Genomic DNA, 57,671 nt, shown 5'->3' with positions numbered 1-57,671 from the left:
CTCTGGCCGGTCGTCCCGCCGTAGAGGGCGCCGAGCATGCCGACCTTCGCGTGGTCGCGGGAGTCGACGACGCCCGCGTCGACCATCCCCTGGTACAGGTCGCGGCCGCGGCCGGCCTCCGCCATGCGCTCGTCGTGCGACAGCCCCGCGAGCACGCGCGGCTCGAGCTGCGCGGCGTCGGCGACGACCAGGCACCAGCCCTCGTCGGCCCGGACCGCCCGACGGATCTGCTTGGGCAGCTGCAGCGCGCCGCCGCCACTCGACCCCCACCGGCCCGTGACGACGCCACCCACCACGTACTCGGGCCGGAACCTGTCCTCGGGCACCCACCGGTCGAGCCAGGCCCAGCCGTTGGCGCTGTGCAGGCGGGACAGCTTCTTGTAGGCGAGCAGCGGCGCGACCGCCGGGTGGTCGAGGCCGGTGAGCTCCCACTTGCTGGTCGACGTGACGGGCAGGCCGTTCCGGCGCAGCTCGCGCAGCACGTCGGGCAGCGAGTCGGGGTTCAGGCGCGGGGCACCGAGCTCGGCGCGGATCTGCGCGGCGAGCTCGGCCATCCGCGGGGGCCGCGCGTCGCCGCTCGGGCGTGGGCCGAGCTGCTCGGCGAGGACCTCGTCGTGCACCCGGCGGTCCCACGGCAGGCCGGTGTGCCGCATCTCGGCGGCCGCGAGCGCGCCCGCGGACTCGGCGACGAGCAGCAGCCGGAGCCTCGGGTGGTCCGCCACGGCCTCGTCCTGGGCGCCGATCTCGGCGAGCAGCGCGTCCTCGTCGGGCCGGGACTGCGGGGCCGCGACGTCGAACAGCGACTCGACCCGATCCGGCTCGGGCTCGGCGACGCCGGCGACGTCGAACGGGCCGCTCGGCGCGGTCGCCAACCGCGAGCCCGCCGTCGCCGCCGCACCGCGGAGCACCCGGTGCGCGAGCCGCAGGTCGAGGCACCGCTCGACCCGCACGCCGTCCGCCAGCAGCCGCGGGTACCACCGGCCCGTGTCGTCCCACACCCACCGTGCGGCCTTCTCGTTCCCGACCACCCCGCGCGGCGCCACCCCGGACGGCACCTCCCCGACGAGCGCCTGCGCGCCGGCTCGGCTCGTCGACCGGTCGGGCCCGCCCCGATCCGCCGACTCACCAGCGCGCGCGGGAGCGACGACCATCAACACCCCCACACCCTCCCCCACCCCACCCACATCGGCCGCCACACCTCGCCGCTCCGCCCCGGTAGTCGATCCCACCCGATCCCGCACCAGGTAGTCGATTCCGCGACGGGTAGTCGGTTGCAACCGACTACCCGTCGCGCAACCGACTACCCGTCGCCCAACCGACGACCGCTGAGAGGCGTGCCGCCGGCGGCGGACCGGGCGGCCGCGGAGGGGGTGAATGCGGCGGCGGGGCGGGCGGAGGCGGGGGCGGGCGGTTAGCGTCGGGCGGACATGGACACCACGCGCGCAGTGCCCCGGTGGGCGATCGCCTCGGCGGTCGCCGCGCCCGTCGCGATGATCGGCGGCTGGACCCTCGCCGCCGCCCGGCAGACCGGTTTCGACTCGGTCACGGACACGATCAGCGACCTCGCGGCGACCACCGCGACCGACCCGTGGATCATGACGACAGGCCTGGCGGTGACGGGCATCGCCCACATCGTGACCGCGGCCGGGCTGCGCGAGCTCCCGACGAGGGCCCGCGTCCTGCACGCCCTCGGCGGCGCGGCCACGCTGGCCGTCGCTGCGCTCCCGGTCGACGCCCAGCCGCACGCGCACGGGATCGCCGCGGCGGTCGGCTTCGGCGCGCTCGCGCTGTGGCCGGCGCTGGCGTGGCGGCGGGGCGCGCACGGCGTGCTCAGCCCCGCGGTCGGCATCGGCGCGTCCGCGGTCCTCGTCGTGCTGCTCGGCGGCTTCGTCGTCGAGCTCCAGCGCGACGGCGACGCGATCGGCCTCACGGAACGCGTCGTCGCCGGCGCCCAGGCCCTCTGGCCCCTGGCCGTCGCCACCACCCTCGCCCGCCGCCGCTCCTGACGCAGACTCCCGCGAGTGCGCCCCTCACCTCTCGAGTGCGCCCGCAACGACGGTCGCACTCGGTGCGGAGGGGTAGCACTCGAGGGAGGTGGGGGTGAGGACGGTGTGGGTCAGGCGCCAGGGGGTGGGGGCCGGGGTGACTGTCAGCGCCGGGGTGACCGGGTCCAGGTGGACGACGAGAGGGCGCGTGCACAGGCCGTCGGCGAGGTCGTCGGTCGCCGCGGCGAGGGCGTCGCCGAACGTGCCCAGCAGGGTCACCGACGGGCCACGGATGCCCAGCGCCGTCCCGATCCGCCCCGCCGGCGCGTTGGCCAGCGTGTACGGGAACGCGCCGGGAGCTGCGAGCGCGAAGCCGGTGGCCCGGGCGGCGGCCCAGAAGGCGAGGGCCTCGCGCGCGCCGGCCTCGGACGTCGCCAGGTAGAGCGCGTCCGCACCAGGCCCCCAGGCGGCGAGCACCGACGACGCCCACGAGCTCACCGCGTCCCCGGCGGCGACGAGGGGTGACGACACGTCGGTCCTCATGCCGCACGTCCCAGGACGAGGGCCGAGTCGAGGCCGCCGAAGGCGTACGCGCAGTTGAGCACCCAGCGCACGTCGGCGGCGCGGGGAGTGACGACGACGTCGAGGCCGAGCTCGGGGTCGGGCGTCGAGCCGTTGACGTTCGGCGGCGCGAGGCCCTCCTCGAGCGCGCGGACGGCCACGACCGTCTCGACAGCCGACGCCGCGCCCATCGTGTGCCCGATCGCGCCCTTGATGCTCGAGACGGGCACGCCCGCCGGGAACACCGAGCGGAGCGCGACGGCCTCGGCCGCGTCGGACTGCGGTGTCCCGGTGCCGTGCGCGCTGACCCAGTCCACGTCCGTGGGCGACAGCCCGCTGCGCGACAGGGCGGCGAGCATCGCCGCCGCCATGCCGGAGCCGTCGGGCCGGGGAGAGGTCGGGTGGTGCGCGTCGGACGCCAGGCCCAGCGCGCCGACGACCGCCCTGGCGCGAGCGGCACGGGCGGCGACCCGGGCGGCGGACTCGATGACGACGAACGCCGCACCCTCCCCCAGCTGCATGCCGCGGCGGCCCGCGACGAACGGCCGGCACAGGTCCGGCGTCATGGCCCGCATGCGCGCGAAGCCGACCATCGCGATGCGCGAGAACGGCTCGACGCCGCCGGCGATCGCGACGTCCACCCGCCCGGCGCGCACGGCGGCGGCCGCAGCACCGATGGCGTAGTTGCCGGCCGCGCAGGCCGTCCCGTAGGCGCGCACGGGCCCGGTCGCCCCGACCAGCGACGCCACGTGAGCCGCGAGCGCGCCGCCGTGGTGCGCCGAGGCGGAGAACGACGAGGTCGCCTGCTCGTACCCCGCCGACTCCCCCATCGTCGTGCCGAGGTAGACCCCGATGCGGTCGGGAGCCACCCCGTGCAGCGCGCCGTCGGCCAGGACGAGCGCGTCGGCGACCGCCGCGTCGGCGAGCGCCCGGCCGCGGCGCACCGGGTCCCCCGGGGGCAGGCGCGTGACCCGGCAGGCGGTCGTCACCCCGAAGCCCTCGTCGGCCAGGTCCTCCCACGGCCGGGCGGCCGACCGCCCGGCGAGGATCCCCGCCCACGTGTCGGCGGCGGCGCCCAGCCCGGTCACCGCCCCGTAGCCCGCGACGACCGCGGTCACGGCGCGGTCCGGTGCGCCGCCACGTACGCGGCGAGCGAGTCGAGCGTCGCGACGGCCTGCCAGTCCTCGTCGGGCACGACGAGCCCGAACGCGGCCTCGACGCGCGCGACGTACTCGAGGACGTCGAGCGAGTCGATCTCCAGGTCGTGCTTGAGGGTCGCGTCCGCGGGCGCGGTCGCGGCGATGTCCGGGCGGACGGAGGCCAGCTCCGTGCGCAGGCGGGACAGGACGTCGGTGTCGGTCGTGGTCATCACGCCACCTCCAGGGTGTCGAAGGACGGGTCGTCGAGCAGCGGTGCCGTGGGGTCGCCGACGATCCGGTAGCGGTCGGCGTGCGGGTCCGCGGCGGCGGCTGCCGCGACGAGCTCGCCGACGGTGGCGGCGCGGGAGGCGCCGTCGGCCACGCGCAGCGCCCAGCGGGCATTGGCGGTGTGCAGCGTGGGGCCCGTGGCCCCGACCGCCGAGGCGGCGACGCCGCGCACGACGAGGGCCTCGGTGAACGAGAGCCCGGTGCGCTGCCTGCTCGCGGTGCGGCAGGCGAGCGAGACGACGGCCCCGACGGGAGCCCCCGGCGAGGACGGGAAGTGGTGCGCGCGCAGGCCGGCGTAGCCGACCCAGCCGATCGAGCGGCCGTGGCCCACGTAGACCGCGAGCGCGGGTCCGCGCCGCAGTCCCGCGACGAGGTCGGCGGCCCCGATGTCGTACGACGTCCACCGGCGGACCGGTCCGTGCGCGGACGCGACGCGGGCGATCCGCCCCGCCAGGTCCTCGTACCGCGAGAGCCGCTGGCCGAGCACGGCCATCGTCTGCCGACGGGTGGCGCGTGCGTGCACCGAGGCCGCCGCCTCGGCGAACCGCACCGTGGACCGGTCGTCGACCAGCGGCAGCCACGCCACGGGGACGGGCCGCCCGTCGTCGAGCACGACCGGCCCGGGCAGGACCGTGCGCGGGGCCCTGTTGCGTGGACCGGCCACCAGCACCGCGTCGGCCCCCCGCACCACCTCGGTCAGGGACGCACCGGGCGACGCGAAGGAGACCGACCAGCACGCCGTCAGCGGCGCGAGCAGGGCCCGCGCCGCCGACGGTGCGACCAGGACGACGTTCACGACGCCCGGACCGCCTGCACGTAGGGCTCCCACGCCGCGACGTCGGCCGGGGGCCGGGCCTGCAGCACCGCACGCACGAACCAGTGCATGAGGATCTGGCCCTGCTGCTCGCGGTTGAAGTGGTCGAAGTTGCCGCCCGCCGCGACCAGGTCGTCCTGGCCGCCCTCGCCGGTGGCCTCGCCACGGTCCTCGGTCTTCGTGGTGCCGGCGTAGTCGGTGACGATCGAGACGCTGGCGACTCCCTCGTCGTACCCGTAGTTGTAGCCGTCGCCGGCGATCTGGGCGTGGATGGCCTCGACCAGGTAGAACGGGCCCGTCGTCTTGAACTGCCAGACGTGGGTCAGCTCGTGGATCATCTTGCGACGCTCGAGGGGGCCGTCGTCGACGTCGAAGTTGATCAGCGTGTCCGTGACGAACGCCCGGGAGTCCGGGTTGCCGGTGAAGAAGTCCTGGATGCCGAAGATGACGTCGTTGGTGATGGACTCCGTGGCGACGTACACGTCGGACAGGTCCAGCGCCGGGCCGAAGACGAGGGCCGCGTCGGCCTTCTCCTGCGCGGACATCTCGCGGTACGACGCGAGGGTGCGCAGCAGGATCGCGACGGCCGAGGCGACGGCGCCGCCGACGATCTCCAGCGCGGCCTCGAGGATCTCGACGACCCCGCGGCCCACCTCCTTGGCGGCGAGCACGAACCGCTCCCACGCCTCGCCCCCGATGCTCCACACGTCGTTCGCGATGGTCGAGAACGCCTGCCCGAGCGCGTCGAGCGCCGCGAGCAGGTTGCCCAGCGCGTCGCCCGGGTGCAGCAGGGTCGCGACGACGAGCTGGCCGATCGTGGCCCCCGCCGCCAGCAGCGCCCCGACGGCGGTCCGCAGGGTCGCTGCGGCCCGCTCGACGGCCCAGGCGATGATGCCCGCGATCGCGGCACCCGCCCGGAGGGCGCCCTTGATGACCGACGCGATCGCCGGCAGCACGTCGTCCTCGATGTAGGACAGGACGTAGGACAGCGAGTTGCCGATCTTCACGGTGACCTCGCCGAGCCACTCGAGCGCCGCGGCCCCGACCGCCAGTGCCCAGTCGACGACCTCGGCGATGGCGGCGCCGACCGCCTCGATGGCCTTGACGATCGTCTCGAAGACCGCCTTCGTCTGCGTGAGCGCCCAGGACAGGATCTCGCCGACGGCGTTCTTGACGAACCGCACGGCGAGCACCGCCTGCCGCCACAGCTCGGAGGCCAGGTCGGCGCCGCGGGCCAGCAGCCACTGGAACACGGAGGCGACCGAGCCCAGCGCCTGCAGGATGCCGTTGACCATCCGCCGGAAGACGAAGTAGCCCGCCTCGATCACGGACTCGAGCAGGTCGGCCACCGCCGCGCCGGCCGCGATGGCCGCCTCGACGAACCGCGCGGCCGCGCGGTAGGTGTACCGGACCATCTCCGCGGCGAACTCGGCGATCGTCTTGCCGAGCTCGAACGCCGCCTTGAGGACGTCGCGCAGGGTGCTGACGACGGCCTTGGCCAGCTCCTTGAGCAGGTTGCCGAGCGTGCGGCCGAGCTCGAAGACGGCCGCGACGACCTTCTTGAGCACCGCGAAGCCGATCTTGGCGATCTCGATGACGAGGCTGATCAGCGAGCTCGTCGCCGCGAGGATGCCCGCGACGACGGCCTTGACCGCGGCCGCTGCGGCGGTGGCGATGAAGGCCGCGAGGTCCGCGAGCGCGGCGCCGATCGCCGCGGCGGCCTGGGCCATCTTGCGCAGGAAGTCGAGCCCGAGGGCGAGCGCGTCCTGGAGCAGCTGGCCGATCGCCCGTCCGATCGAGATGAGCGTCGTGACGACCTGCTTGAGCAGCTCGAGCGACTTGGCGACGATCGTCGCGAGGATCTCGCCGACCGCCTTGCCCAGCTCGACGAGCGCGCGGACCACCGAGCCGACGAGCGAGAGGGCCGCGGCCGCCGCCTGCTCGATGAGGTTGCCGATCGTCTTGCCGATCGCGAGCAGGGCGTCGATGCCCTTGCGGACCAGGTCGGCGGCCTTGTTGACCAGGTAGGAGAGCAGCTGTCCCAGCGTGCGGCCCAGGCTGTCCATGGCGCGCAGGATGCTGATCAGCGAGTCGCGGACCAGGGTGAACGCGGCGTCGAGCATCTGGAACATCGACTTCCCGATGTCCTCGAGGCCCTTGATGATCTTGCGCAGCACGTCGTAGCCGGCCTCGACCACCTTGACGAACAGCGCGCCCAGCGTCGCGAAGGCTGCGACGAGCGAGCGCGCCAGGGCCGCGACCTCGGTGGCCAACCAGTTGACGACGTCCTCGATCGCGGCGACGAAGTCCTCGATCGCGTCGCCGATGGCGTCGATGACCGAGCTCACCGCGTCGGAGATCGCGTCACCCACGTCCTCGATGAAGTCGACGATCGCGTCGTCGTGGTCCTCCGGTGCGACGGGCACCTGCGCGGCGAGGAGCTGGTGTCCCGCGTCGCGCAACCAGAGGCCGACCGACGTGGCCCCCGCCTTGTCGATCGAGCCGTCGGGCTTGTGGATGAGGTCGGCCATGATCGTGCGGCCCTCGGCGCGCGGCAGCAGGCCGACCGCGTGCACGACGGCCTGCGCCTGCCCGGCCTTGCGGTAGCCCTCGACGAGCGTGCGGTGCTCGTCGGGCTCGAGCTTGGCCGCCGCCTGGAACAGCTGGCGGTGGTCGTCGATGGTCGGCAACGTCCTGGCGTACGCGCTGGCCAGGCTGACGGCGCGGTTGCGGCTCTTGCCGAACGCCTCGCTCAGCGCCGGCGCGAGCTCGACGGCCTTGAAGCCCGAACCCGCGATGCTCGTCGCCATGGCGTCGACGTCCTTGAGCGGGATCCCGCCCGTCGCCTCCGTGATGCGGTTCATGCTGCCCTCCCCGTTGTGGGCCGTCCGGTCGGCGACCGGAGGCGTACGGCGAAGGAGCGCGGCCGGGGCCGCCGTGATACCACCCCGGCCGCTGCCCGTGTGACGGGGATCACATCGGGTGCGTGTCACGCGGGACCCCCGAGCGGGCACATACGGGGTGGGGGACGGAATCGGTGATCGTGGATGGGGCCGCGTAGGGGGAGGCCCCACCCACGGTCCCGATCCGCCGGCACAGGCAGCCGACGCGTCCGCCCGGGGGGACTCCCCGCCGGAACCGACCAGGACGGGGATCACGGTGCGCGGACGACCCCGGACCCTCGTCGCGGCCCTGGCCGCGCCCGCGGTGCTCGCGTCCCTCGTCGTCGCGGGGGCACTCGCCCCTCCCGCGGCGGCCGAGGACGACGGGGGCGAGGTCGTGCGGTCCGCCGAGGCGGTCTCGGACTGCGACTCCGGCAGCTTCTGCGTCTGGACCGGCGTCAGCTACACCGGCCTGCTGATCGACACGACGTCGACGGCGCTCAGCGGCACCGGCATCGCGGTCGCGTCGTCGGTGCGCAACCGGACGGCCCGAGCGGCGCGCGTCTACGCGAATGCCGACGGCAGCGGCGCGTCACGGTGCTACACCGCCGGGACCACTGTCGGCCTGACCGCGGTGACCGCACGCTCGTTCCGTATCCTCGGGGGGACCGGGTGCTAGCCACCGCGGAACGTCGGGGGAGGTCGTGCTGCTGGAGGCGGTCCCACCGAGCCCCGCTGCGGAGTTCGAGGCCCTGTTCCGCGCCGTCGCACCCGGTGTGCGGCGCTTCGTCGCGCGCACCGTCGGGCCGGACGCGGCCGACGACGTCGTCAACGAGACGTTCGCGACCGCCTGGCGCCGCTGGGCGGACCTGCCGTGCGACGAGGGCATGCGGCGAGCCTGGATCTACCGGACCGCCCACCACGAGATCGGCCACGCCCTGCGCTCGCGCGGGCGCCGGCAGCGGACCGCCGAGCGCGCCGCCTCGCACCGCGACCAGCAGCCCGACGAGACGGAGCGCGTGCTCGGCGACGACCGCGTGACCCGCCTGCTGGCCGGGCTGCCCGACACCGACCGCGACGCGCTCGAGCTCGTCGTGTGGGGCGGGCTGACACCGAGCGAGGCGGCGTTCGCGCTCGGCTGCTCGGCGACCGCGATGCGCGCGAGGCTCATGCGTGCGCGCCGCCGCGTGGAGAAGGCGCTCGGCGACGAGCAGGTCTCGCAGGGGGTTCGCCCGTGACCGACCCCCGGATCCAGGGCGCCGACGCCGAGGCGCGGCGACTGCGCGAGCTGCTGGGAGCACCCGGTGCGGCGTCCGGTCCCGCGCCCGAGCCGCTGTCGTCCGCCGACGAGGCGATCCTCGCGCGCATCCTCGCGGACCCGCCCGCAGCGGCCCCCGCGCGCCGTGGCGGGGCACCCTGGGCGCGGATCGCGGCCGTCGCGGCCGTCGTCGCCGCGCTCGTCGTCGTCGGCGTGTCCTGGCAGTCGCGCTCGACGCCCGCCGAGGCCGGTCCGCCGCCGTCGCTGGTCTACTCCGGCGGCACCGCCGCCGAGGCCATGGCGGGGACGCTCCCGTCGGCGCACGACACCCTGACCGCCGTCGCCGCGTCCGCGGGGACCCAGCCCGTCGTGACGGGGTCGGGCATCCAGCGGATCCGCTCGTACGCGTGGTTCCTCACCTCGAGCGGCGGCGCGGACACGGTCCTGTTCCCCACGTTCGGCACGCTCGAGGTCTCGCCGGACGGCTCGTCCGTGAACCGCGAGGTCCGCGCGCCCGCCCTCGGGCTCGACGGTCACGTCACCGACACGACCACCTACCCGCACGGCGGTGCGGTGGCGACGACCCGCGCGCCGGCGGGCACGCTCGACGCGAACCGGGCGGCCGAGCTGCCGCGCGACCCCGCCGCGCTGCGGGCCGCGCTCATCACGGCCGGCGGCGACACGTGCACGGGCGCGGAGCCGCAGTGCCTGGTCCACCAGGTCGTCCAGCTGTACGTGACCGCCGTCGTGCCCAGCGACCTGTCGGAGGCGATCTGGTCGATGCTGGCCGACGAGAGCGCGGTGCAGGACCTCGGCACGACGCGGGACCGGGTGGGGCGGACGGGTGACGCCGTCGCGGTGCGGGGTTCCCAGGCCGGTGACGACACGGTGATCCTGGTGATCGACCCGACGACCGGGCAGCTGCTGAGCTGGGAGGACGTCAACACCGCGGTCCTCGGGCAGACGTTCGACGAGCCCGTCGTGACCAGCTTCCAGGCGATCACGTCCGCCGAGTGGGTGCCCGAGACGCCCTGACCCGGGCGCGGCATAGTCTGGAGGCCTTCGCGGCCGGGCCCCTCGGGTCGGCCGCGCCGTGCTGCGAGAGGTCGGTCGATGTCGGGCGCGTCGGTGCCGGTGACCGGCAGCCGCGCACCCTCCACCGGGCGGACCGCGATGGCGGTGTGGACCTGCGCGGTCGTCGCCTACTTCGTCGGGGTCACCCATCGCACGGCGCTCGGGGTCGCGGGCGTCGAGGCGATCGACCGGTTCGGCCTGTCCGCCACGGGGCTCGCGGCGCTGTCGGTCACGCAGCTCGCCGTGTACGCCGGGATGCAGATCCCGGCGGGCCGGCTGCTCGACAGGTTCGGGCCGCGCGCGGTGATCACGACGGGCTCGCTCGTCATGGCGGCCGGCCAGCTGGTGCTGTCCCTCGCGGACTCCGTGCCGTGGGCGCTCGCCGCGCGCGTGCTCATCGGCGCCGGCGACGCGGGGCTGTTCATCAGCGCGATCCGGCTCGTCTCCGAGTGGTTCCCTGCCCGCCGGGTGCCGGTGATGGTGCAGATCACGGGCCTGATCGGGCAGTCGGGGCAGCTCGCGTCCGCGATCCCGGTGGCGTGGCTGCTGCACGCCCGGGGCTGGGGCGCGACGTTCGGGTCGCTCGCCGTGGCGGGAGTGGTCGCGTCGGTCGTCGCGTTCGTCGGCATCCGCTCGTCCGGTCGCGTGGCCCCGGCCGCACCGACGCGGTTCGTGCCGGCCGTGCGGCTCGCCGTGCGGCCGGCCGGGACGCGGCTCGGGTTCTGGAGCCACTTCGTCACGCCGTTCAGCGCCAACGTCGTCTCGCTGCTGTGGGGCGTGCCGTTCTTCGTGACCGCGCAGGGCCGCAGCCGCGCCGAGGCCTCGGTCCTGCTCACGGTGCTCACGCTCACGGCGATGGGGGCCGGGCCCGTCGTCGGGCGCTTCACCGCGCGCCACCCGCTGCGCCGCAGCTGGGCCGTGCTGACCAGCTGCGTCGTCACGCTCGCCGCGTGGGTGCTGCTGCTCGTGCCCTCGACGCCGCAGCCGATGTGGGTGCTCGTCGTGTTCGTGATCGCTGTGGGTGCGGGCGGCCCGGTTTCGCTCGTCGGGATGGACTTCGCACGCACGTCGACCCCCGCGGCCTCGCTGGGCACGGCGACCGGGTTCGTCAACACGGGCGGCTTCATCTCGACCATCGGGGCGGTGCTGGCCGTCGGGGTCGTGCTGCAGCTCGCGTCGCCGCCCGGCGCGACGACGTACTCCCTGGACGCCTACCGGCTCGCCTTCAGCGCGCTGCTCGTGCCGTGGGTGATCGGCGTCGTCGGGGTGCTGCACAACCGCCGCCTCACCCGCGCGCACCTGCTCGCCGAGGGCACCGTCGTCCCGCCCGTGCGCGACGTGCTCGGGCGCCGCCGGAATCGCTGACGCGCCCGCACAGCGCGCGCACCGCTCCACCCCCTACGGTGGCCTCATGTCCAGTTCCTCCCTCAAGGGTCGCCGCATCCTCGCCATCGTCACCAACTACGGCGTCGAGCACGACGAGCTGGTCGTGCCGGTCGCGCACCTGCGCTCGTCGGGCGCGAAGGTGACGATCGCCGCGCTCAAGGGCAAGAAGAAGATCCAGACGCTCACCGGCAACAAGGAGCCGGGCGACGCCGTCAAGCCCGACATCAAGCTCGCCGACGTCGACGCCAAGGGCTACGACCTGCTGCTCATCCCCGGCGGCACGATCAACGCCGACACGCTGCGGCTGTCGGAGGAGGCGCTCGCCCTGGTCCGCACGTTCGCCGCGTCGGGCAAGCCGATCGCCGCGATCTGCCACGCGCCGTGGGCGCTGGTCTCGGCCGACGTGGTGCGCGGCAAGACGCTGACGTCCTACGCCTCGCTCGAGACGGACATCCGCAACGCCGGCGCCGAGTGGAAGGACGAGCCCGTCGTCGTCGACCACGAGGGCGGCTACGCCCTGGTCACCTCGCGCGACCCGGAGGACCTCGACGACTTCCTCGGGGCGATCGACGTCCTGCTCGCCTGACCCGCTTACTCTTGGCCGGTGGCGGACTGGTTCGAGGCGGCGACCGCCCAGGATGAGTGCGGTGCGCTCGCGCGTGCCGTCCGGTGGGACCTGACGCCCCTCGGTGATCCCGAGACGTGGCCGGCCGCGCTGCGCTCCGCGGTCGAGCTGTGCTTCAGCACCCGCTTCCCCGTGATGCTCGCGTGGGGACCCGAGCTCACGATGATCTACAACGACGGCTACCGGCCGATGCTCGGCACCGAGAAGCACCCCGCCGCCATGGGGTCCGCGGCGAAGGCCGTGTGGGGCGAGATCTGGGGCGACATCGAGCCCTCCTTCCGGCAGGTGCTGGAGACGGGCGTGCCGACCTGGGAGGTCGACCTGCCGCTGCGCGTCGAGCGGTCCGGGTTCGTCGAGGAGACCTCGTTCAGCTTCTCCTACAGCCCGCTGCGCGACGAGCACGGCGCGGTGGTCGGCGTCCTGGACATCGCGACCGAGACCACCGAGCAGGTCGTCTCGGCCCGTCGGCTGGCCACCCTGACGGCACTGTCGACCGCCCTCGCCGCGACGCCGGGCGGGGCCGACGACCAGGTCCGCATCGCCCTCGCCGCGCTCGATGCGAGCGTGGACGTCGCGTACGCGTGCGTCCGGCTCCGCGATGCCGAGGGCCTGCGCGTGGTCGGCCGGCACGGCGAGCCGTCCGACGACATCCCCCTCGCGGTGCTCGACGCCGTCGCCGACCGCGGTGGCACGACGATCCTCGGCTCGACCGTCGTCGCCGCGCTCAGCGACACCCGCGACGACGAGGCCGCGGGCGTCGTCGTCCTCGAGGCCTCGGCGCGGCGCCCGTTCGACGCCGGGAACCGCGAGTTCCTGCAGCTCATGGCGTCGACGATCGGCGCAGCGGTCACGGCCACGCTGCGGCGGCTGCGGGAGCTGGACGAGGTCGCGACCGTCAGCCGTGCGCTGCAGGAGGCGATGCTGCCGTCGCCCTCGTCGCTCGACGGTGCGGCGGTCCGGTACCGACCCGCCGACGGGCGCCTGTCCGTGGGCGGCGACTGGTTCGACCTCGTCGACCTGTCCGACGGTCGCCGCGGGCTCGTCGTCGGGGACTGCGTGGGCCACGGGCTCGAGGCGGCCGCCGTCATGGGCCAGCTGCGCAGCGCGGCGCGCGCCCTGCTGCTGGAGAACGGCAGCCCCGCGACGACCCTGCTCGGCCTGGACCGCTACGCGCGCACCCTCCCGGGCGCCGAGTTCACCACCGTGTTCTGCGGGGTGCTCGACCCCGCGGCCGGCACGCTCACGCACGCCACGGCCGGTCACCTGCCGCCCGCGCTGATCACCGCCGACGGCGCGGACTGGCTCCGCGAGGCACGCAGCACGCCGCTCGGCCTGACCGTCGGCGCGGGCGAGCGGCACGAGGCCGTGACCGCGGTCAGCGCCGGCGACGTGGTGCTGCTCTACACCGACGGGCTCGTCGAGCGGCGCGACTCCACCCTGCGCATCGGGCTGCAGCGCCTGCTCGACCTCGCACCTACGCTCCGCAACGGCCCGCTCGACGACGCGGTCGACGGGCTGCTCGGGCAGATGCTCACCGCGGACGTGCGCGACGACGTCGTCGTGCTGCTCTGCCGGGTCTAGGCAGGTCCGGTCCCGGCGAACGGCCCGCGCAGCGCCGCCCACTGCAGCAGCATCACCGTCTTGGCGTCGACGATCGTCGTCCCGATGCCCGCGAGCGCCTCGTCGAACCCGAGCTCGACGACCTCGATGTGCTCGCCCTCCTCCGCGATCCCCGCCCTGGTCCCGCCCGGCGTGCCCGCGTACGGCGCGGCGTAGAAGTGCAGGCGCTCGGTGACCGAGCCAGGGCTCATGTAGACGTCGAAGACGTGCTCGATCTCGCCGATCTCGACCCCGGTCTCCTCGGCGGCCTCGCGCCGGACGGCCTCCTCGGGGGCGTCGTCGTCGAGCAGGCCCGCAGCCGTCTCGAGCAGCATGCCGTCGGGGTGCTCGTTGACGTACACCGCGTAGCGGAACTGCCGCGTGAGCAGCACGGTGCGCCGGTCCGGCTCGTAGAGCAGGACGGTCGCGCCGTCGCCGCGGTCGTAGGTCTCGCGCCGCTCCGTCGTGACCGTGCCGTCGTGCTGGCGGTGCTCGTACGTGGTCGCGCGCAGGACGTACCAGTCGGCGGAGAGCAGCTCGACGTCGCGGACCACGACGTCCGGGTTGCGGTCCAGGTCTCGCCCGACGAGGTGCAGGCCGGTCCGGCCGCGGCGGTCGGGGGTCTCGGCGCCGGGGATCACGGCCGCGCCGCAGGGGTGTGGACGCTGCCGAACACGACCTGCTTGCGGATCTCGAACCCGAGCGAGCGGTAGAGCCGGATCGCGCCCTCGTTGGCGCCCGCGGCGTGCAGGATCGGCAGCTCGCCGCGCGCCCGGATGCCGTGCGCGACCGCCAGCACGAGGCGCGACGCGAGCCCTTGCCCGCGGACCGCCTCGTCGGTGCAGACCGCGCTGACCTCGGTGGCGCCGCCGGGCCGCAGCCGCTCCCCCGCCATCGCGACCAGGCGTCCCTCGCGGCGGATGCCGCGGTAGGTGCCCATGAGGTAGGTCTCGGGCGCGAACGGGCCGGGCTTGGTGCGCGCGGTGAGGTCGAGCATGTCGGGCACGTCGTCGGCACCGAGCACCTGAGACTCGTCGTCGGGCACGCCGGCGAGCCGGTCCGTCCCCACCATCTGCACGCCGGGCAGGGTCCAGCCGCGCGTCCAGCCGTCGGGGACCTCCTCGGCGCCGCCGGCGATCGGCACCTCCTGGCCCGGGCCGACGAGGGCCGCGAGGTCGGCCCACGCCTGCGGGTCCTTGACGTCGCGGAGGCCGACGAACGGCGACACCGTCGGCCGGTAGCGGCGGGCCGCGCCGGTGCCCTCGGCCAGGTGTGCGTGGAAACCGGTCAGGGAGTGCCAGGCGGGGTTGTCGAGCGCCTCGTCGATGGTGCTGATCGTCGTGTCCTCTCGGGCTGCGGCTTCCATTCGACCACAGCAACGCGGGGCGGCCCTCCGTCGATTCCCTGGTCAGGACACCATCGTGCCGTGCAGCGCGGTCCACGACTCCGCCGGCAGGGTGATCGTGGTCCGGTCGTCGTGCCGGGCTCCGCCGAGGTCGAGCGCGCGGACGTGCTCGGCCGCGACCGCCTCGGCACGCTCCGGGCCGGGGGCGGCGGGCGTGTGGTCGGCGGTGACCTGGACCCCGGCGCCCAGCGTGAGCGTCGAGCCCGGGTGGTCGAGCTCGACCTCGATGTCCTCGGTCCCGCGGTTGACCAGGAACAGCGCGACCGAGTCGCCCTCGATCGTGGCGGCTGCGGTGACGAGCGGGACCTCGCCGTGCCTCGTCGTCGCGATCGTCGGGCCGAAGACCCGGACGTCGAGCGCCTCGCCGCGCGCGAGCCGAGCGGTCGTCGCGAAGGGGTGGAACGTCGGCTGGCGCCACGCCGGGCCGCCGGGCTCCGTCATGATCGGCGCGATCACGTTGACCAGCTGCGCCAGGCACGCGAGCGGTACGCGGTCCGCGTGGTTGAGCAGCGTGACGAGCAGGTCGCCGACGACGACCGCGTCGAGCGCCGAGTAGACGTCCTCGATGATCCGCGGGGCGTCGCGCTGGACCGGCAGGTTCGTCTCGCCGGGGAAGCGCGAGAGGTACCAGACGTTCCACTCGTCGAACGAGATCGTGAGCCGCCGGTCCGACTGCTTGCGCGCCGCGACCGCGTCGGCCGAGGCGACGACACGGCGGATGAACCGGTCCGCGGCGGTGCCGGAGGCGAGGAACGAGGCCCTGTCCCCGTCGTGCTCCTGGTAGTACGCGTGCATCGAGACGTGGTCGACGACGTCCCAGGTGTGCTCGAGGACCGTCTGCTCCCACGCGCCGAAGGTCGGCATCTCCATCGACGACGAGCCGCACGCGATCAGCTCGATGCTCGGGTCGACGCGCTTCATCGCCTTGCCGGCCTCGGCGGCCAGCCGGCCGTACTCGTCGGCGCTCTTGTGCCCGATCTGCCAGGGACCGTCCATCTCGTTGCCGAGGCACCACAGCCGCACGCCGTAGGGCCGCTCGCGTCCGTTCGCGATCCGCAGGTCCGCCCAGCGGGTCCCCGCCTCGCCGTTGCAGTACTCGACGAGCGCGGCCGCGGCCTCGACCCCGCGGGTGCCGAGGTTCACCGCGAGCATGGGCTCGATGCCGCTGCGCTCCGCCCACTGGAGGAACTCGTCGGTGCCCACCGTGTTGGGCTCGACGGTCCGCCACGCGAGGTCGAGCACGGGCGGCCGGTCGGGGCCGACGCCGTCCTCCCAGACGTAGCTGGAGACGAAGTTGCCGCCCGGGTAGCGCGCCATCGTGACGCCCAGCTCGGCGGTGAGCGCGGCGACGTCCCCGCGGAACCCGTGCTCGTCGGCGCTCGGGTGGCCCGGCTCGAAGATGCCCGTGTAGACGGACCGCCCCATGTGCTCGACGAGGGTGCCGAACATCCGGCGGTCGACGGTGCCCACGCGGAAGCCGGGGTGGAGCAGGACGGTGGCGTGGCTGGTCATCGGTTCCCTTGGGGTCGGCTCGTCGTCGAGGTTCGATAACGATATCCGCCTGCCCCTCGCGTCAGAGCGTGGCGGCGCCCAGCCAGGCTGCGACCGCGGCCAGGACGGCGAGCACCACGTTCGGCACCGTCTGCGAACCCTCGCCCCGACGGACGTGCAGGGCGAGCCCGCCCAGCGGGACGACGACGAGGCCGACGGCAGCCACCACCGACAGCCACTCGGCGATCCCGGTCAGCCGCGGCAGGACGAGGCCGAGCGCGCCGAGGACCTCGAGCGTCCCGATCAGCCGCACCGTGCGCAGCCGCAGGTCACCGGTCCAGGGCCACATCGCGAGGAGCTTCTCGGCCGGCAGCACGATCTTGATCCCGCCCGATGCGAGGTACGTCAGCGCGAGCAGTCCCGCGACGATCCAGTACGCGACGGTCATCTTCACCTCCATGGTTACTCTTTGTGAGCAACCGCATCATGCGTGACCGGGAGACGGCCTACATAAGGCACACGCGTGTGCGCTACTCACAGGACGGTGACCTCCATGAACGACAGCCTGTGCGTCGTGCACGGCGAGGCCGGCCCGATGATCCGCTCCGTGCTGGACCGGATCTGCGACAAGTGGACGCTGCTCGTCGTCAGCACCCTGCAGCGCGGGCGGATGCGGTTCACCGAGCTGCAGCGCAGCATCCCGGGCGTCTCTCAGCGCATGCTCTCGCTGACCCTGCGCCATCTCGAGCGCGACGGGCTCGTCGTCCGCACCGCCTACGCCGAGGTTCCGCCGCGGGTGGAGTACGCGCTCACCGACACCGGGACGACGCTGATCGAGCCCGCGCTGGCGCTGGCGAGCTGGGCCGTGGCGAACGGGCCGACGATCGAGGCGAGCCGGTCGTCGTTCGACTCGCGCTCTTAGGTCGCCTTGCAGCACGGGCTGGCGATGACGTGCCCGGCGCTTGCGGACGCTGACGTGGCGCCGGCGAACCCTGTCAGTGCGGCCAGGGCGAGGACGATGGCGATGCTGCGCTTCTTCATGAGCTGACCTCTCGAAGGCACTGGGCCCATTCAAGGTGGCACCGATCCAGTCCCCTGTCGACCCCCGACGTATCGAACAGACGTTCGAGGTTGTGTCAGTGGTCGATGGGACGATAGGGACATGTCAGACACGGTGGTGGTCGATGCGGCGGCGCTGGTGCGCAGCGCGCTCGGTGCTGCCGACTCGTCGGAATCTGCGCCTGGTGGTGTGGTTGCGGGGTGGGTCGATGAGGACCTGCTGGCCGGGTTGGTGACGTTGGAGGCTGTGGCGCGTCAGGTAGATGCGTGGCGGGCGGCTGTGGCGGTGGAGGTCGACGAGCGCAGCACCCGGGGCCGAGACGGGCTGGCCTCGGGGCGTGGGTGCCGCAGCTCCCGTGAGCTGATGCGTCGGGTGACCGGTTCGGCGAACACCTCGGTGTCGCGGTGGTTGCGGTTGGGGCGTGCGACCCAGGAGTCGACCGGGTTGACCGGTCAGCTGGTGCCGGCGCCGTTCCCTGCCGTGGCTGCCGCGGTTGCCGCGGGGCGGATCAACACCGATGCGGCTTTGACCATCGTGGACAACCTGAACCCGGTGCGTGCGGTGGCCGGGGACGCGGATGTCGCGGTTGCGGAGGCCGAGCTGGTGGCCGCGTGCCTGGCGGACGAGCCCGGTGGTGTGCCGCCGGTGGATGCCGACTCGGTGCGGGTGCAGGCGGCGACGTGGGCGGGGTTCCTCGACCAGGACGGCACCGCCCCACCCGAGACCGACCTGGCCCGTCGCGCGTTGCGCCTGGGTGGGTTGCACCGGGGGTTGGTGCGGATCAACGGTCTGCTGCTGCCCGAGGTCGCTGCCGCCTTGTCCGCGTTCGCCGACGCCTGCACCAACCCCCGCACCCCCGACGTGACCGACCCGGCAATGGCAGGAACCGCGGGCGCCGATGCTCGCGGCGACGGCGACGGCGACGGCGACGGCGACGGCGAGGGCGATGGCGACGGCGAGGCGGTCACGTCTGGCGGCGAGGACGGCGCGGCCCTGTTCGACCTCGCAGACGACGCCGAGGACGTCGGTGACCGTGGCCCGCTCGCCTCGGACCAGATTCCGCCGGATCCGCGCACGCGGCCGCAGCTGATGCACGACGTGCTCGCGATGGCCCTCGGGGCCGCGGCACGGGTCGCCGATCAACGCTCCGTGGCGGGTAACTCCCCGACCGTGCTGATCTCGGTGCGCCAGGACGACCTGCAAGCGCGCCGCGGCACCGGCGCCACGTTCTCCGGTGACCGGTTCGGGGGCCCGCTGCCGATGTCGATGGCCGCCGTCGCCCAGCTCGCCTGCTCGGGTGCCACCCAACGCGTCGCCCTGGACGACCTCGGCGCCGTGATCGGCCTGTGGTCCCCCGAACGGTGCTTCACCGGCCACCAACGCCGCGCGATCGCCCTGCGCGACGGCGGGTGCATCATCCCCGGCTGCCACGTCCCAGCCGGCTGGTGCGAGGTCCACCACATCACCGCCCACAAGGACGACCCCGACGGCACCCACACCTCCAACGGCGCCCTGCTGTGCTGGTACCACCACCGCACCATCGAGACCTCCGGCTGGCAGCTCCGCGTCCGCAACGGCGTCCCCGAAGTCCGCGCACCCGCCTGGCTGCGATCCCTCACCCGCGCCGGACCGTTCACCCGCGACGGCACCAACAACACCGGCGACGGCGACGGCGGCGACGACGACGGGTGGCACCGAGCCACCAGCTCACCCACCCGCATCCTCGACGCCCTCGACACCGCGTACCGCAACACCCTGAGCACCCTCGCCAGCTAGCTCGCGCGAACGAGCGGTACCCGCTGAGCCTCGCCGATGCCACGGCAGCCTTGTGGCCTGAGGCCGAGCGCTGCCTGCGGTGCTCCTAGCTGAGGCAGCGCCGGGGCGGCGAGACCTTGATCGCACGCCTGCGAGTTGGTCACCTACTTCTTGTGCCAGTCGGCGCAGCCGCTGGTCTCGAACGCCTCGTCACTCGCCTTGATCGTCACGATCGCACGACCTTCCTCGTTTCCGTTCGCGATGATGTCACCCAGGTCACCGCCAGTGCCGCTGAGCCTGGCCCAGTAGCACCCCGAGTTGTCGTTGCTGATGTAGGTGCCAGCCTTGATGTCTTCCCCGACGAGATACGTCCCGTCACCTGGGATCGTGTTCTTCTCGAGAGAAGCCTCTGTCTTGTCCAGCGACTTCTCGCGCTTGTCGAGCTCCTTCTCTCTCGCATCGAGATCGGACTCGCGCTCGTCGAGAGACTTCGACTGCTTGTCGAACTCCGCCTGCTGCGCCGTCGTCGGGTCCAGGGTCACCGTCTCCGTCTCCGTCTCCGTCACCGTCGGAGCCGGTTGCGCACCCGCGTCGTCGCTCGACGTGTCGCCTCCGCCTGCGGCACCCACAGCGATTCCGATGATGAAGGCCACGGCCGCTGCGATGGTTGGAATCAGCCAACGTGGCCTGGGCTTGTCCGCCTTGATCGGGACGACAGGAGCCGTCGCGGAATCGGGAACCGGACGCACGGCGGGTTCGGCCCCCGACGGTGCACCGGTCGGGTAGAAGTCCCAGCCTTCAGGCGCGGCCGGCCATGACGGATCCGGCTTCCATCCCGGCGGCGGATGCCAGCCCTTCGGAACGGGCGGCCAGCCAGGCGGAGGGGTGAATTGGCTTCCAGACATCGCAGCGCCCCTGCGGTCATGGCAGGGCGTGCACCATCGTCCGACTCGCCCTGCCCGTGGCGTTCGATCAAAGTGTCGGGAACGCTAGGTCCGTCCCTGTTCGGACCCGAGGCCCGTCGCCCATCGCTTGCCCGAGCAATTCCGGGCGTCGGCGACATTACGCCGATCGAGCGGCACACGACACCCCTCTGCGCCATCTCGACCCGGCGGGCCGCCCATCCTGACGCGACGAAGAGAGGGCGGCACGCCGAGAGGGCCCTCAGTCCCACGAGCCCGTGCGGACTCCCGCGCCCAGGTGAACACTGGCAGCACCGAACCGGCTGGAGGACCCGATGAAGGCAGTGGTGGGCGACACGATCGTCGCCGAGGCGCCCGAGAGCGACCTGATCAAGATCGAGGGCAACTGGTACTTCCCGCCCGCGAGCGTCAACGACGAGCTCATCTCGACCAGCCCGACGCCGTACACGTGCCCGTGGAAGGGCGTGTGCCAGTACCTCAACGTCACGGTCGACGGCGAGACGCTGACCGACGTCGCGTGGCGCTACCCCGACCCGTACCCGGGCTCGTTCGAGCGCGTCGGCAAGGACTTCTCGAACTACGTGGCGTTCTGGAAGGACGTCAAGGTCGTCGAGTAGCGGCTACATCGAGAACGTCGCGACCGCGGCGGTCAGCCGCTCGGCCGTCCCGCGCAGGTCGTCCGCGGCCTGCGCGGTCTTGTCCGCGTTGGTGCGCGTCTCGCCCGCGGTGCGGGCGACGGTCGACACCGAGCGGGCGATGCTGTCCGCGCCGGAGGCGGCGTCGGTGAGCGAGCGGCCCATCTCGGCCGTTGTCGCGCTCTGCTGCTCGACGGCCGCCGCGATGGTCGCCTGGTAGTCGTTGGCCTGGGAGATGACTGCCGAGACCTCGCCGATGCCGGCCTCGGTCGCGCTCGCGTCCGCCTGGACGGCCGCGATGCTGCGGTAGATGTCGGCCGCCGCGCGCTCCGCCTCCTCCGCGAGGCTCTTGACCTCCTCGGCGACGACCGCGAAGCCCTTGCCCGCCTCGCCCGCGCGGGCCGCCTCGATCTGCGCGTTGAGCGCGAGGAGCTTGGTCTGCGCCGCGATCTGCGCGATGAGGTCGACGACCTCGCTGATCTTGGCCGACGAGCGCGCGAGGCTGCCCACCGCGCCGCTCGCCCCACCCGCGATCTCGACGGCCCGCGCGACGACCTGCGCGGCGGCCGTCGCCGACGCCGCGATCTCCCGGCTCGACTGGCCCATCTGCTCGTTGGCCGCGGCGACGGCCCCGACGTTGGCGGCGACCTGCGTGGCCGCGGCCGCCGAGCTCGTCGCGTGGTCAGCGGTCGTCTGCACCCCGCCGCGCATCTCGTCGCTGGTCGCCGACAGGTCGACGGACGCGGCCTCGACCCCGTGCGCCGACGCGACGACCTCCTGGAGGGTGGCCCGCAGTGCGAGGGTCGTCGCGTCGAGCGCACGGGACAGGTCCCCCACCTCGTCGCGGCTGTCGTCGTCGACCCGCACCGTCAGGTCACCGCCCGCGACGCGCCGCAGCGCCGCCACGCACGCGGCGAGCGGGCGCGTCACGGACCGCGTGATGCCGACACCGACCAGCCCCACGAGCAGCAGCCCGACGAGCCCGACCGTGACGATGAGCCGGCGCGCGGTGTCGGACGCGGACCGCATGTCCGCGGCCGCCTGGTCGGACCGCGCGGACAGGCTGTCCGCGAGCGCCTGGGTGTGGTCGAGCATCGTCGCCCACGTGTCGGACAGCGGCCCCTGCAGCAGGTCGTACGCGTCGTCGAGCGCCGTCGGGCTGTCGGAGCCGACGAGCGCGATCATCTGGTCGGTCTGGTCCTCGTAGGACGCGGCGTCGGCGCGCAGGTCCTGCACGGACGCCTTCTCGGCGTCGTTCAGCGCGCTCGTGTCGAACTCGGCGAGCGTGGACTTCAGCTGGCCGAGCGACTCGGTCATGCCGGCCATGTTGTCCGAGTCCGGCTGGGTGGCCGCGTCGGGCCCGATCTTCAGGACGTCCATGAAGACCCAGCCCTGCCAGCCCGACAGGTCGTTGTCGAGGTAGCGCTGCTCCTGCGCGGCGTCGGACGCTGCGCGCAGCGCCTGGTACTCGTCGAGGAGGTCGCGCTGGTGCTGGGTCGCCCAGAGCCCGACCGAGCCCACCGCGACGAGCGCGAGGATCGCGACGGTGCACAGCGTGAGCAGTCGAGCGCCGAGGCGCAGGCGGCGGAGGGCGGACATCGAGGGCTCCAGGGACGAGGCGGACGGTCTGAGCCACCCATCGGCGAACCCCCTCCCTTCGTGAGCGTTGTTCCGCCATTCGGGTGAACCCTGTCTCAGATCCTGGTCATTCGCCGAGCGATGTTGACCCTGACCTGCGGAGACCGGTAGAAATTCGTTCGAAAAGCCGACTGATATGGTCAGCAAATAGGTCACGAGTGTCTCCGCCAAGCCCCGGCTGGGAGACCGGCAACCCTCCGTCCGTGGCGGGGTGCCCCGGGTGACGACCAGGTCGTCGTGCGCCGCACGACGACAAGCACGGAGACCACGAGGAGCACCGACGTGAGGCCCGCAGGCAAGCACCGACCGAATCGATGTCGCTGCACCACCGCCTGATCGCACGTCGTCTCTCCGGCGCGAGGTCTTCTGCACCCGCGCCCGACATCCCTCAGTCCCCCGGAGGGCACCCCCTCGACCGTTGACCGGTCCCTGGGGTGACCCTCGCATGATCGGAGCACCCCCATGAACGTCTGGGACGCGACCGCACTCGCTGTCACCTTCGGCCTGTTCGCCGGCATCTTCACCCTCGCCCGCAAGCGCGTGAACTTCAGCGTGCTGACGTTCATCGGCCTGTTCCTCGGCATCGCCGTCGGCGTCGTCTTCCGCGACCACGTCGAGTACGTGCAGCCGATCGGCCGGATCTACGTCAACCTGCTGCTGACGATCGTCGCGCCCCTCGTGATCGTCTCGATCCTGTCGAGCATCACGTCGCTCGGGTCGACGGCGCAGCTCAAGACGATCGGCGGACGGTCGGTCTACTGGCTGCTCAGCCTCAACCTGGTCGCGATCTTCCTCGCGCTGGGCACGGCCCTGCTCGTCGGCCTCGGCAAGGGCGCTCACCTCGCGACGGACGTGGACACGCGGTCGCTCGACTCCATCCAGAAGCCGTTCACGGACGTGCTCATCGGCTTCTTCCCGACGAACATCGTCAAGGACATCTCCGAGAACAACATCATCCCGATCATCCTCGTGAGCATCCTCGTGGCCGTCTCCTGCTCGGTCATCGCGGACAAGGCCCCGCAGAAGGTCGCCCCGTTCAAGGCCCTCGTCGAGGCCGTGCGCGAGATCATCTACCGCGCCGTCGGCTTCGTCATCAGCCTCACCCCGTACGCGGTGCTCGCACTGACGGCCTCGTTCACCTCGACGGTCTCGGCCGACACGAGCCAGCTGTGGCCGCTGTTCACGCTGCTCGTCGTCGCGTTCGTCGTGTGCTTCGCGCACACGTACCTCGTCAACGGCGTGTTCCTGCGGACCTCGGCCAACGTGAGCCCGGTCGCCTTCTTCCGCAAGATCCTGCCCGCGCAGGTGACGGCGTTCAGCACGCAGAGCAGCGCCGGCACGCTGCCGCTCACCACGAGCCTGCTGCGCAGCCGCGTCGGCGTCCCGTCCGAGATCGCGGGCTTCACGGCCCCGCTCGGCACGACGATCGGGATGCCCGGCTGCGCCGGCATCTGGCCGATCCTGCTCGCGGTCTACGCCGTCAACGCGCTCGGCATCCCGTACGGGTTCAGCGACTACGCCGTGCTCGTCGTCCTCGGCCTGCTCGTCTCGATCGGCACCGCGGGAGTCCCCGGCACGGCGACGGTCACGGCGACGACGGTGCTCGCGGCGGCCGGCCTGCCGCTCGAGGTCGTCATCCTCACCCTGCCGATCAGCGCCCTGGCGGACATGGCCCGCACGACGAACAACGTCACCTCCGCCGCGGTCGCCGCGACCATCGTCGCCCGCAAGGAAGGGCGCCTCGACGACGCGATCTTCGACGCACCGGATGCCGACGTCACCACGCTCACCCTCACGTCCCCGGACGACGAGCCCCGCCCCGCGGACGGAGCGCAGTCCGACGACGACGCCCTGTGGGGCTCGCTCCCCGTCGGCGCCTGCGCCATCGAACCCAGCCCGCGCGAGCGCGTCGGCGCCCGCTGACCGACCGCCTGCCCACTCCCCCAGAAAGCCACTCATCGTGAACCTTCTCCCCCACCTCACCCGCAGCGTTCGCCTGGCTGCCGCGTTCGGCGTCGTCGGCGTGCTCACCGTCGGCCTCCCGATCGCCCAGGCCAGCCAGGCCCAGGCCGCGACCGTCGCCTGGGTCGACGGCGGCGACGACCAGCCGTGCCTCCAGGACGACATGGGCGCCGCGCTCACCAGCCTCGCCGAGGACAAGTTCTGCCAGCCGATCCCCAGCTGCCACGAGTACGACGGGAACAACCCGAAGTACAAGGGCCGCATCGTGCAGAGCAGCGCCAGCACGGGCATCTGGCAGGGCAACCCGGGCGACGTGCTCTACGAGGACGACCTCCCGTCGGACTACAACCTGACGACGTCGACCCCGACCAAGTCGCCGAGCCCGACGAAGGCCCCGACGCCGGTCAAGACGCCGAAGCCCACCAAGGCCCCGACCAAGACGCCCACGAAGACCCCGACGGGCACGACGACGAAGGCACCGACCCAGGGCCTGGCGATCCCGACGGACACCAAGACGACGGGCACCACGCCCACGCCCGGCACCAAGACGCCGATCAAGACGCCGACCACGACGAACGACGACCTCGGGATCGACCCCGAGGAGAAGGTGGCCGAGGGCGCCCCCACGGCGCCGGGCACCCCGACGCTCACGGTCGACGGCTCGACGATCGTCGTGACGTGGAAGCCGTCGGCGGACGTCGACCTCGACAGCGTGACCGGCTATGTCGTCCAGCTCAGCGGGGACAACCGCGCCGAGGTCGACGCCGACACCACCACGTACACGTTCTCCGACCTGCCGGACGGCAGCTACCGGGCAGCCGTCCGCGCCGTGAACACGGTCGGCGAGTCCGCGGCCTCCACGCCGTCCGAGGCGGTCACGGTCGGCACGCCGGTCGAGTCCGTGGTCGGCACGCTGACCTGGACGGGCGACGTCACGCCCGGTGCGACCGTCACGCTGGCCGGCTCGGGCTACGCGCCGAACGCCCCGCTCGACATCGAGCTGCACTCCGATCCCGTCCTGCTCACCACGGTCACCACTGACGCCGCGGGCGCCTTCAGCACGGACGTCGTCGTGCCGGCCGACGCTCCCGAGGGCGCGCACAACTTCGTCGTCGCCTACGACGGCACGGTCATCTCGCAGAGCCCCGTGACCGTCGTCGCCGCCGCTCCGGTCGCGCCGGTCACGGCCGACGAGCCCGCCGCGGCCGCCGAGCCGGCCGAGACCGTGCCGCCGATCACGGGGCTGATCATCCTCATCGCCCTCGCCGCCGCCGGCGTGCTGCTGCTGGTCACGCACTACGCGCGGGGCGGCTCGCGCCGCGCCTCGTCGTCGGCTCCCGCCGTCGCGACGCCCGCCGTGGCTGCCGGACCCGCGCCGACCGCCGTCCTGCCCCCGCTGCAGCTCAGCACTCCCAGCATCCCGGCCTTCCTCGCCGGGTCCTCGATCGCGTCCCCCGCTCGTCCCGTCTCGGAGGCCCTGCGGGCACCCGAGCCCAGCTCCGCCCGCTAGTCCCGCGCACGGCCACCTCCACCCCCTCACCCCTACGGGGCGAGAGAAAGTGATGACTGCACTCATGTCCAGCTCCCCTCTGCGGCGCAGGATCGCCGGGATCGTCGTCGCCGCCCTGGCGACCGCTCCCGTCGTCGCGCTCACCGCACCCGGTGCCAGCGCCGACCCGTCGGCTCCCGCCATCACGTCCAGCGTCGACTTCGACTACCTCGCGGACGTCTTCCCCGCCCTCGCCTCGCAGCGCGGCGAGCACGTGTTCGAGACCATCACGATCGAGCGCCTCAAGTACCTGCTGCGCTTCAAGGCCGGCAAGTACGCCGTCCTGATCGGTGACCCGAAGGACGCGAGCACCCAGGCCGAGATCGGCTCGATCAACGCGGCCGCCACGAGCATCGGCGTCAAGAAGATCTACGTCTTCAACCCGCGCATCGACGGCAACAGCCTCAACGTCTTCGACTGGAACGAGCTCGCGACGCAGCTCACCGGCGCGGGCTTGACGTACTGGCAGAACGAGGGCCCCGAGGCGACGACCGGCGGCCAGCTGATCAACCTCATCAACGGCAACAGCCCCGCCCCCGAGTTCGTCCGGACGGACGGCAAGGTGACCAGCCCGTACCTCGTCGTCCTGGACAAGGACGCCAAGGACGGCAGCGGCAACGACGACCGCGTCGTCTCCTCGCTCTCCGCGACGAAGACGGCCGCCGACCTCGACACCCCGGCCGAGCGGGCAGCGTACGAGGCGACCGTCACGCAGGTCCTGCTCGACGGCGGCACGGTCACGACGCCCGACCTGAGCGTCAACACGCAGTTCGAGTTCTACAAGGACGAGGTCAACCGCCGCCACACGGCGACGTACACCGACGCGACCAAGTACGGCGGCACCATCCTGGCCGACTCGGACGACGCGCAGGGCTGGCGCGTCCAGCAGCTCTCGTACCCCGAGACCCTCGACCTGCTGTCCAACCCGCGCTACGCGAACAGCGACGTCCCGCTGCTGTTCGGCGGCACGTGGTGCCACAACACGCGCGCGGTCATCTCGCACATCAATGCCGACGCGCAGGCCAACGGCGTGAAGACGGTCTACAACCTGGACTTCTCGCTGTTCTCGACGAGCAACGGCGGCACCAACTACGACCACATCCGCACCTCCGGCGTGCCGGGCCTGGCGCCCGACGGCAAGCTGCTGGCCCCCGGTCACCTCTACGGCGACCTGGTCAACACCTACCTGCCCAACGCCGTCGCCGAGTACGCGAAGGCCGGTGAGCCGGGCGCGAACCCGAACCAGTACTACCCGGGCGGCGACACCACGAAGGCCATCCAGACGGCCCGTCGTCTCCAGGTCCCCGCGCTCGTCACGTACAACCAGAACCACAAGGACGCGCTCGGCAACGCCGCCCCGGTCGTCGACCAGGCGATCCGCACCAACGACAACGGCACGTACACGGAGTACATGACCGAGTACTGGTACGTCGCCGGGCACGACCTGCCCAACACGCCCGACACCACGCTCAACGGCACCCTCGCCGCGGGCAGCGACCGCCTCACGAACGCGCGCGACTTCGCCACGGAGGCGCTCGACGCCTACGCCGACGTCCTCGGCTCGCTCGGCTCGACGCACTACACGAGCAGCACGGCCGTCTCGGTCGACGGTGCCTCGTCGACCGACCTGGTCCCGGGCACCACGCCGACGCTCAGCGTCACCGTCACGGCGGCCGGCTACGCGCCGTTCGTCACGTTCAACGCGAACTCGGCCAACGCGGTGCGCAACGCCGGCGTCGGCAGCCCGGCCGGCTCGGTCGTGGTCCTCGACCAGGACGGCCACCAGGTCGGCACCCCGGTCGCGCTGAAGCGGACCGGCACGCCGGTCTCGATCACGCTGCCGGCCATCACGTCGGACCAGATCGGTGACGTGTGGAAGGTCAAGTACCTCGGTCGCGGCTACTCGATCTCGTCGTCGACCACCGACCTCAAGGTCGGCAAGCAGTCGTCCGTCGCCCTGACCGGCGCCGGGTCGACGTCGGTCGGCACGGCCGTGGCCTACACGGCCACGGTGACCGAGGGCGCGACCGGCACGGTCTCGCTCGTGGGCCTGCCGGGCAGCGCCATCACGGCGCCGATCGTGGACGGCACCGCGGCACTGACCGTTCCCGCCACGGTCCCGGCCGGCACCTACACGGTCACGGCCGCCTACGCGGGTGACGGCGTCTACGCGTCGTCCGTCTCGGCGCCGGTGACCCTGACCGTGAACAAGCTGGCCTCGAAGGTCACGCTCTCCGCGGCCACGAGCAGCACCTACGGCACGGCCGTCAAGGCCACGGTCAAGGTCACCGACGCGGCGGGCGCGCCCCTCACGGGCGCCGTCACGCTGAGCGGTGCCGGCGCGGCGCTCACCGCGACGCTCACGAGCGGCCAGGCCGTCGTCACCCTCCCGGCCTCGCTCGCGGTGAAGTCGTACGCGCTCAAGGCCACCTACGCGGGGACCAGCACGTACACCTCGTCGACCTCGGCATCGCTCACCCTGACCGTCAAGAAGCTGGCCACCAAGGCCACGATCTCCTCGGTCAAGACCAGCACGTACGGCAAGGCCGTGAAGGTCACGGTCAAGGTCGCCGACGCCAACGGCAAGGCGATCACCGGCAAGGTCACGCTGACCGGCGCGGGCTCGGCCCGCACCGCGACGCTCACGAGCGCCGGCCAGGCCGTCGTCACGCTCCCGGCCTCGCTCGCGGTCAAGTCGTACGCGCTCAAGGCGACCTACGCCGGGAACGCCAATGTCGCCGGCTCGTCGGCGACCGCCGCGCTGAAGGTCACGAAGGGCAAGGTCTCCAAGGTCGCCACCAAGGTGACCAAGGCGCCGACCACCAAGAAGGGCGGCAAGGCCACGGTCAGCGTCACGGCCCCCAAGGGCCTGGCCACGGCGACCGGCACGGTCAAGGTGACCCTCGCCAGCGGCAGCCTGAAGGCGACCGAGACCTTCACGCTGAAGTCCGGCAAGGCGACGTTCACGCTCCCGAAGCTGCCGAAGGGCACGTGGAAGGTGTCGGTGAAGTACGTCGGCTCGACCACGTACGCCGCCGCCACCGGGGCGACGGTGAAGATCGTGGTGAAGAAGTAGCTCTAACCACCTGATCACTGGGGTGGTGGTGCCTGCCGCGGATGCGGCGGGCACCACCACCCTCTTTCTCGGCAAAGTCGCCCAGTGACGACGACAACGGCAACGTCTCTCGATCCCGACCTGAATCGACCAGCGCTTCAGGGCACGAAAGCACCCGACGGCCGCTATTCGAACGACCACCCCTGAGCATCCGCCACGACAGTCAGTCGCTTCGCCCGGTAACTCCGCTCGAGCACGGCGACCACACTGTCGATGACCTCGATCGGCAAGTCCGACGCGCGAGCAGCGAGCGCCCGGGCCTGCTTGGGCGTGATGGCTGCCCGCTCGCTCATCTCGAAAGGCCCCCCCGCAAACGGAACACCATGATCAGGAATTTTTTCGATCGCCTCCAGCCATGCGTCTACCCCCGGAATGCCATCCTCGAGGCGCAAAGACTGCGCCCTGGCCAACCAATCCTCATGATCCATCCACCGCGATAATTCGTCCGGTCCGGCGCCCGACGTGCATGGGACGCGATCCGCCGACACCCTAAAGCCAGCGGCGAGCGCCAACCAGTAGCGGGGCGCGTAGGCTCCCCAGGGGATTTCAGACTCGGCTCGTCGATCTGACCTGGGTCGCGAACCTCGGCCAGTCGCCCTGAGGGTACGGACGAAAGCGGCAAGTTCAAGATCGTTCAATTCGCCGAGGATTGTGATGATTTCCTCGCGCAATGCTGCGACGTTCGAAGGACTCGCCCATGCCAGAACCAGGGCAGCCCAGAACCTGCGGTCCAAAGCGTGCGCCGCATTGTCGAGTTGTGTAAGCCACCACGTCGGCCCTCCACGACGAAGGCGCGCGACCCGGGCCCGGGCACAGATAGACGCCGCAGCATCGAAAAGGCCAACGCTTGCACCCGCCGACAACGGGCGCTGCAGGCCGGCCGTCCGTACGGCAATGGACATAGCAGCCCAACAGTCTCCAAAAACCTCGCGTAGAGCATCCGCCGTTGCACCCCAGAGTTCAACGGGCTCGGCATTAAAATACACGGCATCCTCAGTCGACTGGAGGCGCTCGCCGATGTTACGCACAAACGACACGACTTCGGGGGGCGTACTATCACGCACGTACAAGCTAGCTTCGGGACGTTCGTTCCGAGATTCAAATAGGGCGGTCGGCGATAGACTCACCATCCCTAGGAAGGCGCCCAGCCACGTCGCACCTGGTGCGATTGTCTCGGTGTAGCCGTTTAGGGCGCCCTGCAGAATGCAGTCGACAATTTCCGGCGAGCCGAGCGCGGCCCGACTTTCGAAAGCCAGCAACGACAGCGCCCGCTCCAACAGTTGGTCGGCACTGGGTGCATCGCGGGAAATAAGGGAGAGAGCTTCGCTTGGCGACAAACCCTGCGTTGATCCACTGAGAGCCATTCGTCGAATGCGATTCGTCAAGTCGTGCCCTTGCGCGCCTTCGAGAGAGTTCAAGAAGTCCTTGTAGAGCAACTCACCGCCATTGGCACGCAACAGCCGAGCATATCGCGACGCCCGCACACTCCGAGGCAGTTGCGCCATGCGAGCAAAAACGCGAGCCCGCAGGGCGTCTTGTCCGCAGTCTGCGGCTAAACGCACCTCAGAGTCAGTGTAGCGATTTTGGGTTGTTAGGATATCTAAGCCCAACGGGTCCGTGATTACGTCGATCAGCTCCGCCTGGGCGTATTTTTTGTTGCTGAACACCCAGTCCTGCAATAGGGCAGATCCCACACGGCGCGCATGGATCGCCTGGGCTGGGTCGCCCGTCTTCACTAGCTCCTTAACGCTTAAAACGAGGCTACCGATCTCCCCGCTCTCGTAGGAACCCGCATAGAACCGGGTGACGTTTAGCCAGAACGGGCTCGCGGCGATTGCTTCGAACCGTTGCGCTCGATCACCTCGGGGTTGCGTATCGCGATATGTACCCACCGGTGACGTTTCGTACAGATGCCTGGCGCAAAAGAATTCTCTCAGCGGTTGCACCTCGAACTCATATAGTCCTTCGATGCGTTGAACAAGCACGAAGATCCGTTCTAATCCGCCGCTGAAGAGTTCGTCTGCAAGATCCAGCGGATGCGAGCGCTCCGACAAGTACTGCCGGGCCAAGTCCTGCAGACTGCTGGCCGATATACTCCCGGCACCTCGACTGCTTTCAGCTTGGCTTTGCAGCAACCAGGCAAGGTGTTGGATGAATCCGATTAGGACCATGCGGTGTTCCCGCACGCTCGTCGACTTTTCAGCCTCGCGCGTAAGGAAGAGTTCTACGTAGCGCCGATAAAGGTCGGTCCGTTGGTCCGGAAGCGAATGTCCCACAGAGTGAATTAGGCTCAATAGGATCGTGAGCTGCATGGGATTTTGCATCAAGTAGCGAATGTGTTCTAGTTGTCGCTTTAATGCAAGGATCTTGTTGATCGTGGATGCCTCGACGGCATCTAGTCCGCGAGCAATAGCCCATTTCTTCGAGTACTCATCAATCCTCTTGTCGTCTATGCGATCGAGCCGGAGAGTCGCAAATCCGCCCCGGCGGAAGCTCGGTGCTTTCCCGAAGATTGAAGGCCGGCTCGTCACGATAACCTGCAAATCGCCGCCTGTGGTCACCAAGCGGTTGTGTGCGTCGACGATTGTCTCGACCAGCTCGCGTCTCTGCTCAATGTCGGCGACCTCGTCCAGGCCGTCCAGAAACAACAGAACTGGCGACGATGTGAGGAGTCGAAATGTGTCATCAACACTAAATGTGAGGCCACCCGTCGTACCGGAGATCAGACTCGCCACAAATCCCTCGAGCGACAGCGGTCCGGACGCCGTCTCTGCCCGGCCGTATGGTGCGTGACCCTCGAGGTAAGAAGCAAGATCCCGCAGGTCGATTTTGATCGGGATTCTGAAGGCTGTTCTCTTGTGCGCTTCGGGTATTCTCGCCAGCCACACGGATTTATTCAAATACCGCGCTCGATGAACCTGGCAGACATACTGAGCTAGCGTCGACTTTCCCTGACCCGGGGCGCCCTCCAAAACAATGCACCTCAGATGGTCTTGGGCAGCCTGCCCCAGAAGAACCTGCGCCGCGCCGATATCCATGCCAGACAACAGATTCAGCATCGTGTGAGCGTAGAATTTCTCGTCTTGTTTCAGTTCTGCAGGCATCCATTCGAGGCCCGCAGCCCCCTCGATGAGCGATTCGAGAAACTGCTGAGGTAGTCTGGCGTGGCCGCTGCGATTGCGTTCCGCAGGATCCGTTGGAAAACCGATCGGAACGTCGATGAAAAGATCCAGCAGTTCGTTCGATAGATTGACCTGCTTGAATTTCACGAGCGAATCGGCGTCGAACTGCGAAGCGACGAACGCTCTGACGACCGAGTGGCGATGGTGATCGAGTGGGCCGAGCGGACCCTCTAAAGCAAGTTGGATGCCGTCCTCGAGTGAAAGAAGTTCAGCGTATTTTAGCTTGAGCCCCAGCGGCGCAGCGTCGATTCGCCGGTCGACGTCGTCACGCCATAAGCACATGGCGGAAATGGCAACGTTTTCGTCGAGCCAAGCCTGGACCAAGTCGATGCTGCCGCCCCCGCTGTGGGCCGTTCCGGGTGCGTTCGTAATCATCACGTAGTTTGTCGCGCCCATCACAATCAGGCGCTTAATCTTCGGCAGCTCGCCTTCCAACGCGGAAATCATCCACTTCGCGTCGGCGGGCTCTTCCTTCCGCTTAAACTTCACTTGCAAAACTGTCTTTGTCGCCGGATCCCAGCCGTCGCGACCGCCATCAGGCTGGCCAACCGGTAAACACTGGAGCGATGGGAAGTCACTTAGGAGTAGCGATTGGCACAGTTGTTGGAAGCGTTCAGGATTGCTGTTCTCATAGAGATAGCCCATTGCCTGCCGTCCGATTCCCTCTGGCTTGGCCCCAGCAGGCACCGGTTGGTATCCGTAGAGGCATTCGTTGACGACGGCAGAGTACTGCGGAACTGAAGCCTGTGGTGCCGACTTCGCTATCCCAACTCGATCGCCGATCGCGCGCCAGCTGGGCTGCAGTTGCCGATAGCCGGCCCTCAGATCACGGCGTCGGCGACCAGCGCGTCCGTCAGCAGCCCGGCAAGTGCCTCGAGCTGCACGTCCGTCGTCTCCGCGTCCTCGTTGCCGATCCCGTCCAGTGCCCGGGCCGCGAGGGCCGACTTGCTGTCGATCAGCTCGGCGATCTTGGCGTCGATGGTCTGCGCGGCGATGATCCGCCACGCGGTGACGGGCTCGGACTGCCCGATGCGGTGGATGCGGTCGATGGCCTGGGTCTGCTCGGCGTCGGTCCAGGACAGCTCGGCGAGCACCAGGTTGGACGCGACCTGCAGGTTCAGGCCCACACCGGCGGCCATCAGCGAGCAGACGGCGATCGAGACCTCGGGGTCGTCGACGAACGCCGCGATGTTCTTGTCGCGGACCTTCGTCGTCTGGTCGCCGCGGATCGAGGAGTACCGGATGCCGCGGTCGGCGAACGTCTGCTCGGCCTGGTCCAGTACGTCGATGTGCTTGGCGAAGAACACGACCTTGCCGACGTTGCGGGCCAGCTGCGCTGCGTAGTCGGCGGCGAGCCCGGCCTTGGCCTGGCCGATGCGGCGGACCATCGTGAAGACGTTCTCGCCCTTGGCCTTCGAGCTGGAGTCCTTGAGCTCGGCCGCCGCGACGCGGCGGACCAGGTCGCGGTCGATGCCCACCACGGCGGCGTCGCCGCTGAGGAAGTTGACGGCAGCCCGGTACCGCCCGACGAGTCGCGCGGCGAGCGCCTCCTCCGAGGCGCGGATCGAGCGTCCGACGGCGCCGTCGAGCTCGACGGGCAGGTCAGCCACCCGGCGGGCCGGGATGTCGGCGACCACGTCGATCTTGCGGCGGCGCACGATGCCCATGTCGATCACGGCCGCACGTGCGGCGGCGTAGAAGCCGGGGTCGGCCGGGGTGAGGCCGGTCTCCTCCAGCGCCGTCATCAGCGCGCCGAGCGGCATGGTGTCGTCGATCCAGCCGAGGTACTGCCAGATCGCCCGGAAGTCCTCGATGTCGTTGATCAGCGGCGTGCCGGTCAGGGCCATGAGCAGCGGACGGGCCGTGCGGGACCGGATCCGCTCGGACAGCGCCAGGACGTGCTGGGAGCGCTGCGACGACTTGTTCTTGATGAAGTGCGCCTCGTCGACCACCATCCCGCGGAATCCGAGGGTGCCGAGCCAGCCGACGTGCCGGTCCAGGAGCTCGTAGTTCACGATCACGACGTCGGCGAACGCGTCGACCTGGTCGCCGTCGCCGTGCACGACGGTGGAGCGACGCGACGGCGTCCACAGCCCGACCTCGTGCGCCCAGTTCGTCTTGACGACGTTCGGCACGACGACGAGCAGCGGGAACGCGTCGGCCGCCTGCGCGGCGAGCAGCGCCTGCGCGGTCTTGCCGAGGCCCGGCTCGTCGGCCAGCAGGAAGGTGCGGTGACCGCGCGCGGCGGCCTCGACGACCTGGGCCTGGTGGTTCATGAGCTCGCGGCCGAGCGGCGCGCGGCCGCCGCGGGGCTCGGGCAGGTCCATGCACGCAGGAGCGCCCGTGGCGGCGTACTCGAAGGACCGGAACAGCGGCTCGAGCAGCTCCCAGCCGGCCAGCCGACGAGGCCGCGCGGCGATCCGCTCTGCGGCAGCCTCGTAGTCGGGGGCGAGGAACGGGTTGGACAGCTGACGCGAGATGACCGACTGCGGGACGACGCGGGGCACGACCTCGGTCGACCGCACGACGGGTGCCACAGGCTCGGGTTCGTCGGGCGGCTCGATCCCGCCGGCGCGCATCACGGTCGCCTTGTAGGTGCGCGCAGCCTCGGAGATCCGGGCGTCGTCGGCCAGCAGCTCGAGCAGCGAGGTGTCGCGGGCAGCGGTCTTGGCCAGCTGCGTCGCGACGCCGTCGAGGCGCTTGAGCTGCTCGGTGCGCTTCGACGACGTAAGGGTGCTGTCGCCCATGACGCGCGCACGCTCCTCGCGGACGATCAGCGCGACGACCTGGAACTGCGTGCGGACCGCGGCGCGGGTCGGCGGCTTCCGGACGGCGTTGTCGACGTCGCGGGCGATCTCGGCGAGGACGGGGATGATCCCCTGCTCGCTCGGGCGCGCGGGAGTACGGCGGCGCTGGGCGCCAGGCTCCGTCCGGGTGCGACTGGACCCGCGCTGGCCTGCTCGTGCCACTTCTCCTCCTTCACCACCCGCACCGCGAACGCGGCACAGCGCGCTGCGTCATCGCGGCAGCGTGCTCGCGTGCACTGACCCTCGGGCCTGCGCCCATGCTGCCGATGACGTGCGTCATCCATCCGGCCACGGCCGGGTTGTACGCCGCAGTCAGCTCGCAAGGGCTCGACGGCCAGAGAACGACCGGTGGCGACCTGCGGGTCTGCGGCTCCCGACAAGACCCGTGCAGTCGATGCGTGGGGTGACCGGAACTAGCGTCAACCTACAACAACGGCCCGCCGCGCGACGTGTTCCGCGGCCCCTCGTGTCGAGACGGACCCCGAACGGTCTAGCCCGCGGGGTCCGCCTTCTTCCGGCGCCGGGGCGCCGCTGACCGGGGCGGTGTCTGACGCATGTGGTCGCGCGCGCGCCCGAGGATGTCGGCGAGCGTCTCGATGTCGGCGCGGGACAGGGCGGCGAACAGCAGGTCGTCGAGAAGTCCGACGTGCCCCGGGAAGACTGCGGCCAGGACGGGCCGCCCCTCCGCGGTGATGGTGACGTCGCGCAGCGCGTGGCGCTGAGCGAGCAGCCCTCGATCCACGAGCAAGCCGACGCCACCGGCCGCGGTGCTGACGCGGCGTGGTCAGCGTGTGGTCAGCAGCGGGCGTGGAAGTGCCGCACTTGAGGAACTACTGTCATGTATTTCTGCAGGTCAGCGCGCTGCGGGCGAACCCGGAGCGAACTCCTAGAGCGGGTGTCGGCAGTTCGAATCTGCCCAGGCGCACAGTGTGTTGCTGCGGGTCAGCGCGATGGCCCGTGCGATGTGCGGCATCGCCGTGATCGGCCCGCGGCCTCCCGGCGCCACTTGCGCCGGTACCAACCAACGCCAACCGCGGCCAACGCTGCCGCGGCCCATGGCAGCCAAAGCCCGGCATTCGTCCAGGCTGCGGTGTGCACCACATTGTTCTCGTCGTCGCCCATCGCGCCGCCGGGCTTGTAGCTCGCTCGGGTGGTGCCGCCATCGCTCGCTGAGCCGTCCAACATGACGTCGGACCTCACGAGCCGCCCGTCGTCGCTGGTCCAGGTCCCGTGCGTGGTGCACCCACCTCGCGGCCCGGGATCGCACGTGACCGTGGTCGTGTGAAACGTGCCCCAGTAGACGGGCCGGTGCTCGTCCAGCCACGAGGTCACGCCCATCGTGACGAATGCGATGAAGCAAACAGTCATGACCACGTAGAACGTGCCATGCCCGGCCGCGCGCATCGATCTTGCGGCAAGCGACCAACGGCTCATCCGCAAAGCATCGCCCATGGGTGAGGTGTTGCGGCGCCGGCGAGGATCGTGAGCGCACGTGCAGATGCTGATGGCCCTCGCTCTCACGCGGTCTTGGTGCGGGGTTTGCGTTGGACTCCCTGGCGATACTTCCACCATGGGCAAGCAGCGCCGTCAGCCGTCGTTCAGCGAGATCGTCGACGCTGTGAAGTCGTCGCCGCAGGTTGTCCCTCCTGAGCCGACCGAGCCTGGCATCTACCCCGACGGCACCGTGCTCGCACCGGACAGGCGCCGCTACGTCATGGCTACGACCGACATCTCGTCGGACTACGCCCGGGCTGCCGGCGCTGGAGGCGCGATCGCGGCCTGGGACCCGTGCGGCTGCGGGGGCTTCTGCGGGCTCACGTGGTTCGACGAGGCCGACGTCGCGAGGATGGCCGCGTCGGGGCGACCGACCATCCGACGGACGAAGCGCGCTCACGGCAGCATCTCCGAGTACCGCAGCGACGACGGCCGGATCGTGCTGCTCGTCGAGGGCGACGTTCGCTGGGGCGAGTTCTTCGCCTGACGGACCGTCGCGGCCTCGGGGACAGGGCTGAGGCCGCGACGGTGCAGCACGACGACGACGGTGACCGGGCTGGTCATGCGGCGGGCGGGACGACCACGACCTTCCCGTGGATCCCACCAGAGGGGCGGCCAGATCACCCAATCAGCCTCGCCCAGCGAGACCGTCGCCCAACATAGATCACGACGAGGTCATCCGGGGGGGTGTCGCCTCGCCCGAATTTCGCCCCCTAGTCTCTTAAGCGCGCCCTCAGAAACATTGTCAACGCCTCGTGATAGGCCATCGCGGCATCGTGCTGTTCAAAGCGCGGGTCAACTAGTCGCTCGACGCTACCGTCCGGCAAGAGATTTACAACGGCGCTAAACCACGCAACCTGATCTAGTTCATCGTTGTCACTCGGATGCGTGAGCGGGTTTCGGATGGTTTTCAACTTTGGTATTGCACTTCCGAGCTTCTCTTCTGCTTCTACGAGCGGGCCCGGACTTCCGAAGACCCTAATTACAGCTCGGCCCAAATCCTGCAGCCGCGCGAGCTCGTAGATGTAATAGTCGAGGTCGTTCCCCGGATCCCCGGTGAGATCGGCCGCCTCCCACGGCGTGCCTGGCAAGATTCTGGGGGCGGTCGCGGCCCTGCGCACGATCCTTTCACGCTGAACCTCGAGACCTGCGCCCGTTCGTCGCAGAGCGTTGAGAAAGCGACTAGCCGATTTGTCGAGGTCTCGCTTCGGCATGTCAGACACCAAACGTGAAGCGGTGGGGTCGCAGAGCGTGAGCCGTTATTTCGCCATGACTCCACGTTGACTCGGTCACACGAAGCCCCCCGCCAGGTCCACCAAGCCACCGCGAAGAACTCGATGCAATTCGATCGCCTGATGATCGCTCAAGCTGGCCACGTAGTCCAGCACGGCGCGGCGCGGCGCGAGTGCGCTGTCCGATTCCTGCAACGCGTTGTCGATATATTCAGAAAGTGTTTGAGGCAGCCGATTCTTTGCTTCATCTCGCCGCCAGTCATCAACGAGATGTACAAGACCGCTGAGCAATTTGCGCTGACCGCGCTGAACGCTGGCCATATTTGGTCGGGCAATAACGAAGTGCCTAGTCAGCGCCTTTATCACTTCGATAAAGTGCCAGTCGCCGTCTCCAAGTCGAACCAGCGCGAGAGGCGTTGTTGGCGATTGACCGACCTCAAGATTACCAATCGACTTCGTGATCGTCGCGCTGACCAGCGCACGTACCGTTGAGACCTTCGACGGACTCCCATCGAATGGCTCCTTCATCGCCGTCTCTACGGTGTTGGCCACCGCCTCAACTGCGACGTCCAGTAGTTCCCTGCGGAACCGCGTTGGGTACTCGCGCTCCAACTTCTGGTACAGAGCAGCTATGACGTCACCATCGTCGCGAACCCGAGTCCGCTTCTTCTCCTCGTGGCGCCTAAGCCAGGAGTTCGCCGCGGCGCTCACTGCGGATCCGGTTATGATCCGACTGCGGTAGAAATCCTCGAGGTCATGCATTGCATAGGTAATGTCGTCGGCGATATCCATGATGCTCGCCTCGGGGGCCTGGAGCGGCCGGCCAAACTTGTCCTTCGGGATGAGTTCCAGCGCACGGGCAAAATCGGTGTCAGGATGCTTGCCGGTTCTTTCGGACGGCGTCTCGTAGGAACAAAACTTCTTCTTGCGTAGCTCGTACAACGGCAGGTCGGTGGAGTCTCTCGCGAGAGGAAATCGATCGTCGTGGTCTGACCTGATCCACGGGTACTTCAGTATTGCCGCCAGCGTGGCGGAGGTTAGATCCAGGCCACGCGTCTCGTCGAGGGCATGCTGCTCAAGGCGAGTCACGATCCGAAAGGATTGGGCGTTTCCCTCGAACCCAACTAATCCCCACTCGCGTCCGACCTCATCAAGCACTTCCTCGCCGATGTGGCCGAACGGTGGATGACCGATGTCATGCGCATATGCAGCCGCTTCGGCAACGTCGGCGTCGACGCCGCCGTATGGTGCCAGGACGTGGTCTTCTGCGGAGACGATGATGTGCTCGGCGATCGTGCGAGCGAGTTGTCCAACCTTCAAGCTGTGGGTAAGCCTGTTGTGTGTCTGGAGCCCAGACGGGGACGGCGTGATGACCTGTGTGACGCCACTGAGCCTGGCGAAGGCCGTCGAGTACAAGAGGCGATCGCGATCGCGACGAAACGGACTACGGCCGTCGGTAGGAACGCCGGCTCCGGGCGACGCAAGCACCTCTGAGAGTGCGCTCTCCAGGTCGATCTCTTGCTCCGAGCGCGAGCGGGCTGTCCGCAGTCGCAGAAGCTGCTCAGGGTCCGCATTCACGCCGGTCGTCGAGCGGTCCCCGTGAGTTTGCCGTCTAAGTCAAAGAGCCCGCGGCGAACCATTTCCCAGTAGAGCTCCGCGACGGTGACGGGAGGCAGCCCAAGTTGGCGGGAAGATGCCTCGATCAACTCCGACGGCGCGCTTCCCGCCGACGACCGGGTCACGAGCTCCCGCGCGATTTGGACATACAGGTCGCGCCGAGCTTCTCTTCTGGCTCGCACGGCTTCGTGCGTCCTGTCCTCGATGTTGTGCTCGATCGCGATGGCCACGGACTCACCTTCCTGATCGCTGCTTCTAGCAGGCTACGCGGCAGTTTGGCACACCGCGCCCACACTCAAGCTCGCGGCCTACCGCCACTGCCGCACGAAGACTTGCGACCTCACCCTCGGGGGGCTCTGAGCCCGACCGTCGCCCCGGGTCGACGCACTCCGCGCGACGGGGACCGGTGCGGCGACGCCCTGCGTCGCACGCCGTGCAAGAAGAGTCGGGCGCTATGTCACCGCCGATGCGCCGATGCGCCGGTTCTAGAGCGGGAGCACGGGCAAAGATCGAGCGAGCTCACGTTGGTGCGCCCGAGCTTGACTCAGCGTGGCGTGGAACCCGTCATGGCGGTTCTGGTCCAGGTTCAGTGGCAAGTCGACCTCCTGCAGGAGTCGAGTCTCAGCGAGCCACGGCTGCGGATCGCTCATCCAGCACACACGAGCATGCTGGGCCATCCACTCGTTCAGCACCGCCTCCCCCCCCGCTCAAGGCAGTCGGGTGCCGGCGCTTCCGACACGGCGGAGCGAGATTCCGAGCTCGTCAGCCAGTAGAGATCCGAGCGTCAGCCGCAACGTCGAGCCCGCGGCATTTCCTCGAAAGTGGTATTTGACCCGCGTCCGCAGGGACTTGCGACTCGTGGGCAACCCTCGCAGCGAGGGCCGCTTGGGCGAGATTCCGACGTACAGCAGCACCGCGTCGTCAACGACATGGCAACTCTCGACGGGCACGCCCCTCGGAACCGCATCGAAGTACCGGGCGTACACGCCTGGAGCCGCCGGAACTGGAGTGGGCCGCTCGAGGACCTCGGCTCGCGTCCAGAGACGGCTCGGACCTAAAAGTTCCTTGGCCACATGCGCATCCTTGCCGACCGAGACCTACGCAGGCGGATTCCCTTGCCGCGATTCAACTTCAGTTGCGAGCTGGGCAAGCCGATGAGCAGTGCGAACGCAAACCTGAAGGGCAGCGCAGCCGGCCTGTGAACGACATTCCACACGACGACTTGCCACGGTCACCATCGGGTCGTGTCCCCAAGTGGGTCGCCGACGAAGCCCGCACCGGGAACGAGATCGTCCCCGACCCGTGGCGGCAGGGACCCACGGTGTATGCGCCGCCGACCACCGTTCAGACATCCAGACGGGCGCGGCACGGTCGCCGCGCGGGGCGCGTCACGAGGAACAGCGTTGGCGCGTCGCGACGTCCAGCTGGAGGCATCCGGCAGTCCGCGGGGTACCAGAACACGCTCGTCCTGTTCGTCGTGGTGGCGTTCATTACGGGGGCTTGGTTGAAGTACGGGAACACGTTCACCACGCACACCCCGGTCGGTGCGCCCGTTGACCTGGGCGGCATCAACGTCCCTGTGTCACCCGCGCCAGGGGCGCCGCCGACGGCCACGACCATCCCCGAGAACGTCCGCTCTGCGATGGGGTTCCCCACGCCCGGATTCGAGGCGGGCACCGTTCCCCTCGGGCACCCGCCGCTCGTCGGTTCGGTGTCGAGTTCATACAAGTTCCTGCACGTCCAGGCCGACGGCATCACCCCGGTCTCGTGGGACCCCTGCCGCCCGATTCACTACGTGACGCGGACCGCAGGCGCACCACCTGGCGGCAACGACATGATCGAGGCCGCGGTCTCGGCGGTGTCAGCAGCGAGCGGGCTGGTGTTCGTCAATGACGGCGCCACCGATGAGAGCGACCCGTTGCGCAGCATGCGGCCGCTGTCCCAGCCGGCCCTGTACGGCGACCGGTGGGCCCCGGTCCTGATCGAGTGGGACACCGAGGCGCAGAACATGCGCCTTGCCGGCAACATCGCCGGCGTTGGCGGGCCGACGCCGGTGTCCATCGACGGGCAGCTGCTGGTCAACGTGACGGGCGGCATCCAGCTGGACGTGGAGCAGGTCATGGACGCACAGGCTTACGACGGGCAGGGCGTCACGATCGTCATGCACGAGCTCGCGCATCTGGTCGGTCTCGACCACGTCGCCGACCCTACTCAGATCATGAACCCGTCCGCGATGCCCGGCGTGAACACGTTCCAGGCGGGCGACCTGACCGGTCTGGCACTGCTCGGCAAGGGGACGTGCGACCCACGCTTTTGACCAGGTTCCACACCAGCGGAGCGTGCCGCGCGACCCGGCCGGCAACGAGCAGGGCACGGTAGAACTCACTCCGGACGGTCCTTCCCCATCGTGAGACGCAGTCCACATGGCTGGCATCCTTTGCACCATTCGCGCTGCGGCAGAAACTTCCCTCGCGTCTTGCAGACTTTCTGGCACACCTACTTGTGGGAGCACTCGCCCGAGCGCCCCCACAGGAGGTGCTCGCGGTGCTCTCGATGCACAAGCTGACGGTCGGCGACGGGTACGCGTACCTGACGCGGCACGTCGCGGCCGGCGACGCGGGGCTGTCCGCCGACGAATCCCTGACGGTCTACTACGAGCAGACGGGCAACCCGTCGGGCCGGTGGATCGGCGACGGCCTGCAAGGAATCGGCGACGGCCGCCTCAGGGCAGGCGCAGCCGTGTCCGAGGCCCCGATGACGGCGGTGTTCCGCGACGGGCGCGACCCCATCAGCCTCGAGCCGCTCGGCGGCTCGGCACCGTCATCCCGGCCTCGTGGGTCGATCGGGAGCCCGCGCAGCCGCGCCGACGCTGATGTCCGTCACCCGGCGGACGCTTCCCTCGGGCAAGGTGACCTGGCGCGCGAAGGTCTTCTTCGAGCACCGGGTCATCGCCGAGAAGTCCTTCCCGCGCAGGACGGACGCCAAGCGCTGGGAGGCCGACCAGCTGGTCAAGCTCCAGAGCGGCACGTGGATCGACCCCACCCGCGGCCGAGTGTCCTTCGGGACACTGGCCGAGGAGTGGCAGGCCTCCCGGCAGCACCTGGCGGTCCGGAGCCAAGAGACGACGCGGTTCCTGCTCGACTCCTACGTCGACCCCGTCATCGAGCGCCTGCCGATCGCCGTCATCTCCGCGACGGACGTCGAACGAGTGCTCACGGTGATGACGGTCCGCGGCCTCGCGACGGCCACCCGGCGGCGCGTCCTGTCCGTCATCCGCCTCGTGCTCGACTACGCCGTCCGCGACCGCCGGATCTCCGTCAACATCGCCCGCTCGATCCCGCTCCCCAAGGGCACGACCAAACGGGAGCCGCACTGGCTGCGCGCGGAGCAGCTCGGCAAGCTTGCCGACGCCATGCCGCCGAACTGCCGGCCGGTCGTGCTCTTCCTCGGCCTGGCCGGCTGCCGGTTCTCGGAGATGTGCGCGCTGCGGGTCGACGACGTCGTCCAGACACCGCACGGCCTGGGCGTCCGGATCCACCGCGCGGCCCCGCAGTCGAAGAAGACCAGCGGTGCCGTCTTCGGCCCGACGAAGACGCACCAAACCCGTACCGTCCCGGTCCCGCCGACGCTCGAGACGTACGTGCGAGACCGGATCGAGAACGAACCGTCGGGCTCGTACCTGTTCCCCAGCCCGACGGGCGCGATCTGGACCAACACGAACTTCCGGGTCCGCTCCCGCTGGACCGAGACCACCCAGGCGGTCGACCTTGCCGGCACGACGATCCACGACCTTCGCCATACCGCCGCCTCGCTGCTCATCGCAGCCGGTGCCGACGTCAAGGCGGTCCAGATGATCCTCGGCCACGCCACGGCAACGATGACCATGGACCTCTACGGCCACCTGTTCTCCGAGGCGCCCTGGGTCGCGATGGAGCGAATGCCGTTGTTCCCGGAGCCGCCGCGAAGGTCTGCTCCCCCCTGATTAGCGCAGGGAAAGCGACCGCATTTGCCGCGCGTCTAGATTCGATCCAGCGCCCAATCTCTGCCGCTAATAACGTTCTTTGGCACGCCGATTCGGCGAGCCACCCAGATTCGAAAAACTCGATAGTCCTGTCGCAGCGAGTCCACCATTTCGTCTACCGAAGGCGTTCGTCTGTCTGCATGCTTGACGTCGTTATATATCCCCGTCGATGCGGAGGCCCACTCTGCGGCATCAAACGGAAGGAGATCCCGGACCTCGCGCGCGATGGACTCAAGCATGGCGTGATGGCCTGCACGCCGACCAAGGATGCGGTAGCCGATTTCCTCGAGGCCTATACCTGCATCCGAAATCCGGCCATCGACCGACATGCCGGGATGACGCATGCCAAATGTCATGGCCGCAATCCCGCGACGGAACTCGTCTCGCAGTCGAAGCCACCGGCGCACGCCTGCCGCGCCGATGTGTCCATATTCGAAATGGAAGTCGTGTCGCCGGTCGGTCGACGGCGTCGCAGGAACCTCATAGGTCCGGACATCCGCCCAGCGGTCACCGACTATGTCCCCTGACAGGACTCTCTGGGGGTCTCTTGCGTGCATCGCCCGGATTCGGTGCACGCCGATCGGAGACCAGGCGCTGAGCTCCACCAGCTCGTGCACCGCGTAGTGCATATCGAGGTGGCTCTGCCAGTCCCGTGGTCGGGCAATCACAGTCTCCGTCGAAGCGATCTCCTGAACCGATGTCAGCCCAGCACGACCCGGGACACTCCAGTCCACTCCAGCCCGCACGCTCAGATTCAGTCGACGATCGAGCCGCGTGACGCTCGCAGCCTTCACCGTGATCGTGACGTCAGGAGACCGACTCGGTCGAGGCGGGTCGAGTGACGTCGTAACCGAACGCTCGCCGTACCAGTGGCCCAACCCCTCAGTCCAGACCGCCAGACCATTAACGCTCGAGTAGTCAACCGAAGGATCCCCGGTGAAAACCGCGTACCGAATCGTCAGCCGACACTCGCTCAAATTACTCTGCGCGCCAACAATGCTGCCCGATCGAGACTTGACGCCTACCAAGCACACGAACCCGTATGCGTCGTAGAACCAGAACCTATCGGGCAATGCGTAGTCGAACTTTACAAGATCGGGATCGTCGCCCCAATGGACTAGATCACCGATGTACCGCCTACGGAGCCGCTGGTCGCCACGATCGTACGGAAGCACGAGCTCGATGCGCCCATCGATGTCTCGGAGCATCGCCGGGTACGGATCCACAATTTTCGGGTCCCACGCATAGCCAACTCGACTCTGCCCGGGAGCTAGGTCGTTTTGCGCCACGTCGCCTCCAAGGAAGTTTCTGCGATGCTATCGGGCGCGCGCCGCAATTTGATCGGTTCATCTAGTCGCAGGCTCGACGTGGGCCACCGACGCGCCGTGTCAGTGTGGCCGACCGGACACCCGTCCATAAGCGAGCGGTGAGGGGCCAACCGGTCGGCCCCGCCTCCGCAGACCGCCGCGGGCCGTCTGCCACCCGTCTTGCTGACCACGTGCTGACCACGAGCCTCCTGCGAGGACCGCGGCGACGTCGTCCGATGCGGCCACACTGCCTCTGACCTGCAACAAAACACTGTGCGCCTGGGCAGATTCGAACTGCCGACACCCGCTTTAGGAGAGCGGTGCTCTATCCCCTGAGCTACAGGCGCGCGGACCGCGGACGGCCCGAGCGACGCAAGCGAACCAAGAGCCCGCAGCGCGCAGCAAGCCTACCGGCCTGCGATGGAACGGCGACGTCTCACGGCGCCCCCACAAAAGGCGCGTGCCGCGGGTCGGCGGACTCCAGTGATGCGCTCGAGGCGCGGGCCACCAGGGTCGGCGCGACGAGCTGCTGCACCGGGGCGGCAGGAGAAGGCCCGAGCTGGGCGAGCAGCGAGTCGAAGACCGAGCGCGCCACGAGCTCCAGCGGCTGCGCGACCGAGGACATCCCGACGGCCGCGGCGACGGCGGTGTTGTCGTAGCCGACGACGCCCACGCCGGGTGACCGGCGGGCGGAGCCCAGGGCGCCGAGCGCCAGCGAGTCAGAGGCGCACACGAAGGCGGTCGCGTCGGAGGTGGTGAGCAGGTCGGCCGCAGCAGCAGAACCATCCTGGATGCCGTCGGCGCAGGCACGGTCGAGGCCCTCCACCGGAAGATGAGCGTCGAGCATGGTGCGGCGCCAGCCGGCGCGGCGCTCGTCGCCGGTGCCGGAACCGGCGGGCCAGCCGATGAAAGCGATCCGCGTGTGGCCGAGGGAGAGCAGGTGGGACGTGGCGGCCGCGGTGCCGGCGGCGCCGTCGACGTCGACCCAGCTGTGCGGGGAGGGGGTGCTGTCCGACGACCACGGCCGGCCGAAGGTGACGAACGCCGTGCCCGACTCCGAGAGCCAGCGCGTGCGGCTGTCGCCGTAGTGGGTGTCGGTGAGGACGAAGCCGTCGATGTTGGTGGTGTCGAGCAGCTCGCGGTAGCCGCGGACCTCGTCGTCGTCGTCGGCCGCCGTGAACAGCACGATGCGGTGGCCCGCGGCCTGGGCGGCCTCGGTCAGGGCGTGCAGGAAGCCGTCGAGGACCGCGCCGTTGATGCCGTCGTTGCTGGGGCGCATGCGCAGGCCGATGTTGCCCGAGCGGCCCGTGCGCAGCTGGCGGGCCGCGAGGTTGGGGCGGTAGCCGACGTCGTCGAGGATCGAGCGGACCAGCTCGAGCGTCTCGGGGCTGACCAGGTGCGGGGCGTTGATGACGTTGGAGACCGTCTGGCGGGAGACGCCCGCCGCGCGCGCGACGGTGACCAGCGTGGGGCGCTGCGTCATCGGTGGGGTCCCCCTTCCCGGGGTGTCGTCGTGGTGCTCGTCGGAGTGTGGCAGGAGCGCGGGGCGCGCGGGGACATCTGGCTAGTTCGTCTGGCTAGTACTGCGGCACGGCCAGCACCGTGCCGCCCGCGAGGGCGGACTGGTGGGCGACGATGCCGGGTGCGCTCATCCGGGCCGCGGCGACCTCGTCGACGACCGACGGCCGGCCCTCGACGACCGTGCGGACGAGCTCGTGGACCAGGTGCGGGTGGGAGCCGGAGTGCGTGCTCGAGACCTCGAACGTGGCCCCAGTGGGCGAGGTGTACGGGCCGGTGGACGTCCACGGGCGCAGCGGCTCGGGCAGCAGGTCGGGCCGGTCGAGTGCAGGCAGCCGCGTGACCGTCAGGTCGCGGCCGCGGCCCGGGGCACCGAGGGCGGCGGCCCGGTAGGTCACCGGCGGGTCGTCCTCGGCCTGCGGCCACTCGACCGAGGCGCGCTCGCCGTAGACGCTGAAGCCCTCGCTGTAGCCGCGGGCGGTGTCGAAGAACGAGACGGTCGCCTCGATCGCCACGTCGGTGCCGGTGCGCATGAGCGCGGACTCCCACGGGAACGACGGGCCGTGCGCGCCCTCGTGCTCCGGCGACAGCGTGCCCGAGCCCAGGCAGCGCACGTCGAGGACCTGCGTGCCCGCGAGCGCGAGCAGCGGGCCGAGCACGTGCGTCGCGTAGTGCATGGGCGGGAAGCCCATCCAGTACGACGGGAAGCCGTCCAGGTCCTGCAGATGCGCGCCGCGCAGGTGGATGAGCCGGCCGAGCTCGCCGGCGGCGTGCGCCCGGGAGACCTCGAGGTACTCGCGGCCGAAGACGCCCGTCTCGAGCATCATGTACCGGCCGCCGCCCGCGGAGGCGGCGGACAGGACGCGGTCGATGTCCTCGAGGCTCGTCGCCATCGGCACGGCGACGCCGACCGACCGGCCCGTGGCCAGGATCCGGACCGCGAGCGCGGCGTGGGTCGCGACGGGAGTGGCGAGGTGGACGACGTCGTAGTCGCCGCTTGCGAGCGCGTCGTCGAGGCTCGCCCACTGGTCGGGCACCCCGTACAGGCTGCCGACCTCCGCCACGAGCACGGGGTCGGTGTCGCACAGCGCGACGTGCGCGACGTCGGGGTGCAGCTGGTAGAGGTGCAGGAAGTCGCGGCCGAAGACGAGGCCGACGAGCAGCACGCGGATCACGCCACCTCCTCCGTGACCCGGAACCAGACGCACCGGTCGGCGGGCAGCGCCATACTCACGTCGCAGGTGCCGTCGGGAGCGACGGGCAGCACCACAGCGCGAGCGTCCGCAGGGAACAGCGGCTCGAGGCGGACCGAGCCGGCCGCGAGACCCGCGAGCCGGACGGAAGGGACCGAAGCCCCGGCCAGCGGCAGCGATGCGAGCAGGCGCGACGACGGCCCGACGAGCTCGACCACGGGCCACCGCCCTCCGAGCCCCTCACGCTCCGGCTGAGCCCCGTGGCGGCGCACGGTCGCGACGGGCAGGAGGGGCGCGATGGACGAGGAGTGGACCGCCATGGCCGCCCCCACCAGGTCGAGCGCGGCGGGCGGCAGGTCGACGAGCCGCTGCGAGACGCCCGTGCGACCGAGCATCGCGATCGCCAACGCATCGGCCAGCCGGTGCGGCTCGTCGTCCCAGGCCTCGGCACGGAAGGTCTGGTGCGCGTGCGACCCGCCCCACTGCGAGTCGCACCAGCCGTACAGCCGCTCGGGCGGGAAGAACAGGGACGCCGCCCAGAACCCGGCCGCCGCGTGCTCGGGCCAGTCGGTGTCGGAGGCGAAACCCACGTCGCAGTGCGCGGCGATGCCCAGGTCCCAGCGCATGCCGCCGGAGCTGCAGGTCTCGACGACCACGTCAGGGTGCGCGGCCCGGATCCGGTCGAGCACCGCGTAGAGGCCCTCGACGTGCGCGACGAGCCCGTCGTGCGGGCCGTGGTCGTGGTCGGTCCGCGTGCACCCGAGGCCGGGGTCGACGTTGAGGTCGAGCTTGAGCCAGCGCAGGTCGGTGAGCGCGACCAGGCGGTCGACGTGCCCGACGACGAGGTCGCGCGCGCGGGCGTCGCCCAGGCAGAGCAGCCCGAGCTCGACCTCGGTCCCCGCCGGCCAGTCGGCGTGCGGGCCGTCACCGGGCCGGGGCGTCTCGGGGGTCTGCACCCCGACGGCGAGCAGCTCGGGGTGTGTGGTCCGCAGGCGGGATGCGGCGCCGACGGCCTCGGGCTCGAGCCACAGCCCGAACGCGCAGCCCGCCTCCCGGGTCGCGGCGGCCGCGCGCGCCAGGCCACCGGGGAAGCGGTCGGTGTCCTCCAGCTCCCAGTCGCCGCGCAGCTCGGTCCAGCGCAGCCCGGAGCCCGGGGCGCCGAACCAGCCGGCGTCCAGCACGGCGGTCCCGATCCCGTGGCGGGCGGCGACAGCGGCGTTCGCGACGAGGACGTCCTCGCTGATCGCGGCGTCCTCGTACGGCCACCAGTGGTTCCACGCCGGTGTCGGTTCGACCTGGTGGCCGAGCAGCAGGCGCGCGGCGTCGACGAACGCCGCGGAGGCGGACTCCACGCCGCCCTCGTCGGCCCGCGCGACGAGGACGCCGGGCAGCGTCCACGTCTCGTCGCCGCCGAGCACGCGGCGGACCTCGTCGGGCAACCCCGCCCGGACGACCGTGCCACCCGGCCCGGGAACGACCTGGATGCGCCAGTTGCCGGACCACGCGACGCCGAGCAGCAGCGCGCGGTCGCCGTCGTCGACGACGAGGAACGGGTGGTGCCGCGCCGACGACCGCCCGGCCGTCGTCTCGAGGACCAGCCCGGACGCCAGCGGCCCGGACCGCGGTGCCCACTCCCCCGACCAGGCCGAGTCCCACCACGCCAGGCGGGCACCGGACCACGACGCGTCGAGCACCAGCTCGCACGACCACGGCGCGACGACCTCGCCAGGCCCGCTCGCTACGGAGCGGTGCAGCACCCCCTGCCCGAGCGCGAGCGACGCGTCCGACCAGGTCACTTGATGCCCGTGGTGCCGATGGACCGCACGAAGTAGCGCTGGAAGAAGATGAACAGCAGCGCCACCGGGATCATCGACAGGGTCGCGAGCGCGAGCTTCATGGGGAACAGGCTCGGCCCCTTGGCGGCGCCCGCGGACAGCTGGGCTATCCCGAGGTTGAGGGTGGCGAGGTTGGGGTCGGAGGTCGCGACGAGGAAGTGCGTGAACTCGTTCCACGACCCCTGGAACGACAGGATGATCACGGTGATCAGCGCCGGCACCACCAGCGGCATCGTGATCGAGACGAACCGGCGCATGACGCCCGCGCCGTCGATGATCGCGGCCTCCTCGAGCTCCCACGGCACGGACATGAACGCGGTGCGCATGAGCAGGATGCCGACCGAGTCGCACAGCAGCGGGATGATCATGCCCGCGTAGGTGTCGTACATCCCGAGCTGCTTGATGACCAGGAACTTGGGGATGAGCAGGACCACGCCGGGCACGGCCATGACGCCGATGATGAGCGCGGTGGCGGCCCCCTTGCCGGGGAACCGGATGCGCGCGAGCGCGTAGCCGGCCAGGCAGTCGATGATCACGCGGCCGATCGTCACGCTCACCGCGACGACGACCGAGTTGGTCACCCACCGCGGCAGGTTCACCGGGAACGCGGGATCCATCCCGAGCGCGGCCTTCCAGCCGTCGAGCGAGAACGGGTTCGGGATCAGGCTCGCGGGGTTCTGGATCGCCTCGGCATCGGTCTTGAACGAGTTGGCGACCTGGATGAGGAACGGCCCGAGGTACAGGATCGTGCCGAGCACCAGCAGCGCGGTCATGATCACGAGCGTCCGGCGGCTCCAGGACCCGAGCGGCCGGTAGGCCCGCGCGCGACGCTCGGCCCCGGCGGTGCGCGTCCGCTCGGCGGCGGTGTCGGCGGTGGTGGCGGCCATCAGTCCTTCTCCCTGCTGATCAGTCGCTGCCCGACGGTGAAGACGATGATGATGAGGAACAGCACGAACGCGATCGCGGCGCCGCCGCCGAAGTCACCGTCCTTGAACGAGACCTGGTACGACTGGAACGCCGGCGTCAGGGTCGTCTTCTGCGGGCCGCCCTGCGTGGCCAGGTAGACGGAGTCGAACACCTGCCACGACCCGATGACCGTGAGCAGCGCGACGAGGGTCAGCGACTTCTTCATCAGCGGCACGGTGACGAACCGGAACCGCTGCCACGTGCTCGCGCCGTCGATGAACGCGGCCTCGTCGACCTCGTGCGGGATGTTCTGCAGCCCGGCGAGGAAGAACAGCATGAACGTGCCCGACGAGGCCCAGACGGTCATCGTCGCGAGGGCGATGAGCGCGGGCGACGGGCCGGCGAGCCACTGGTTGATCGGCAGCCCCAGGATCGTGCCCGTCCCCCACGTCGGCGTCCCGGACGCGGGCGCGATGCCCAGCGCCTCCGCGATCGTCTGGAACAGGCCGCGCGAGTCGACGAACCACTTGGGCCCGGAGATCCCGAACCAGCCGAGCACCTGGTTGATCACGCCCGAGTTCTGGAAGAGGAACAGGAACGTCACCGTGATGGCCACGGCCGAGGTGATCGACGGGAAGTAGAAGACGGTCCGGAAGAAGCCGCGGCCCTTGAGCCGCTGCTGGTTGACCATGAGCGCCAGGGCGAACGCCAGCACGATCGTGCCGGGCACCACCATGAGCACGTAGTAGAGGTTGTTGCGCAGGCCGATGGTGAAGTTCTGCCGCAGCAGCCCGTCGGTGGTCAGCAGCCGCTTGTAGTTGTCGAGGCCGACGAACTCGGCGCCGCCGCCGAACGGGCTGGACAGCCCGTTCCACTTCAGCAGGCTGACCCACAGCGCCATCCCCACGGGGACGACGACGAACACGATGATCGCGATCACCGCGGGGGCGGTGAACGTCCAGCCGGCGACCCGCTGGGTGCCGCTCGTCGAGCCGCCGCGCCGCCGCTTGGGGGGCAGGACCTTCGGGTCGAGCGGTTGTGCGGGCTGTGCCGCGGTACCGAGAAGTGTCATCGCAAGCGCGCCTCGTCTCTGAGTGCTCCGTGCGAGGCGGAGGGCGGGGACCGTCGACCGGTCCCCGCCCTCGCGACCTCAGCCCTGGGCTGCCGTGAGTGCAGCCTCACCGTTGGTCTGGGTCTCCTTCAAGATCTGGGCAGGGTCGCCCGTCTTGAGGCCCTCGATCTTGGAGTCGAAGTCCGCGAGCACCGAGTCGAAGCCCGGCACGGGCACCGGGCCCTTCGACTTGTCGAGGTTCTCGAGGTAGACGACCTGGTCCGGGAAGTTCTCCTTGGTCCAGTCCGCCAGGCTCAGGCGGGCCGGCGTCGCGCCGAAGCTCTTCGCTGCGGCCTTGGCCTGCTCGTCGCTCTCGAAGAACTTCACCAGGTCGACCGCACCACCGAGGTTCTTGCTCTTCGCGGCGACGCCCCAGCAGTTGGAGAAGTTCAGCGTGCCGATACCGGCGGGGCCGGCGGGCATCGCGACGGTCGTGTACTTCACGTCCGGGTAGTCCGAGGTCATGACCGAGGGCAGCCAGCCGCCCTCGACCGTCATCGCGGCCTTCTGCATGCCGAAGGCCTCACCGCCCCAGCCGGCGCCCACGTCGGCGGCCCACGCGAACGAGCCGTCCTTGAGCATGTCCTGCAGGTAGGTCAGCGCCTGCGTGTTCTCGGGCGAGTCCGCGGTGACCTGGGTGTTGTCGTCGTTCATGAACCAGCCACCGGCCCCGACCATGAACGCGCCGACGCGGTCACGCGTGGCACCGAACGACAGGCCGACCTGGTCCTTGGTCGTGAGCTTCTTCGCCACGGCGTGCAGCTGGTCCCACGTCGTGGGGATGTCGGCGTCCGTGAGGCCGGCCTTGTCCCAGGCGGCGGTGTTGATCGAGAGCGCGAGCACGCCCGCCGACTCCTTGGGCACGCACTGCACGTCACCGTTGATCGTGTAGCTCTTCAGCGTCGTGGCGTCGTACTCCGTGAGGTCGACGTCCTTGCCGTACGGGTAGAGGTTGCCGGCCTGCGCGTACAGGCCGACGCGTGCGGGGTCGACGTAGAACAGGTCCGGCGGGTTGCCGCCGGAGAACGCCTGGCCGAGCTGCTGAGTCAGGTCCTGGGCCGGGATGACGGTGACCTTGATGCCGGTCTTGGCGGTGTAGGCCTTGGCGGTGTCCTGCACGGTCGTCGTCTCGGCCGGGCCGGACGAGCCGATCATGATCGTCAGCGGCTCCTTGTTCGGCGCGGCCTGCGTCTCGCCGCCGCCGCTCGCGGAGCTGGAGGGCGACGAGCTGTCGTCGAAGTCGCTCGAGCACGCCGCGAGCGCGACGAGCGAGAGTGCCGCGGCGGCCGCGGCGAACGCTGCTCGGCGGCGGTGTCCGAGCTGGCTGGGGGAACGGGGCATGGGCTGCTCTCTCTCCTCATGCGTCTTTGCGTCGGGTCTGCGAGGGTGCTGTGGTCATTTGATCGATCTAGTACGCTGCGTTGCGGACGGTCTTGAACGATCAAGTGAATTCCTGCATCGTGCTTCAGAGCGCAAGACCTGTCAAGCGCAACCGATCGACAAGGAGGCCGATTGTGAGCCGTCAACCCCTGCTGCACGACCTGCTGGTCACGCTCGCGGCCCCGACCCAGGCGTGGTCCGGCCGCGACGGCCAGATCCGCGGGACGGGCGCCCAGGGCGTGTTCCACTCGGACGTCCGGGTGCTCCAGCGCGCCGTCCTGACCGTGGGCGACGAGGAGCCCGAGACGATCTCGGCAGGGCCGGCGGCCGACGGCTCGGTCCAGGTCATCGCCCTGGCGCGCGGCATCGACGGGCCCGGCGCGGACCCGACCGTGCGGGTCACCCGCGTGCGCCGGGTCGCCCCCGGCAGGGTCGTCGAGAGCATCGAGCTGTCGAGCGCCCTGGAGCACGACGTCGCCACCCGGCTGCACCTCGCCGTCGCCACCGACCTGGCGACGATGGAGCAGATCAAGTCCGGCCGCCCGCCGGCCGCAGCAGCATCCCCGGCCGCGGACGGCGCGAGCCTGCGCTGGACCGACGGCACCGTCTCCGCGGTGCTCACCGGCGCGGGCGCTTCCGTCGACGCGGACGCGCTGACCTGGGACGTCGTGGTCCCCGCGCGCGGTTCCGTCGCGGTGGAGTGGGCGCTCGCCGCCGACGACACGAGTGCGGTCGTCGGCCCCGCGGTCGGCTCGTCGAAAGCCTGGGCCGACGTGCGGGTGGAGGCCGACGACCCCCGGCTGGGCCGCCTCGTCGCGCGCAGCCTCGCCGACCTGCGGGGACTGCTCATGGCCCGCGTCGACACCCCGGAGGACACCTTTCTCGCGGCCGGCGCCCCGTGGTTCTTCACGCTCTTCGGTCGCGACTCGATCATCGCCGCCCGGATGCTGCTGCCGCTGGGCACCGAGCTGGCGGCCGGCACGCTGCGCACCCTCGCCGGCCTGCAGGGCCGCCGGTCCGACCCGGAGACGGCCGAGCAGCCCGGCAAGATCATGCACGAGCTGCGCCGCGAGCCGCTCGTGCTGGAGAACGAGGGCGTCGAGCTGCCCGCGCTCTACTACGGCACCGTCGACGCGACCCCGCTGTGGGTCTGCCTGCTGCACGACGCCTGGACCTGGGGCATGCCCGACGACGAGGTCCGCGCGCTCCTGCCGCACCTCGAGGCCGCGCTCGCGTGGATGGCCGAGCACGGCGACGCGGACGGCGACGGCTTCCTCGAGTACGTCGACGAGTCCGGCCGCGGGCTGGCGAACCAGGGCTGGAAGGACTCGGGCGACTCGATCCAGTTCCGCGACGGCCGCCTGGCCGACGGGCCGATCGCGCTGGCCGAGGTGCAGGGCTACGCCTACGAGGCCGCGAGGTCCGGCGCGGCGCTGCTCGAGGCCTTCGACCGGCCGGGCGCGGATCGCTGGCGCGCGTGGGCTTCCGAGCTCGCGGCTCGGTTCCGGGCGGCGTTCTGGCTCGAGGACGACCTCGGCCCCTACCCGGCGATCGCTCTCGACCGCGACAAGGTTCGCGTCGACGCCGTGGCCTCCAACATGGGCCACCTGCTCGGCACGGGCATCCTCGACGAGAAGGAGAGCTCGCTCGTCGCACGCCGCCTCGTCGACCCCGAGCTCTGCTCCGGCTACGGCCTGCGCACGATGGCGACGAGCTCCGCCGGCTACTGGCCGCTGAAGTACCACGGCGGGTCGGTCTGGACCCACGACACGGGCCTCGCCGTGCTCGGCCTGGCCCGCGCCGGCCACGGCGAGGAGGCGGGGATCCTCGCCGCCGGTCTGCTCGAGGCGGCCGAGGACTTCGACTTCCGGATGCCGGAGCTGTACGGGGGCGACGCGGCCGACGAGGTCGCCCGCGCGGTCGCGTACCCGGCGGCCTGCCGCCCGCAGGCCTGGTCCGCGGCGACCTCGGTCGCGCTGGTCACCGCGCTGCTCGGGCTCTCGCCGGACGGGGACGCGCCGCGGCTGGCTCCGATCACGCCGTCCCCCGTCGGCGCCCTGCGCGTGGCGGGTCTCCGCGTCCGCGGCCGGACGTTCGAGGCGGCCGTGGACGCGGCCGGGACGGTGGTCGACGCGCCATCGGCGTGAGGACCTACCGCAGCACCCCGGACAGCCCCTCCCGGGAGTGCACCCCGGTCTTGGCGAACACCCGCGCCAGGTGCGAGTCCACCGTCCGCACGGACAGGGTCAGCCGGGTGGCGATGGCCCGCGAGGTCATCCCCCCGGCGGCGAGCCCGGCGATCTCCCGCTCGCGCGGGGTCAGCGCGATGGCCGTCTCCACCGGCGGCAGCCACAGCCCGCACCGGTTGAGGTCGCGCTCGGCGATCCGCGCGAGATCGAGGTCCGCGGAGGCCAGGGCGGCGACGTGCTGGGCGACGGCCTCGGCGCGCGGGCCCTCGACCATCGCGGCGAGCTCTGCGACCCGGTCGACCACGTCCTGCGGCGGCGCGCCCGCCCGCAGGCAGCGGTGCAGCGCCTCGAGCTCGACGCGGTGGAAGCCCTGGTCCCGTGCCCACGCCACGAGCGACTCCGCCTCGACGCGCGTGCCGGGATCGCGCAGCCAGGCCAGCGTGTCGACGCGCAGCAGGCGGATCTCGGCCCCGAAGAGCGCCGACGCGCGCAGCGGCCGCATCGGCAGGACGTCGAGGAGCTGCCGGGCGAGCGACGCGTTCCCCGCCGCGGCGGCCGCGAGCGCCTCGGCCGCGCCCGTGTAGCCGGAGGCCCCGCCGCGGTCGCCGCCCTGGCTGCGGGCGTTGGCCGCGCGCAGGTCGGCCGCGGCCTGCGACCACGAGCCGTGCGCCATCGCGACCAGGCCGCGGCTCGCCTGCGCGGCCACCCAGTCCAGGACGACGCCCTCGCCCTCGAGGTCCTCGCCCAGGCCGCCGAGCGTGTCGAGCTCACCGGACCACATCTGCACCGAGAACATGCCGATCGCGATCTCGCCGGGCGCCCACCGGTAGTGGTCCAGGTGCGCGAGCGCGACGGGCAGGTACCGGGCGCTGAGCGAGCGGGCCTCGGCGTACCGGCCGGCGTAGCCCAGGCCGATGACCGTCGGGCAGACCAGGCGGACGACGGCCCCGGGGACCCGCGCGTCGGACAGCACGGCGAGGGCCTCGTCGCGGGTCTCGGCGAGGTGGCCCGCGAAGCCCGCGCGGACCAGGTCGGCGGCGGCCAGCTCGGCCTCCCACGGGCCGGGCTCGGCGCGCGCGGCGAGCCACGCGCGGGTCTCGTCGAGCGGGCGGACGGCCTCGTCCAGCTCGTGGTCCTGGTACTGGACGGCGACCGCGACGAGCTGCGCGGCCCGGACCATCGCGGTGGTCACCTCGGCGGGCAGCGGGACGACGGCCACGGGCCGCAGCACGTCGAGCACCTCGAGCGCGTCGCGCTCGGCGCGGGCCAGCTCGTTGAGCGACCACCACGCCTCCGCGCGCCACAGCACGAGCTCGGCCCACCCGGGCGACCCGACGGGCACGGTGCGCAGGGCCACGTCGACGAGCCGCACGACGACGTCCGCCTGGCCGACCGCGAACGCCGAGTCGATCGCCGCCTGCAGCCGCGGCAGCCCCACGGCGATCCCGCTGTCGAGCGCGAGGGCGACCGAGCGCACGAGGGAGGCGCCGCTGACGGTGTGCAGGGACGAGGCGACGAGGTCGAGCACCTCGCGGCGGCGGCCGCCCGGCACGCCGGCGCGCACGGCCTCGGCGTACAGGGAGTGCGCGAGGTCGACGACCACGTCGCTGCCGCCCGCGTCGGAGATCTGCGAGCGCACCGTGGCCACCCCGGCGTGCACGAGCTCGTCCACGGCGGTGCGCGGGACCACGTCGAGCAGCATGCTCAGGGGCGCGGGGCACAGGAGTGCGACGACCTCGAGCGCGCGGCGCCCCTCCGGGGACAGCCGCGCGGTGTCGTTCTCGACCAGCTCGAGCAGCCGGCCCCCCGGTGCCCCGCGGCCGGTCCAGACCCACACGCCGCCGTGGTCCTTGAGGCCGCCCGACGCGCGCTCGGAGCGGACCAGCTCACGCGCGTGGAAGATGTTGCCGCGGGTCTCGCCCCAGATGCGGCGGACCGTGTCGACCGTCGTCGGTCCGCCCAGCTCCGCGGTGAGCCACTGCTCGATCTCCGCGGCGGTGAACGGCGCGAGGTCGACGCGCTCGACGACGTCGTCCTTCCACAGCTCGAGCCACGGGCTGCCCGAGGCTCCCGACGGCCGCGTCGTGGCGACCATGAGCACGTCACCCTGCCGCACCACCCAGCTCAGGGCCTGCGCGGAGGCGTCGTCGAGCAGGTGCGCGTCGTCGACCCGCAGGACCACGGGGCCGCCGTGCGTGCTGGACGTCAGCGACTCGCCGAGCGCGCGCACCGTGCGCGCGAAGCTGCCGAGGGTCAGCAGGCCGTCGTCGCCGAGCAACGGCTCGAGCGCGGCCAGGGGCATGCCGTCGCGGGCCGCGGCGCCCGAGAGCGCGACGACGAGTGCACGCTCGCCGTCGCCGAGCGTGAGGTGGTCCAGGGCCCGCGCGGCGACGGCCGTCTTGCCGACCCCGGCCTCGCCGACGACGAGCACGCTGCGGCCCTGCTCGAGCGACGCGCGCACCTCCGCGACCGCGGTGCGCCGCGAGTCCGGCATGAACCGCTCCCGCACGGGAGACGTCGACGGCTGCGGCGACCCCGCGTAGGAGGACGTGGGGGCAGAGGGGCGTGGGGAGACGGCCACGTCACCTCCCACCTCGCGCGCGGCCCAGGAAATGCAGGACCGAGGTCCATCATGTCGCGTCATCTCCTGAGGTAAAGGACACCCGGGGACGAGTCACCCGGTCCGTCCCACATGACGGTCATCACACGTTGCGTAGCGATTACCGATGCCCCTG

At 70.8% G+C, this 57,671-nt stretch carries 43 protein-coding genes, 1 tRNA gene, 2 pseudogenes and 1 riboswitch (1 of these 47 running past the window's edge); of the genes and pseudogenes, 18 read left to right on the top strand and 28 right to left on the bottom strand.

The genetic code is table 11. From position 1 onward, the window contains the following. On the bottom strand, positions 1 to 1,151 hold the 5' portion of the coding sequence (locus EDF34_RS17290; RefSeq protein WP_123372755.1) for a bifunctional 3'-5' exonuclease/DNA polymerase. 547 nt of this gene lie to the left of the window's left edge; the window shows 1,151 of its 1,698 coding nt (coding positions 1-1,151); its start codon is at positions 1,149 to 1,151; its stop codon lies beyond the left edge, outside the window. A gap of 276 nt (positions 1,152 to 1,427) precedes the next feature. On the opposite strand from EDF34_RS17290, the gene EDF34_RS17285 reads away from it, so the two are divergent. Further along, complete coding sequence (locus tag EDF34_RS17285) at positions 1,428 to 2,006, top strand: DUF998 domain-containing protein (RefSeq protein WP_123372754.1); 579 nt, start codon at positions 1,428 to 1,430, stop codon at positions 2,004 to 2,006. 24 nt (positions 2,007 to 2,030) lie between these two features. Here the strand turns inward: EDF34_RS17285 and EDF34_RS17280 are convergent, their stop codons facing one another. From EDF34_RS17280 to EDF34_RS17260, 5 genes are read right to left on the bottom strand one after another with little or no spacing between them, the layout of a single operon-like run. After that, positions 2,031 to 2,528 (bottom strand): hypothetical protein, encoded by a 498-nt coding sequence (locus tag EDF34_RS17280; protein ID WP_123372753.1) that lies wholly within the window; start codon positions 2,526 to 2,528, stop codon positions 2,031 to 2,033. Further along, positions 2,525 to 3,664: a beta-ketoacyl synthase N-terminal-like domain-containing protein gene (locus EDF34_RS17590; protein WP_158615120.1), complete on the bottom strand. Its 1,140-nt coding sequence runs from the start codon at positions 3,662 to 3,664 to the stop codon at positions 2,525 to 2,527. Before EDF34_RS17590 ends, EDF34_RS17280 begins: the two co-directional genes overlap by 4 nt. Beyond that, positions 3,661 to 3,915, bottom strand: a complete 255-nt coding sequence (locus EDF34_RS17270) for an acyl carrier protein (RefSeq protein WP_123372752.1) — start codon at positions 3,913 to 3,915, stop codon at positions 3,661 to 3,663. The genes EDF34_RS17590 and EDF34_RS17270 overlap by 4 nt, the downstream gene beginning before the upstream one ends. Further along, on the bottom strand, positions 3,915 to 4,769 hold the full coding sequence (locus EDF34_RS17265; protein ID WP_123372751.1) for a C25 family cysteine peptidase: 855 nt from the start codon (positions 4,767 to 4,769) through the stop codon (positions 3,915 to 3,917). Before EDF34_RS17265 ends, EDF34_RS17270 begins: the two co-directional genes overlap by 1 nt. Further along, positions 4,766 to 7,651, bottom strand: coding sequence for a hypothetical protein (locus EDF34_RS17260; protein WP_123372750.1), 2,886 nt, complete (start codon positions 7,649 to 7,651; stop codon positions 4,766 to 4,768). The genes EDF34_RS17265 and EDF34_RS17260 overlap by 4 nt, the downstream gene beginning before the upstream one ends. A gap of 295 nt (positions 7,652 to 7,946) precedes the next feature. Between EDF34_RS17260 and EDF34_RS17255 the strand changes: the two genes are divergently transcribed. From EDF34_RS17255 to EDF34_RS17230, 6 genes are all read left to right on the top strand, one after another. Further along, entirely contained in the window at positions 7,947 to 8,348 is a 402-nt protein-coding gene (locus EDF34_RS17255; protein WP_158615119.1) for a peptidase inhibitor family I36 protein, read from the top strand. Positions 8,349 to 8,373: 25 nt separating this feature from the next. Beyond that, positions 8,374 to 8,907 carry an RNA polymerase sigma factor gene (locus EDF34_RS17250; RefSeq protein WP_123372748.1) on the top strand — a complete coding sequence of 178 codons (534 nt, stop codon included), beginning with the start codon at positions 8,374 to 8,376 and terminating at the stop codon, positions 8,905 to 8,907. Continuing rightward, on the top strand, positions 8,904 to 9,962 hold the full coding sequence (locus EDF34_RS17245) for a hypothetical protein (protein ID WP_123372747.1): 1,059 nt from the start codon (positions 8,904 to 8,906) through the stop codon (positions 9,960 to 9,962). Before EDF34_RS17250 ends, EDF34_RS17245 begins: the two co-directional genes overlap by 4 nt. Before the next feature lie 78 nt (positions 9,963 to 10,040). Then, positions 10,041 to 11,366, top strand: coding sequence for a nitrate/nitrite transporter (locus EDF34_RS17240; protein ID WP_123372746.1), 1,326 nt, complete (start codon positions 10,041 to 10,043; stop codon positions 11,364 to 11,366). A 46-nt stretch (positions 11,367 to 11,412) separates the two neighbouring features. After that, on the top strand, positions 11,413 to 11,973 hold the full coding sequence (locus tag EDF34_RS17235; protein WP_123372745.1) for a type 1 glutamine amidotransferase domain-containing protein: 561 nt from the start codon (positions 11,413 to 11,415) through the stop codon (positions 11,971 to 11,973). Positions 11,974 to 11,991: 18 nt separating this feature from the next. Further along, entirely contained in the window at positions 11,992 to 13,593 is a 1,602-nt protein-coding gene (locus tag EDF34_RS17230; protein WP_123372744.1) for a PP2C family protein-serine/threonine phosphatase, read from the top strand. Here EDF34_RS17230 and EDF34_RS17225 read toward each other — a convergent pair. From EDF34_RS17225 to EDF34_RS17210, 4 genes are all read right to left on the bottom strand, one after another. Beyond that, positions 13,590 to 14,252 carry an NUDIX domain-containing protein gene (locus tag EDF34_RS17225; protein WP_123372743.1) on the bottom strand — a complete coding sequence of 221 codons (663 nt, stop codon included), beginning with the start codon at positions 14,250 to 14,252 and terminating at the stop codon, positions 13,590 to 13,592. The two genes, EDF34_RS17230 and EDF34_RS17225, sit on opposite strands and share 4 nt — an antisense overlap. Beyond that, a complete protein-coding gene (locus EDF34_RS17220; protein WP_123372742.1) occupies positions 14,249 to 14,977 on the bottom strand; it encodes a GNAT family N-acetyltransferase in 729 nt (242 codons plus the stop codon). Before EDF34_RS17220 ends, EDF34_RS17225 begins: the two co-directional genes overlap by 4 nt. A gap of 42 nt (positions 14,978 to 15,019) precedes the next feature. Next, on the bottom strand, positions 15,020 to 16,528 hold the full coding sequence (locus EDF34_RS17215; protein WP_123372741.1) for an alpha-N-arabinofuranosidase: 1,509 nt from the start codon (positions 16,526 to 16,528) through the stop codon (positions 15,020 to 15,022). A gap of 61 nt (positions 16,529 to 16,589) precedes the next feature. Next, entirely contained in the window at positions 16,590 to 16,967 is a 378-nt protein-coding gene (locus tag EDF34_RS17210; protein WP_233575458.1) for a DoxX family protein, read from the bottom strand. A 93-nt stretch (positions 16,968 to 17,060) separates the two neighbouring features. On the opposite strand from EDF34_RS17210, the gene EDF34_RS17205 reads away from it, so the two are divergent. Further along, positions 17,061 to 17,429 (top strand): helix-turn-helix domain-containing protein, encoded by a 369-nt coding sequence (locus EDF34_RS17205; protein ID WP_123372740.1) that lies wholly within the window; start codon positions 17,061 to 17,063, stop codon positions 17,427 to 17,429. Positions 17,430 to 17,669: 240 nt separating this feature from the next. Next, positions 17,670 to 19,343, top strand: a complete 1,674-nt coding sequence (locus tag EDF34_RS17200; RefSeq protein WP_123372739.1) for an HNH endonuclease signature motif containing protein — start codon at positions 17,670 to 17,672, stop codon at positions 19,341 to 19,343. 143 nt (positions 19,344 to 19,486) lie between these two features. On the opposite strand, the gene EDF34_RS17585 is transcribed toward EDF34_RS17200, so the two are convergent. Continuing rightward, positions 19,487 to 19,975 carry a hypothetical protein gene (locus tag EDF34_RS17585; RefSeq protein ID WP_158615117.1) on the bottom strand — a complete coding sequence of 163 codons (489 nt, stop codon included), beginning with the start codon at positions 19,973 to 19,975 and terminating at the stop codon, positions 19,487 to 19,489. Between the two features lie 584 nt (positions 19,976 to 20,559). Here EDF34_RS17585 and EDF34_RS17190 point away from each other — a divergent pair. Beyond that, positions 20,560 to 20,862: a DUF427 domain-containing protein gene (locus EDF34_RS17190; RefSeq protein WP_123372738.1), complete on the top strand. Its 303-nt coding sequence runs from the start codon at positions 20,560 to 20,562 to the stop codon at positions 20,860 to 20,862. Between the two features lie 3 nt (positions 20,863 to 20,865). Here the strand turns inward: EDF34_RS17190 and EDF34_RS17185 are convergent, their stop codons facing one another. Continuing rightward, positions 20,866 to 22,479, bottom strand: coding sequence for a methyl-accepting chemotaxis protein (locus tag EDF34_RS17185; RefSeq protein ID WP_123372737.1), 1,614 nt, complete (start codon positions 22,477 to 22,479; stop codon positions 20,866 to 20,868). A gap of 189 nt (positions 22,480 to 22,668) precedes the next feature. Continuing rightward, positions 22,669 to 22,783: riboswitch (SAM riboswitch) on the top strand. 197 nt (positions 22,784 to 22,980) lie between these two features. Between EDF34_RS17185 and EDF34_RS17180 the strand changes: the two genes are divergently transcribed. From EDF34_RS17180 to EDF34_RS18050, 3 genes are all read left to right on the top strand, one after another. Further along, the gene (locus EDF34_RS17180) at positions 22,981 to 24,441 is read left to right on the top strand and encodes a dicarboxylate/amino acid:cation symporter (RefSeq protein WP_123372736.1); all 1,461 of its coding nucleotides are present in this window, start codon (positions 22,981 to 22,983) and stop codon (positions 24,439 to 24,441) included. A 37-nt stretch (positions 24,442 to 24,478) separates the two neighbouring features. After that, entirely contained in the window at positions 24,479 to 25,990 is a 1,512-nt protein-coding gene (locus tag EDF34_RS17175) for a fibronectin type III domain-containing protein (protein WP_123372735.1), read from the top strand. A 1,450-nt stretch (positions 25,991 to 27,440) separates the two neighbouring features. Beyond that, the gene (locus EDF34_RS18050) at positions 27,441 to 29,105 is read left to right on the top strand and encodes an Ig-like domain repeat protein (protein WP_370450096.1); all 1,665 of its coding nucleotides are present in this window, start codon (positions 27,441 to 27,443) and stop codon (positions 29,103 to 29,105) included. Between the two features lie 164 nt (positions 29,106 to 29,269). Here EDF34_RS18050 and EDF34_RS17460 read toward each other — a convergent pair whose 3' ends face one another. From EDF34_RS17460 to EDF34_RS17150, 4 genes are all read right to left on the bottom strand, one after another. Next, positions 29,270 to 32,971: an NACHT domain-containing NTPase gene (locus tag EDF34_RS17460; RefSeq protein ID WP_148076679.1), complete on the bottom strand. Its 3,702-nt coding sequence runs from the start codon at positions 32,969 to 32,971 to the stop codon at positions 29,270 to 29,272. A 176-nt stretch (positions 32,972 to 33,147) separates the two neighbouring features. Further along, positions 33,148 to 35,295 (bottom strand): DEAD/DEAH box helicase, encoded by a 2,148-nt coding sequence (locus tag EDF34_RS17160; RefSeq protein ID WP_123372732.1) that lies wholly within the window; start codon positions 35,293 to 35,295, stop codon positions 33,148 to 33,150. 328 nt (positions 35,296 to 35,623) lie between these two features. Continuing rightward, positions 35,624 to 35,881: a hypothetical protein gene (locus EDF34_RS17155; RefSeq protein ID WP_199737961.1), complete on the bottom strand. Its 258-nt coding sequence runs from the start codon at positions 35,879 to 35,881 to the stop codon at positions 35,624 to 35,626. 194 nt (positions 35,882 to 36,075) lie between these two features. Continuing rightward, a complete protein-coding gene (locus EDF34_RS17150; protein ID WP_148076678.1) occupies positions 36,076 to 36,567 on the bottom strand; it encodes a hypothetical protein in 492 nt (163 codons plus the stop codon). 136 nt (positions 36,568 to 36,703) lie between these two features. On the opposite strand from EDF34_RS17150, the gene EDF34_RS17145 reads away from it, so the two are divergent. Beyond that, positions 36,704 to 37,114 (top strand): hypothetical protein, encoded by a 411-nt coding sequence (locus EDF34_RS17145; RefSeq protein WP_123372730.1) that lies wholly within the window; start codon positions 36,704 to 36,706, stop codon positions 37,112 to 37,114. 802 nt (positions 37,115 to 37,916) lie between these two features. Here the strand turns inward: EDF34_RS17145 and EDF34_RS17140 are convergent. From EDF34_RS17140 to EDF34_RS18045, 3 genes and pseudogenes are all read right to left on the bottom strand, one after another. Then, the gene (locus EDF34_RS17140) at positions 37,917 to 39,437 is read right to left on the bottom strand and encodes a deoxyguanosinetriphosphate triphosphohydrolase family protein (RefSeq protein WP_123372729.1); all 1,521 of its coding nucleotides are present in this window, start codon (positions 39,435 to 39,437) and stop codon (positions 37,917 to 37,919) included. Then, positions 39,434 to 39,706 carry a hypothetical protein gene (locus EDF34_RS17135; RefSeq protein ID WP_123372728.1) on the bottom strand — a complete coding sequence of 91 codons (273 nt, stop codon included), beginning with the start codon at positions 39,704 to 39,706 and terminating at the stop codon, positions 39,434 to 39,436. Before EDF34_RS17135 ends, EDF34_RS17140 begins: the two co-directional genes overlap by 4 nt. A gap of 255 nt (positions 39,707 to 39,961) precedes the next feature. Beyond that, positions 39,962 to 40,426, bottom strand: a pseudogene (locus EDF34_RS18045) (GIY-YIG nuclease family protein). A 371-nt stretch (positions 40,427 to 40,797) separates the two neighbouring features. Between EDF34_RS18045 and EDF34_RS17125 the strand changes: the two are divergent. The 3 genes and pseudogenes from EDF34_RS17125 (at position 40,798) to EDF34_RS17110 (ending at position 43,458) form a co-directional block, all read left to right on the top strand. Continuing rightward, positions 40,798 to 41,793, top strand: coding sequence for a peptidase (locus EDF34_RS17125; protein ID WP_148076677.1), 996 nt, complete (start codon positions 40,798 to 40,800; stop codon positions 41,791 to 41,793). A gap of 236 nt (positions 41,794 to 42,029) precedes the next feature. After that, positions 42,030 to 42,266, top strand: a pseudogene (locus EDF34_RS17120) (relaxase domain-containing protein); the annotation flags it as partial. An 82-nt stretch (positions 42,267 to 42,348) separates the two neighbouring features. After that, positions 42,349 to 43,458 (top strand): site-specific integrase, encoded by a 1,110-nt coding sequence (locus EDF34_RS17110; RefSeq protein WP_123372726.1) that lies wholly within the window; start codon positions 42,349 to 42,351, stop codon positions 43,456 to 43,458. A 35-nt stretch (positions 43,459 to 43,493) separates the two neighbouring features. Here EDF34_RS17110 and EDF34_RS17455 read toward each other — a convergent pair whose 3' ends face one another. The 8 genes from EDF34_RS17455 to EDF34_RS17075 form a co-directional block, all read right to left on the bottom strand. Continuing rightward, the gene (locus EDF34_RS17455; RefSeq protein WP_148076676.1) at positions 43,494 to 44,786 is read right to left on the bottom strand and encodes a hypothetical protein; all 1,293 of its coding nucleotides are present in this window, start codon (positions 44,784 to 44,786) and stop codon (positions 43,494 to 43,496) included. A gap of 292 nt (positions 44,787 to 45,078) precedes the next feature. Continuing rightward, positions 45,079 to 45,151: transfer RNA gene (locus EDF34_RS17105), tRNA-Arg, on the bottom strand. A gap of 89 nt (positions 45,152 to 45,240) precedes the next feature. Further along, on the bottom strand, positions 45,241 to 46,287 hold the full coding sequence (locus tag EDF34_RS17100) for a LacI family DNA-binding transcriptional regulator (protein ID WP_123372725.1): 1,047 nt from the start codon (positions 46,285 to 46,287) through the stop codon (positions 45,241 to 45,243). Positions 46,288 to 46,381: 94 nt separating this feature from the next. Further along, a complete protein-coding gene (locus EDF34_RS17095; protein ID WP_158615115.1) occupies positions 46,382 to 47,497 on the bottom strand; it encodes a Gfo/Idh/MocA family oxidoreductase in 1,116 nt (371 codons plus the stop codon). Next, positions 47,494 to 49,311 carry an alpha-galactosidase gene (locus EDF34_RS17090; protein ID WP_123372724.1) on the bottom strand — a complete coding sequence of 606 codons (1,818 nt, stop codon included), beginning with the start codon at positions 49,309 to 49,311 and terminating at the stop codon, positions 47,494 to 47,496. Before EDF34_RS17090 ends, EDF34_RS17095 begins: the two co-directional genes overlap by 4 nt. Continuing rightward, positions 49,308 to 50,237: a carbohydrate ABC transporter permease gene (locus EDF34_RS17085; protein ID WP_233575457.1), complete on the bottom strand. Its 930-nt coding sequence runs from the start codon at positions 50,235 to 50,237 to the stop codon at positions 49,308 to 49,310. Before EDF34_RS17085 ends, EDF34_RS17090 begins: the two co-directional genes overlap by 4 nt. Then, positions 50,237 to 51,328: a carbohydrate ABC transporter permease gene (locus tag EDF34_RS17080; protein ID WP_123372723.1), complete on the bottom strand. Its 1,092-nt coding sequence runs from the start codon at positions 51,326 to 51,328 to the stop codon at positions 50,237 to 50,239. Before EDF34_RS17080 ends, EDF34_RS17085 begins: the two co-directional genes overlap by 1 nt. Positions 51,329 to 51,406: 78 nt before the next feature. Then, a complete protein-coding gene (locus tag EDF34_RS17075) occupies positions 51,407 to 52,708 on the bottom strand; it encodes a sugar ABC transporter substrate-binding protein (RefSeq protein ID WP_123372722.1) in 1,302 nt (433 codons plus the stop codon). A gap of 173 nt (positions 52,709 to 52,881) precedes the next feature. On the opposite strand from EDF34_RS17075, the gene EDF34_RS17070 reads away from it, so the two are divergent. Then, positions 52,882 to 54,894 carry a glycogen debranching N-terminal domain-containing protein gene (locus EDF34_RS17070; protein ID WP_370450092.1) on the top strand — a complete coding sequence of 671 codons (2,013 nt, stop codon included), beginning with the start codon at positions 52,882 to 52,884 and terminating at the stop codon, positions 54,892 to 54,894. 4 nt (positions 54,895 to 54,898) lie between these two features. On the opposite strand, the gene EDF34_RS17065 is transcribed toward EDF34_RS17070, so the two are convergent. Further along, complete coding sequence (locus EDF34_RS17065) at positions 54,899 to 57,430, bottom strand: LuxR family transcriptional regulator (RefSeq protein WP_148076675.1); 2,532 nt, start codon at positions 57,428 to 57,430, stop codon at positions 54,899 to 54,901. Positions 57,431 to 57,671: the final 241 nt, after the last annotated feature.

This window comes from Cellulomonas sp. PhB150, assembly GCF_003755175.1.
In the GTDB taxonomy this organism is placed as follows: domain Bacteria; phylum Actinomycetota; class Actinomycetes; order Actinomycetales; family Cellulomonadaceae; genus Cellulomonas.
Note: the sequence above shows the minus strand (reverse complement) of the source record. Positions and strands in the feature narration are given on the sequence as shown.

Excerpts from the sequence above, each read along its gene's own strand:
- EDF34_RS17285 (WP_123372754.1), top strand. The coding sequence starts at position 1,428 with ATGGACACCACGCGCGCAGTGCCCCGGTGGGCGATCGCCTCGGCGGTC.
- EDF34_RS17280 (WP_123372753.1), bottom strand. The coding sequence starts at position 2,528 with ATGAGGACCGACGTGTCGTCACCCCTCGTCGCCGCCGGGGACGCGGTG.
- EDF34_RS17270 (WP_123372752.1), bottom strand. The coding sequence starts at position 3,915 with ATGACCACGACCGACACCGACGTCCTGTCCCGCCTGCGCACGGAGCTG.
- EDF34_RS17260 (WP_123372750.1), bottom strand. The coding sequence starts at position 7,651 with ATGAACCGCATCACGGAGGCGACGGGCGGGATCCCGCTCAAGGACGTC.
- EDF34_RS17240 (WP_123372746.1), top strand. The coding sequence starts at position 10,041 with ATGTCGGGCGCGTCGGTGCCGGTGACCGGCAGCCGCGCACCCTCCACC.
- EDF34_RS17235 (WP_123372745.1), top strand. The coding sequence starts at position 11,413 with ATGTCCAGTTCCTCCCTCAAGGGTCGCCGCATCCTCGCCATCGTCACC.
- EDF34_RS17220 (WP_123372742.1), bottom strand. The coding sequence starts at position 14,977 with ATGGAAGCCGCAGCCCGAGAGGACACGACGATCAGCACCATCGACGAG.
- EDF34_RS17215 (WP_123372741.1), bottom strand. The coding sequence starts at position 16,528 with ATGACCAGCCACGCCACCGTCCTGCTCCACCCCGGCTTCCGCGTGGGC.
- EDF34_RS17210 (WP_233575458.1), bottom strand. The coding sequence starts at position 16,967 with ATGGAGGTGAAGATGACCGTCGCGTACTGGATCGTCGCGGGACTGCTC.
- EDF34_RS17205 (WP_123372740.1), top strand. The coding sequence starts at position 17,061 with ATGAACGACAGCCTGTGCGTCGTGCACGGCGAGGCCGGCCCGATGATC.
- EDF34_RS17200 (WP_123372739.1), top strand. The coding sequence starts at position 17,670 with ATGTCAGACACGGTGGTGGTCGATGCGGCGGCGCTGGTGCGCAGCGCG.
- EDF34_RS17190 (WP_123372738.1), top strand. The coding sequence starts at position 20,560 with ATGAAGGCAGTGGTGGGCGACACGATCGTCGCCGAGGCGCCCGAGAGC.
- EDF34_RS17185 (WP_123372737.1), bottom strand. The coding sequence starts at position 22,479 with ATGTCCGCCCTCCGCCGCCTGCGCCTCGGCGCTCGACTGCTCACGCTG.
- EDF34_RS17180 (WP_123372736.1), top strand. The coding sequence starts at position 22,981 with ATGAACGTCTGGGACGCGACCGCACTCGCTGTCACCTTCGGCCTGTTC.
- EDF34_RS18050 (WP_370450096.1), top strand. The coding sequence starts at position 27,441 with ATGACCGAGTACTGGTACGTCGCCGGGCACGACCTGCCCAACACGCCC.
- EDF34_RS17460 (WP_148076679.1), bottom strand. The coding sequence starts at position 32,971 with ATGGGCTATCTCTATGAGAACAGCAATCCTGAACGCTTCCAACAACTG.
- EDF34_RS17150 (WP_148076678.1), bottom strand. The coding sequence starts at position 36,567 with ATGAGCCGTTGGTCGCTTGCCGCAAGATCGATGCGCGCGGCCGGGCAT.
- EDF34_RS17145 (WP_123372730.1), top strand. The coding sequence starts at position 36,704 with ATGGGCAAGCAGCGCCGTCAGCCGTCGTTCAGCGAGATCGTCGACGCT.
- EDF34_RS17110 (WP_123372726.1), top strand. The coding sequence starts at position 42,349 with ATGTCCGTCACCCGGCGGACGCTTCCCTCGGGCAAGGTGACCTGGCGC.
- EDF34_RS17100 (WP_123372725.1), bottom strand. The coding sequence starts at position 46,287 with ATGACGCAGCGCCCCACGCTGGTCACCGTCGCGCGCGCGGCGGGCGTC.
- EDF34_RS17085 (WP_233575457.1), bottom strand. The coding sequence starts at position 50,237 with ATGGCCGCCACCACCGCCGACACCGCCGCCGAGCGGACGCGCACCGCC.
- EDF34_RS17080 (WP_123372723.1), bottom strand. The coding sequence starts at position 51,328 with ATGACACTTCTCGGTACCGCGGCACAGCCCGCACAACCGCTCGACCCG.
- EDF34_RS17075 (WP_123372722.1), bottom strand. The coding sequence starts at position 52,708 with ATGCCCCGTTCCCCCAGCCAGCTCGGACACCGCCGCCGAGCAGCGTTC.
- EDF34_RS17065 (WP_148076675.1), bottom strand. The coding sequence starts at position 57,430 with ATGCCGGACTCGCGGCGCACCGCGGTCGCGGAGGTGCGCGCGTCGCTC.